General features: G+C 66.5%; 52 protein-coding genes, 1 tRNA gene and 3 pseudogenes (1 of these 56 only partly in view). 20 read left to right on the plus strand and 36 right to left on the minus strand.

Annotation, left to right across the window (positions count from 1 at the left end):
* The 5 genes from H7841_10530 to H7841_10550 all read right to left on the minus strand — a co-directional run.
* The coding region (locus H7841_10530) for a hypothetical protein (protein MEO5337314.1) at positions 1-521 on the minus strand (521 nt) is incomplete at its 3' end.
* Positions 518-2,272, minus strand: a complete 1,755-nt coding sequence (argS, locus tag H7841_10535; protein ID MEO5337315.1) for an arginine--tRNA ligase — start codon at positions 2,270-2,272, stop codon at positions 518-520. The genes argS and H7841_10530, both read right to left, overlap by 4 nt.
* A 2-nt stretch (positions 2,273-2,274) precedes the next feature.
* Positions 2,275-3,441: a deoxyguanosinetriphosphate triphosphohydrolase gene (locus tag H7841_10540; GenBank protein ID MEO5337316.1), complete on the minus strand. Its 1,167-nt coding sequence runs from the start codon at positions 3,439-3,441 to the stop codon at positions 2,275-2,277.
* Positions 3,442-3,517: 76 nt separating this feature from the next.
* Complete coding sequence (rpoH, locus tag H7841_10545) at positions 3,518-4,417, minus strand: RNA polymerase sigma factor RpoH (protein ID MEO5337317.1); 900 nt, start codon at positions 4,415-4,417, stop codon at positions 3,518-3,520.
* A 118-nt stretch (positions 4,418-4,535) separates the two neighbouring features.
* Complete coding sequence (locus tag H7841_10550; GenBank protein MEO5337318.1) at positions 4,536-5,531, minus strand: RluA family pseudouridine synthase; 996 nt, start codon at positions 5,529-5,531, stop codon at positions 4,536-4,538.
* A gap of 12 nt (positions 5,532-5,543) precedes the next feature.
* On the opposite strand from H7841_10550, the gene H7841_10555 reads away from it, so the two are divergent.
* Positions 5,544-5,891: a hypothetical protein gene (locus H7841_10555; GenBank protein ID MEO5337319.1), complete on the plus strand. Its 348-nt coding sequence runs from the start codon at positions 5,544-5,546 to the stop codon at positions 5,889-5,891.
* Positions 5,888-6,313, plus strand: a complete 426-nt coding sequence (locus tag H7841_10560) for a M67 family metallopeptidase (protein ID MEO5337320.1) — start codon at positions 5,888-5,890, stop codon at positions 6,311-6,313. The genes H7841_10555 and H7841_10560 overlap by 4 nt, the downstream gene beginning before the upstream one ends.
* 22 nt (positions 6,314-6,335) lie before the next feature.
* On the opposite strand, the gene H7841_10565 is transcribed toward H7841_10560, so the two are convergent.
* A complete protein-coding gene (locus H7841_10565; protein MEO5337321.1) occupies positions 6,336-6,617 on the minus strand; it encodes an HdeA family protein in 282 nt (93 codons plus the stop codon).
* Between the two features lie 100 nt (positions 6,618-6,717).
* Between H7841_10565 and dprA the strand changes: the two genes are divergently transcribed.
* Together dprA and topA are read left to right on the plus strand one after the other, a co-directional pair.
* Complete coding sequence (gene dprA / locus H7841_10570; protein MEO5337322.1) at positions 6,718-7,851, plus strand: DNA-processing protein DprA; 1,134 nt, start codon at positions 6,718-6,720, stop codon at positions 7,849-7,851.
* A gap of 9 nt (positions 7,852-7,860) precedes the next feature.
* Positions 7,861-10,461 carry a type I DNA topoisomerase gene (topA, locus tag H7841_10575; protein ID MEO5337323.1) on the plus strand — a complete coding sequence of 867 codons (2,601 nt, stop codon included), beginning with the start codon at positions 7,861-7,863 and terminating at the stop codon, positions 10,459-10,461.
* Positions 10,462-10,742: 281 nt separating this feature from the next.
* Here the strand turns inward: topA and H7841_10580 are convergent, their stop codons facing one another.
* The 4 genes from H7841_10580 to H7841_10595 form a co-directional block, all read right to left on the minus strand.
* Positions 10,743-11,867 (minus strand): Fic family protein, encoded by a 1,125-nt coding sequence (locus tag H7841_10580; protein MEO5337324.1) that lies wholly within the window; start codon positions 11,865-11,867, stop codon positions 10,743-10,745.
* A gap of 238 nt (positions 11,868-12,105) precedes the next feature.
* A complete protein-coding gene (locus tag H7841_10585; protein ID MEO5337325.1) occupies positions 12,106-12,990 on the minus strand; it encodes a hypothetical protein in 885 nt (294 codons plus the stop codon).
* A complete protein-coding gene (locus tag H7841_10590; GenBank protein MEO5337326.1) occupies positions 12,987-15,446 on the minus strand; it encodes an AAA family ATPase in 2,460 nt (819 codons plus the stop codon). The genes H7841_10585 and H7841_10590 overlap by 4 nt, the downstream gene beginning before the upstream one ends.
* Complete coding sequence (locus H7841_10595; protein MEO5337327.1) at positions 15,443-15,841, minus strand: metallopeptidase family protein; 399 nt, start codon at positions 15,839-15,841, stop codon at positions 15,443-15,445. Before H7841_10595 ends, H7841_10590 begins: the two co-directional genes overlap by 4 nt.
* A gap of 66 nt (positions 15,842-15,907) precedes the next feature.
* Here H7841_10595 and H7841_10600 point away from each other — a divergent pair, with 66 nt between their 5' ends.
* Entirely contained in the window at positions 15,908-16,195 is a 288-nt protein-coding gene (locus H7841_10600) for a 4a-hydroxytetrahydrobiopterin dehydratase (GenBank protein ID MEO5337328.1), read from the plus strand.
* Here H7841_10600 and H7841_10605 read toward each other — a convergent pair.
* The 9 genes and pseudogenes from H7841_10605 to rplU all read right to left on the minus strand — a co-directional run bounded on the left by H7841_10605 (position 16,176) and on the right by rplU (position 24,266).
* A complete protein-coding gene (locus H7841_10605; GenBank protein ID MEO5337329.1) occupies positions 16,176-16,937 on the minus strand; it encodes a trypsin-like serine protease in 762 nt (253 codons plus the stop codon). The two genes, H7841_10600 and H7841_10605, sit on opposite strands and share 20 nt — an antisense overlap.
* Complete coding sequence (locus tag H7841_10610) at positions 16,934-17,677, minus strand: PAS domain S-box protein (GenBank protein ID MEO5337330.1); 744 nt, start codon at positions 17,675-17,677, stop codon at positions 16,934-16,936. The genes H7841_10605 and H7841_10610 overlap by 4 nt, the downstream gene beginning before the upstream one ends.
* Before the next feature lie 39 nt (positions 17,678-17,716).
* A complete protein-coding gene (locus tag H7841_10615; GenBank protein ID MEO5337331.1) occupies positions 17,717-18,610 on the minus strand; it encodes a DMT family transporter in 894 nt (297 codons plus the stop codon).
* 65 nt (positions 18,611-18,675) lie between these two features.
* The gene (locus H7841_10620; GenBank protein ID MEO5337332.1) at positions 18,676-18,906 is read right to left on the minus strand and encodes a hypothetical protein; all 231 of its coding nucleotides are present in this window, start codon (positions 18,904-18,906) and stop codon (positions 18,676-18,678) included.
* Positions 18,907-18,990: 84 nt separating this feature from the next.
* Positions 18,991-21,270 (minus strand): cyclic nucleotide-binding domain-containing protein, encoded by a 2,280-nt coding sequence (locus H7841_10625; protein MEO5337333.1) that lies wholly within the window; start codon positions 21,268-21,270, stop codon positions 18,991-18,993.
* 101 nt (positions 21,271-21,371) lie between these two features.
* Positions 21,372-22,502, minus strand: coding sequence for a glutamate 5-kinase (proB, locus tag H7841_10630; protein ID MEO5337334.1), 1,131 nt, complete (start codon positions 22,500-22,502; stop codon positions 21,372-21,374).
* Positions 22,492-23,505 (minus strand): GTPase ObgE, encoded by a 1,014-nt coding sequence (obgE, locus tag H7841_10635; protein ID MEO5337335.1) that lies wholly within the window; start codon positions 23,503-23,505, stop codon positions 22,492-22,494. The genes proB and obgE overlap by 11 nt, the downstream gene beginning before the upstream one ends.
* 77 nt (positions 23,506-23,582) lie before the next feature.
* Positions 23,583-23,843, minus strand: coding sequence for a 50S ribosomal protein L27 (gene rpmA, locus H7841_10640; GenBank protein MEO5337336.1), 261 nt, complete (start codon positions 23,841-23,843; stop codon positions 23,583-23,585).
* 114 nt (positions 23,844-23,957) lie between these two features.
* A pseudogene (rplU, locus tag H7841_10645) lies at positions 23,958-24,266 on the minus strand (50S ribosomal protein L21).
* Positions 24,267-24,402: 136 nt separating this feature from the next.
* Between rplU and H7841_10650 the strand changes: the two are divergent.
* Both H7841_10650 and H7841_10655 read left to right on the plus strand, forming a co-directional pair.
* Positions 24,403-24,492 (plus strand) — tRNA-Ser (locus tag H7841_10650).
* 144 nt (positions 24,493-24,636) lie between these two features.
* Entirely contained in the window at positions 24,637-25,518 is an 882-nt protein-coding gene (locus H7841_10655; protein ID MEO5337337.1) for a site-specific integrase, read from the plus strand.
* A 31-nt stretch (positions 25,519-25,549) separates the two neighbouring features.
* Here H7841_10655 and H7841_10660 read toward each other — a convergent pair whose 3' ends face one another.
* The 4 genes from H7841_10660 to H7841_10675 are packed head-to-tail and all read right to left on the minus strand — an operon-like array spanning position 25,550 to position 27,095.
* Positions 25,550-25,975, minus strand: a complete 426-nt coding sequence (locus H7841_10660) for an RES family NAD+ phosphorylase (GenBank protein ID MEO5337338.1) — start codon at positions 25,973-25,975, stop codon at positions 25,550-25,552.
* Positions 25,975-26,406 (minus strand): DUF2384 domain-containing protein, encoded by a 432-nt coding sequence (locus H7841_10665; GenBank protein MEO5337339.1) that lies wholly within the window; start codon positions 26,404-26,406, stop codon positions 25,975-25,977. The genes H7841_10660 and H7841_10665 overlap by 1 nt, the downstream gene beginning before the upstream one ends.
* A 3-nt stretch (positions 26,407-26,409) precedes the next feature.
* Complete coding sequence (locus H7841_10670; GenBank protein MEO5337340.1) at positions 26,410-26,778, minus strand: type II toxin-antitoxin system RelE/ParE family toxin; 369 nt, start codon at positions 26,776-26,778, stop codon at positions 26,410-26,412.
* Positions 26,775-27,095, minus strand: coding sequence for a type II toxin-antitoxin system Phd/YefM family antitoxin (locus tag H7841_10675; protein MEO5337341.1), 321 nt, complete (start codon positions 27,093-27,095; stop codon positions 26,775-26,777). The genes H7841_10670 and H7841_10675 overlap by 4 nt, the downstream gene beginning before the upstream one ends.
* A 92-nt stretch (positions 27,096-27,187) precedes the next feature.
* Between H7841_10675 and H7841_10680 the strand changes: the two genes are divergently transcribed.
* Positions 27,188-27,700, plus strand: coding sequence for a hypothetical protein (locus tag H7841_10680; GenBank protein MEO5337342.1), 513 nt, complete (start codon positions 27,188-27,190; stop codon positions 27,698-27,700).
* Positions 27,701-27,886: 186 nt separating this feature from the next.
* The gene (locus tag H7841_10685; protein MEO5337343.1) at positions 27,887-28,426 is read left to right on the plus strand and encodes a hypothetical protein; all 540 of its coding nucleotides are present in this window, start codon (positions 27,887-27,889) and stop codon (positions 28,424-28,426) included.
* A 3-nt stretch (positions 28,427-28,429) separates the two neighbouring features.
* Here H7841_10685 and H7841_10690 read toward each other — a convergent pair whose 3' ends face one another.
* The 3 genes and pseudogenes from H7841_10690 to H7841_10700 form a co-directional block, all read right to left on the minus strand.
* The gene (locus H7841_10690) at positions 28,430-28,795 is read right to left on the minus strand and encodes a type II toxin-antitoxin system RelE/ParE family toxin (protein ID MEO5337344.1); all 366 of its coding nucleotides are present in this window, start codon (positions 28,793-28,795) and stop codon (positions 28,430-28,432) included.
* On the minus strand, positions 28,792-29,097 hold the full coding sequence (locus H7841_10695; GenBank protein ID MEO5337345.1) for a type II toxin-antitoxin system ParD family antitoxin: 306 nt from the start codon (positions 29,095-29,097) through the stop codon (positions 28,792-28,794). Before H7841_10695 ends, H7841_10690 begins: the two co-directional genes overlap by 4 nt.
* Positions 29,098-29,221: 124 nt before the next feature.
* Positions 29,222-29,779: pseudogene (locus H7841_10700) on the minus strand (ISAs1 family transposase).
* A gap of 172 nt (positions 29,780-29,951) precedes the next feature.
* Between H7841_10700 and H7841_10705 the strand changes: the two are divergent.
* Entirely contained in the window at positions 29,952-30,647 is a 696-nt protein-coding gene (locus H7841_10705; protein MEO5337346.1) for a cytidylate kinase-like family protein, read from the plus strand.
* 3 nt (positions 30,648-30,650) lie between these two features.
* Here H7841_10705 and H7841_10710 read toward each other — a convergent pair whose 3' ends face one another.
* The 3 genes from H7841_10710 to H7841_10720 form a co-directional block, all read right to left on the minus strand.
* On the minus strand, positions 30,651-31,562 hold the full coding sequence (locus H7841_10710; protein ID MEO5337347.1) for a U32 family peptidase: 912 nt from the start codon (positions 31,560-31,562) through the stop codon (positions 30,651-30,653).
* Positions 31,563-31,566: 4 nt separating this feature from the next.
* Entirely contained in the window at positions 31,567-32,553 is a 987-nt protein-coding gene (locus H7841_10715) for a U32 family peptidase (GenBank protein MEO5337348.1), read from the minus strand.
* 84 nt (positions 32,554-32,637) lie between these two features.
* Positions 32,638-34,098: an ATP-binding protein gene (locus H7841_10720; protein MEO5337349.1), complete on the minus strand. Its 1,461-nt coding sequence runs from the start codon at positions 34,096-34,098 to the stop codon at positions 32,638-32,640.
* A gap of 306 nt (positions 34,099-34,404) precedes the next feature.
* On the opposite strand from H7841_10720, the gene napF reads away from it, so the two are divergent.
* The 6 genes from napF to H7841_10750 all read left to right on the plus strand — a co-directional run bounded on the left by napF (position 34,405) and on the right by H7841_10750 (position 40,076).
* The gene (gene napF, locus H7841_10725; GenBank protein MEO5337350.1) at positions 34,405-34,905 is read left to right on the plus strand and encodes a ferredoxin-type protein NapF; all 501 of its coding nucleotides are present in this window, start codon (positions 34,405-34,407) and stop codon (positions 34,903-34,905) included.
* Between the two features lie 22 nt (positions 34,906-34,927).
* Positions 34,928-35,233 (plus strand): chaperone NapD, encoded by a 306-nt coding sequence (locus tag H7841_10730; protein MEO5337351.1) that lies wholly within the window; start codon positions 34,928-34,930, stop codon positions 35,231-35,233.
* Positions 35,214-37,703: a nitrate reductase catalytic subunit NapA gene (napA, locus tag H7841_10735; GenBank protein ID MEO5337352.1), complete on the plus strand. Its 2,490-nt coding sequence runs from the start codon at positions 35,214-35,216 to the stop codon at positions 37,701-37,703. The genes H7841_10730 and napA overlap by 20 nt, the downstream gene beginning before the upstream one ends.
* A gap of 79 nt (positions 37,704-37,782) precedes the next feature.
* Positions 37,783-38,586 carry a ferredoxin-type protein NapG gene (gene napG, locus H7841_10740; protein MEO5337353.1) on the plus strand — a complete coding sequence of 268 codons (804 nt, stop codon included), beginning with the start codon at positions 37,783-37,785 and terminating at the stop codon, positions 38,584-38,586.
* On the plus strand, positions 38,583-39,533 hold the full coding sequence (gene napH / locus H7841_10745) for a quinol dehydrogenase ferredoxin subunit NapH (protein MEO5337354.1): 951 nt from the start codon (positions 38,583-38,585) through the stop codon (positions 39,531-39,533). The genes napG and napH overlap by 4 nt, the downstream gene beginning before the upstream one ends.
* A 93-nt stretch (positions 39,534-39,626) precedes the next feature.
* Positions 39,627-40,076, plus strand: coding sequence for a nitrate reductase cytochrome c-type subunit (locus tag H7841_10750; GenBank protein MEO5337355.1), 450 nt, complete (start codon positions 39,627-39,629; stop codon positions 40,074-40,076).
* 7 nt (positions 40,077-40,083) lie between these two features.
* Here the strand turns inward: H7841_10750 and H7841_10755 are convergent.
* The 3 genes and pseudogenes from H7841_10755 to mtnA all read right to left on the minus strand — a co-directional run bounded on the left by H7841_10755 (position 40,084) and on the right by mtnA (position 43,490).
* Positions 40,084-40,291, minus strand: a pseudogene (locus H7841_10755) (hypothetical protein).
* A 58-nt stretch (positions 40,292-40,349) separates the two neighbouring features.
* On the minus strand, positions 40,350-42,299 hold the full coding sequence (locus tag H7841_10760) for a methyl-accepting chemotaxis protein (GenBank protein ID MEO5337356.1): 1,950 nt from the start codon (positions 42,297-42,299) through the stop codon (positions 40,350-40,352).
* 96 nt (positions 42,300-42,395) lie between these two features.
* Positions 42,396-43,490, minus strand: coding sequence for an S-methyl-5-thioribose-1-phosphate isomerase (gene mtnA / locus H7841_10765; GenBank protein ID MEO5337357.1), 1,095 nt, complete (start codon positions 43,488-43,490; stop codon positions 42,396-42,398).
* A gap of 372 nt (positions 43,491-43,862) precedes the next feature.
* Between mtnA and nifJ the strand changes: the two genes are divergently transcribed.
* The 4 genes from nifJ (at position 43,863) to H7841_10785 (ending at position 50,999) form a co-directional block, all read left to right on the plus strand.
* Entirely contained in the window at positions 43,863-47,453 is a 3,591-nt protein-coding gene (gene nifJ, locus H7841_10770) for a pyruvate:ferredoxin (flavodoxin) oxidoreductase (GenBank protein ID MEO5337358.1), read from the plus strand.
* A 210-nt stretch (positions 47,454-47,663) separates the two neighbouring features.
* Complete coding sequence (locus H7841_10775; GenBank protein ID MEO5337359.1) at positions 47,664-49,397, plus strand: 2-oxoacid:acceptor oxidoreductase subunit alpha; 1,734 nt, start codon at positions 47,664-47,666, stop codon at positions 49,395-49,397.
* Between the two features lie 4 nt (positions 49,398-49,401).
* Complete coding sequence (locus tag H7841_10780; GenBank protein ID MEO5337360.1) at positions 49,402-50,241, plus strand: 2-oxoacid:ferredoxin oxidoreductase subunit beta; 840 nt, start codon at positions 49,402-49,404, stop codon at positions 50,239-50,241.
* 53 nt (positions 50,242-50,294) lie between these two features.
* On the plus strand, positions 50,295-50,999 hold the full coding sequence (locus H7841_10785; protein MEO5337361.1) for a cyclic nucleotide-binding domain-containing protein: 705 nt from the start codon (positions 50,295-50,297) through the stop codon (positions 50,997-50,999).
* Positions 51,000-51,031: 32 nt separating this feature from the next.
* Here the strand turns inward: H7841_10785 and H7841_10790 are convergent, their stop codons facing one another.
* From H7841_10790 to H7841_10805, 4 genes are all read right to left on the minus strand, one after another.
* Entirely contained in the window at positions 51,032-52,132 is a 1,101-nt protein-coding gene (locus H7841_10790; GenBank protein MEO5337362.1) for a ParA family protein, read from the minus strand.
* A complete protein-coding gene (locus H7841_10795; protein MEO5337363.1) occupies positions 52,129-53,631 on the minus strand; it encodes a carboxypeptidase M32 in 1,503 nt (500 codons plus the stop codon). Before H7841_10795 ends, H7841_10790 begins: the two co-directional genes overlap by 4 nt.
* Positions 53,612-54,526 (minus strand): heme o synthase, encoded by a 915-nt coding sequence (locus tag H7841_10800; GenBank protein ID MEO5337364.1) that lies wholly within the window; start codon positions 54,524-54,526, stop codon positions 53,612-53,614. Before H7841_10800 ends, H7841_10795 begins: the two co-directional genes overlap by 20 nt.
* 111 nt (positions 54,527-54,637) lie before the next feature.
* On the minus strand, positions 54,638-56,025 hold the 3' portion of the coding sequence (locus H7841_10805) for a cbb3-type cytochrome c oxidase subunit I (protein MEO5337365.1). It continues 40 nt past the right edge of the window; the window shows 1,388 of its 1,428 coding nt (coding positions 41-1,428); its start codon lies off the right edge, out of view — the gene reads right to left on this strand; its stop codon occupies positions 54,638-54,640.

The following is a 56,025-nucleotide window of genomic DNA, read 5'->3' on the forward strand; positions in this document are numbered from 1 at the left end:
CGCGGCAGGGGCGCCGTGGGATCGGGAGCGGCCGGCGGCGGCGGCGGTTCCGACGGCACGGCGGCGATAGCCGGAGGCGGAACGGGCGCGGGCTGCGGTGCTTGGGGTTCCTCGGGAGGTGGCAACAGGCGCTCGACCTTGCCTTCCTTGGCTTCGCCGGACCCCAATTGGTCGTAGATGGTCTTGTCGCGGTTGGGAACGTCCATGCCGCCCGGATTTTCGGGCCGCATCTTGGCGGGCGACAGTTCGGCCCGCACGGTAGGCACGTCGCCGCCCGATTCGGCCGATCGGAGCCGGTCGCCCAGCAGATACCAGCCGGCGGCACCGCCCGCCACCATCAGGGCCACGAAGGCGAGGAACAGCCTCAGCCCGGTGCGGCGACGCGGCTTGGGCGCCAGCACCGATTCGAATTCCAGGCCCAACGGGCCCAGTTCCTCCTGCGGGGAGGGCATGGCGGCGAATTCCGGGGGGCGAACGGAGTCCTGCTCGCCGAATCGGGGGTCATGGCGGTCCGCGGTCATCTCATCTCCTCGACCGGCGTAACCCCGAACACCTTCAATCCCGAAGCGATCACCAGGGCTACGGCCTGGATCAAGCCTAGACGGGCAAGGGTTAACGGTCGGTTATCGGGAAGGAGGAAACGCAACTCGGCATCGTCCTTGCCCTTGTTCCAAAGGGCGTGGAAGCGCGCGGCCAAGTCTTCCAGGTAATAGGCCAGGCGGTGCGGCTCGTGCGCAAGGGCGGCGCCCTCGATCAGGCGCGGCCAGGCCGCCATGGTGCGCATCAGGGCGATTTCGGCCGGATCGCGCAGTTGGCCGAACTCGGCTTCGGCCAGGGCCCCGGCGGCCAGTTCGGCGGGGGAGAAGTGCTCGGTCGCCAAGCGCAGCACCGAATGGACGCGGGCGTGGGCGTACTGGACGTAGAAGACCGGGTTGTCCTTGGACTGCTCCAGCACCTTGGCGAGGTCGAAATCCAGTTGGGCGTCGTTCTTGCGGGTCAGCATGATGAAGCGCACCACGTCCTTGCCCACCCGGTCGATGACGTCGCGCAGGGTGACGAAGGTGCCGGCGCGCTTGGACATCTTCACCGGCTCGCCGTTCTCCAGCAGATTGACCATCTGGCAGAGCTTGACGTCCAGGTCGCCCTTGCCTCCGGTCAGCGCCTTGACGGCCGCCTGCATGCGTTTGACGTAGCCGCCGTGATCGGCGCCCCAGACGTCGATCATCCCGGCGAAGCCGCGTTCGAACTTGTCGCGATGATAGGCCATGTCGGTGGCGAAGTAGGTCCAGGACCCGTCCGACTTCATCACCGGCCGGTCCACGTCGTCGCCGAACAGGGTGGCACGGAACAGGGTCTGCTCGCGCGGTTCCCAGTCGTCGGGCAGCTTGCCCTTGGGGGGCTCCAGCACGCCCTGGTAGACCAGCCCGCGCGCCGCCAGGTCGTCCAGCGCCGCCTTGACCTTGCCGGCCCGTGCCAGGGCCAGTTCGGACGTGAAGACGTCGTGGCGCACTCCCAGCGCCGCCAGATCCTCCCGGATCAGGGCCATCATCTCGTCGCGGGCGAAGGCGCGGACGGGCTCCAGCCATTCGGCTTCCGGCATATCCCGCCAGCGTTCGCCGTCCACGGCCGCCAGCTTGGCCGCCGCCGGCTTCAGGTATTCGCCGGGATAGAGCCCCTCGGGAATGGCCCCGATCTCCTCGCCCAGGACTTCCCGGTAACGCAGGTGGAGCGAGCGGGCAAGCATGTCCACCTGGGCCCCGGCGTCGTTGATGTAGTACTCGCGAGTTACCTTGTAGCCGGCTTTTTCCAGCAGCCCCGCCAGCACGTCGCCGACCACGGCGCCGCGCCCGTGGCCCACATGCATGGGGCCGGTGGGGTTTGCGGATACGTATTCGACGTTCACCGACGCGCCAGCGCCGATCGGGGAATCCCCGTAGGCGGCCCCGGCGCGCAGCACGTCCCGCAAGCGTTCGCACCAGAAACCGTCGGCCAGGCGCAGATTGATGAAGCCGGGCCCGGCGATCTCGACGCCGGTCACCTGGGGCAGGGCCTTCAGACGCGGCGCCAGAAGTTCCGCCAGGTCGCGGGGCTTCATGCCGGCGTCCTTGGCCAGCACCATGGCCGCGTTGGTCGCCAAGTCGCCGTGGGCTTCCTCGCGCGGTGGATCGACGGCGATGCGTCCGGTGGCGAGTCCGGCAGGCAGAATACCGCCAGCCATGAGGGAATCGAGGATGGCGACGATCTCGCCGCGGAAATGGTGGAACAAGTTCAAGGTCATGAGATGCGGGCCTGGAGGTCGAAGAGCTGGCGATGTTCGTCGAGGGCGTAGCGGTCGGTCATGCCGGCCAGATAGTCGGCGACCAATTGGGCGGTGGCGGTGTCTCCCGGCCCCTTGGCCTGGAGGCGCCATTCGGTGGGCAGGCACTGGGGCTCGTCGAGGAGCAGCTTGAAGAGGTCCTTGACCACCCGGCGCGCCTTGCTGGTCATGCGGTTGAGCCGATAGTGGCGGTACATGTGGACGAACAGGAATTCCTTCAGGCCCCGGTCGTGCGCCCGCATGCGATCCGAGAAGGCGGCCACCGGAGCCTTGAGCCGGCGAACGTCGTCCGGCGAGCGGGGCGAGGCATCCCGAAGGCGGCGGGCGGTTTCGGCCAGCAGGTCTTCCACCATCACCCCGATCATGCGCCGCACCGATTCGTGAATCAGGCGGGATTCGTCCAGATCGGGGTAGGCTTGGCGCACCTCGGCGAAGACCGGCCCCGCCAGCGGCACGTCCCGCAGGTCATCGACGGTGAACAGGCCGGCCCGCAGGCCGTCGTCGATGTCGTGGTTATTGTAGGCGATGTCGTCGGCCAGGGCGGCGATCTGCGCCTCGGGGCCGGCGTAGGTATGGATTTCCAGGTCGTGGATGGGCAGGTACTCGGCGATGGCGCGCGGCGGCGCGCCCTTCAGGGGACCGTTGTGCTTGACCACCCCTTCCAGGGCTTCCCAGGTCAGGTTGAGGCCGTCGAACTCGGCATAGCGGGCCTCCAGGCGGGTGACGACCCGTAGCGACTGGGCGTTGTGATCGAAGCCGCCGAAGGGTTCCATCATCTCCTTCAGGGCGTCCTCGCCCGCATGTCCGAAGGGAGGATGGCCCAGGTCATGGGCGAGCGCCAGGGCTTCCGCCAGATCCTCGTTGAGCCGGAGCGCCCGGCAGACCGAACGGGCGATCTGCGAGACCTCCAGGGAATGGGTGAGGCGGGTGCGGAAGAAATCGCCTTCGTGGTTGACGAAGACCTGGGTCTTGTATTCCAGGCGGCGGAAGGCGGCCGAATGAATGATGCGGTCGCGGTCGCGCTGGAAACAGGTGCGCGTGGCGCTCTCCGGTTCCGGATACAGCCGACCGCGGCTGTCCTCGGGCCGGCAGGCATGGGGGGCGAGGGGGCTGGTGTCGATCATGCCCGGAAGGTAGCCCCGCCGGACCGGGGAGGCAACGGGGATTGGGGAGCCCCGCAAGGCTCCCCGTGATATCCCGTCAATTGGCCATCATCCGGCTTCCCGCTTGGCGGTCCTGCACCGCGTGGCGGACGGAGCGCTGCAGCTTCTCGAAGGCGCGGACCTCGATCTGGCGCACCCGTTCGCGCGAGATGCCGTAGCGCTGGCTGAGCAGTTCCAGTGTCGCCGGATATTCCTTCAGCCGCCGTTCCTCCAGGATGCCGCGCTCGCGTTCCGACAGGCCCGCCATGGCGCCCTGCAGGAGATGGTGGCGGTCGTCGGTTTCCTGGCGTTCGGACAGGCGGGTCTCCTGGTCGGGGGTGTCGTCGACCAGCCAATCCTGCCATTCGCCCTCGCCGTCTTCCCGCACCGCCATGTTCAAGGAATGGTCCGGGCTGGACAGCCGGCCGTTCATGCTGCGGACCTCGGCCTCGTGGACCCCCAGGCGCCGGGCGATCTCCTTGATTACTTCGGGCGACAGGTCGCCGTCTTCGATGGCCCGCATCTGGCCCTTCAGGCGCCGCAGATTGAAGAACAGCTTCTTCTGGGCGGCGGTGGTTCCCATCTTCACCAACGACCAGGAGTGCAGGATGTATTCCTGGATCGCCGCGCGGATCCACCACATGGCGTAGGTGGCCAGGCGGAAGCCCCGGTCGGGGTCGAAGCGGCGTACCGCCTGCATGATCCCGACATTGCCTTCCGAGATCAACTCGCCCACCGGCAGGCCGTAGCCGCGATAGCCCATGGCGATCTTGGCGACCAGGCGCAGATGACTGGTGACCAAGCGGTGGGCGGCGGCCTCGTCGCCGTTCTCGCGCCAACGACGCGCCAGATCCAGTTCCTCCTCAGGCTCGAGCATCGGAAATTTCCGAATGGCCTGGAGGTAGCGGGTCAGGTTGTTCTCGGGGGAAAGATCGAGATGGAAAGCCATGGCCGACATGACACGCACCCTCGCCTGAATTGCCAAGTCCTACGCGCGATCCCGTCTGAGACGATGGCACGGGATCACTCAGGACAGAGACATCATATCCGACTGTGGCGCTCAAGTATAGTGGCACCTAAAGTACTTCTAAAACACCTATTAACATAATGATATCACGTGGTAAAATGCTTTCAAACCTCAGGACTTTTTGGGTTTTTGGGTGCTCAAATCCAATCACAAGGGCGTGAAGAGCCTGACGCTTGAAATCGGCGACGATCCTACCGGTTTCCGGGAGCAGAGCTTTCAGTTTCTGGCGGCTATTGCCCCCATAGAGGGGATCGCCGATCACCGGATGGCCCAGGCTCGCCATATGAACCCTGATCTGGTGGGTACGCCCCGTCGCCAGCCGGCATTCCACCAGGGAGGCCGTGTCGCCGAAGGTCCTGAGCACCCGGTAGCGGGTGAGCGCCGGCTTGCCGCCCTTCGCCACCACGGCCATCTTCTTGCGGTTGCGGGGGCTGCGGCCGATGTTGCCGGCGATCTCGCCCTGGCGGGGCGACGGTACGCCCCAGACGACGGCGTGATAGACCCGCTCCAGGCTATGGACGGCAAACTGGGCGGCCAGGCCGCGGTGGGCCTGTTCGGTCTTGGCGACCACCATCAGGCCGCTGGTGTCCTTGTCGAGGCGATGGACGATGCCCGGCCGCTCCACGCCGCCGATACCCTTCAGGCTCTCGCCGCAATGGGCAAGCAAGGCGTTTACCAGGGTCTGGTCGGGATTGCCGGGAGCGGGGTGGACGACCAGACCGGCCGGCTTGTCGAGCACGATCAGTTCGTCGTCCTCGTAGACGATGGCCAGGTCCATGGCCTGGGCGGGCAGCCCGGCGGGCGTCGGCGCGGGAACCCGGATGCGGAAGCTCTGGGCCTCCTGGACGCGGTAGTCGGGATCGCGCAAGGCCACCCCCTGGCCGCAGCTGCAGCCGCCGAAGGTCACCCGGCCATCGAGGATGAGGGCCTTCAAGCGGGTGCGCGACAACTCGGGCAGGGCATCGGCCAAAAGCTTGTCCAGACGCCAGCCGGCCTTGTCGTCAGGCACCGCGACGGTATATGTGGGAGTGGAATCGTCGGTCATATCGGGTGAACCATGCAGGGATTGAAGGCCATCGTCGTCGGTTTGGGCATCGCCATCGTGCTGAGCATGGGAGCGCTCGCCTACGGACTTTACTACAAGTCCCAACATCCCGACTTCAAACTCTTCGCATCGTCGCCGACGGCGGAACGGCCGCACGAGGCGGACGGGCCTCCGGCTGCCCCGGCAGACGGCGCCCTGCCCTTCGGCGCCCTGCTCGCCCCCTTGCCGGCCGGTTGCGGCTTGGCCGAGATGCGGCCCCAGGGCGGCCGGCTCTACCTGCGCGGCGATTGCGGCGTGGTGGCGGTGGTGGACGTGGCGGCGGGCCGGCTGCTGGGTACCGTCGACACCCGGGCGAAATGATCGCCCTGCCGGCTTCCGTCCTGGCGGCCATCCGGGCCCAGGCCGAGGCGGCCTATCCTGAGGAATGCTGCGGCCTGCTGGTGGGAAGCGTCGAGGCGAACGGCCGGGTGGCGGTGGTCCGCCACGTGCCCAGCCCGAATCTGGCCGAAGGCGACCGGCGCCGTTCGTTCGAGGTTTCTCCGCAAGTCCGCTTCGATTTGATGCGGTCGCTGCGGGCGACCGGAGAAGCCTTGGTCGGCCATTACCATTCCCATCCCGACGGGCCGGCGGCACCGTCGGCGGCCGACCGCGTCATGGTCTGGGAACCGGAACTGGTCTGGCTGGTGGTGGCGGTGCGAGATGGCAAGGCGGGCATCCCGCAGGCCTATCGGCCCGACGCGAGCGAGGGATTCCGCCGCCTGGAACTGAAAACCGGCATTTAGGGTCGGGGCCCGGCTGGCAGGCCTACCGCCGTTTCCGCCGTTCCTCGACGATGGAATAGAGGGTACGTTCGGGGTTCTTCTTGCACTCCTCCTCGACCGTCTCGCCGACCAGTTCGACCCAGCTGTCGCTGTATTTGGCCTCGCCCTTGCGGCCGCTCAGGTAGCCGTCGATCCAGTAGACCAGCCACATGGTTTCCTCGATGCTCGGACGCTCGCCGCAGGTGATCTTGGTGACGTCCTGTTTTTCCGCCGCCTCAAGGGCAGTGGCCGCCAGCAGGCCGACGAGGATCAGGATGGCGCGCATGGGAACCCCCCTTGGAAATCGTGACGCCGCATTCTATGTCCCCCGGCCTAATGCGCAAGCCGCCTTGACGGGCGAAGAGCGAAGGGGCACCCTTCCCGTCATGAGCGAGAGCCGGGGGCCGGAACTGTCGGATTCGATCAAGCTGGACTGGCTGCGGCTGATCCGTAGCGAGAACGTCGGTCCGGTGACCTTTTTCCGGTTGCTCGAGCGCTTCGGCACGGCGGCGGCAGCCCTCAAGGCCCTGCCCGAACTGGCCCGGCGCGGCGGGCGCGCCGAACGCATCAAGGTCTGCAGCCCCGCCGACGCGAAAAAGGAATTCGAGGCCCTGATCGGGCTCGGTGGATGCTGGGTGGCGGCAGGAGAACAGGACTACCCGCCCCTGCTGGCCCAAGTCGAGGACCCGCCGCCCCTGCTGGCGGTGTTGGGTCATCCTCACCTATTGCGCAAGCGCGCGGTAGCGGTGGTGGGGTCGCGCAATGCCTCCCTGAACGGCTGCCGGCTGGCCCAGAGGATCGCCGCCGACCTTGGGCAGGGCGGGCTTCTCGTGGTCTCGGGCCTGGCGCGCGGCATCGACGCCGCCGCCCACGAAGGTGCCCTGGCGACGGGAACCGTGGGCGTAGTCGGCGGCGGAGTCGACGTGGTCTATCCCAAGGAGAACGCCAAGCTTTACGAACGCCTGGTCGCCGAAGGCGCCATCGTCGCCGAGGCCCCGGTCGGCACCCAGCCGTTGGCCAGCCACTTCCCGCGCCGCAACCGCATCATTTCCGGTATGGCGCGGGGTGTAGTGGTGGTGGAAGCCGGCAAGCGGTCGGGGTCCCTGATAACCGCCCGCATGGCCGGCGAACAGGGACGCGAGGTCTTCGCCGTGCCCGGCTCGCCGCTCGATCCGCGTAGCGCCGGAACCAACGACTTGATCCGCCAGGGCGCCGTGCTGACCGAATCCGCGGAAGACGTTCTGGCCGCCCTGAAGCCCTTGATGGCGACCCCGCTGAAGGAACGTAAGCGTATGGAGGTACGGGACCTTTTCGCCAAACCGCCGGCGGAGGCCGAAGTCGAATCGGCCCGCCGCCGAATCGAGTCCCTGTTGAATACGACCGCCATCGAGGTTGACGAAATCGTCGCCGCCTGCCAATTACCGGTGGCGGTGGTGCTGTCGGCGCTCCTCGAGTTGGAACTCGCGGGTCGTCTGGAGCGCCATCCCGGCAACCGGGTTTCAATCCTGCGCTCAGCCTGAACGGATTCCATGGACGTCGTCGTCGTCGAGTCGCCCGCCAAGGCGAAGACCATCAACAAGTATCTCGGTTCCGGCTTCACGGTGCTGGCGAGCTACGGCCATATCCGCGACCTGCCGTCCAAGGACGGCTCCGTGCGGCCCGACGAGGGCTTCGCCATGGACTGGGAGGTCGACGCCAAGGCCAAGAAACATATCGACGCCATCGCCCAGGCGGTGAAGGGGGCGGGCCGGCTGTTCCTCGCCACCGACCCCGACCGGGAAGGCGAGGCCATCTCCTGGCACGTGCGCGAGGTGCTGGCGCAGAAGAAGGCCTTGGGCGGCGTCGAGGTCAAGCGGGTGGTGTTCAACGAGATCACCAAGACCGCCATCCAGCATGCCTTCACCCAGCCGCGCGAGTTGGACACCCCTTTGGTGGAAGCCTATCTGGCCCGCCGGGCGCTGGACTACCTGGTCGGCTTCACGCTGTCGCCGGTGCTATGGCGCAAGCTGCCGGGCTCGCGGTCGGCCGGGCGGGTGCAGTCGGTGGCGTTGCGCCTGATCTGCGAGCGCGAGGCCGAGATCGAGGCCTTCAAGGCGCAGGAATACTGGACCGTCGCCGCCGACTTCGCCACCAAGGGCGGGGCGCGGTTGACCGCGCAACTGGTGGGGCTGAACGGCGAGAAGCTGGACAAGATGGCCCTGGGATCGCAAGCCCAAGCCATCGCCGCGGTCAAGGCCATCGAGGCGCGCGTCTTTTCGGTCGCCGCCATCGACCGCCGCAAGGCCAAGCGCCATCCGGCGCCGCCCTTCACCACCTCGACCCTGCAGCAGGAAGCGGCGCGCAAGCTGCGCTTTTCCGCCCGCCGGACCATGGACGTGGCGCAGAAGCTTTACGAGGGCGTCACCATCGGCGGCGAGACGGTAGGGCTCATCACCTACATGCGTACCGACGGCGTGCAGATGGCCGATGAGGCCATCCGGGCGGCCCGCGACCTGATCGGCCGCGACTTCGGCGCCCCCTATCTGCCGGCGGCGCCCCGCATCTACAAGACCAAGGCCAAGAACGCCCAGGAGGCCCACGAGGCCATCCGCCCCACCGACCTGATGCGCCGTCCCGACAGTCTGCAAAACTACCTGAGCGAGGAACAGCTCAAGCTCTACAGCCTGATCTGGAAGCGCACCGTGGCCAGCCAGATGGAATCGGCGATCCTCGACCAGGTGTCGGTGGACGTGGCTTCCGGCGACCGGGGCGCCTTGCTGCGCGCCACCGGCTCCGTGGTGGCCTTCGACGGCTATTTCCGGCTTTACCAGGAAGGCCGTGACGACGATGAGAGCGGGGATGAGGACAAGCTGCTGCCCGACCTCAAGGAAGGCGAGGCCCTGGACCGCCTGGGCATCCGCCCGGAACAGCATTTCACCCAGCCGCCGCCGCGCTTTTCCGAAGCCAGCTTGGTGAAGCGCCTGGAAGAACTGGGCATCGGCCGGCCGTCCACCTACGCCTCGATCATTTCCGTGCTGCAGGACCGCGACTACGTGCGCCTGGACAAGCAGCGCTTCATTCCCGAGGACCGGGGGCGCCTGGTCACCGCCTTCCTGACCAGCTTCTTCGGCCGCTACGTGGAATACGATTTCACCGCCCATCTGGAAGAGGAACTGGACGACATCTCCGGCGGGCGCATGGACTGGAAGGCGGTGCTCACCGAATTCTGGGCCATCTTCGCCAAGGCGGTGGAAGATACCCGCGAACTGCGCACCCGCGACGTGCTGGACGCGCTCGACCGGCTGCTGGGGCCGCACTTCTTCCACGAAGGCGAGGACGGAAGGGACCCGCGCGTCTGCCCGACCTGCGGCGGCGGAAGGCTCAGCTTGAAGCTTGGCAAGTACGGGGCCTTCATCGGCTGTTCCAACTATCCCGACTGCCGCTTCACCCGCCGCCTGGTGGTGGAAAAGGGCGAGACCGGCGAGGCGGGGGCCGACGGGGCTGGCGAAACGCCGGTCGAAGATGCCACCCGGGTGCTCGGCACCGACCCCGAGAGCGGCCTCGAAGTCACGGTCCGCAAGGGCCCCTACGGCCCCTATGTCCAGTTGGGGGAGGCCAAGCGCGCTCCCAAGGCCAAGGGCAAGAAGAAGGCGGAAGACACCAAGCCCAAGCGGGCCTCGCTGCCCAAGGGCATGGCGCCGGAAGCGATCGACCTGGAACGCGCCCTGGCCCTGCTGGCCCTGCCGCGCGACCTGGGCAAGCATCCGGAGGACGGCCAGACCATCAGCGCCGGCATCGGCCGCTTCGGCCCCTACATCCGCCACGGCCGCGTCTACGTGTCGCTGAAGGAACCGGACGACGTGCTGAGCATCGGCATGAACCGGGCCGTCGACCTGCTGGCCGGCGCCGGCCGGAAGAAGGAAGCCAAGGAACTGGGCAAGCATCCGGAAGACGGTGCCCCGGTCACCCTGCACGACGGCCGCTTCGGGCCTTACGTGCAGCACGGCAGCCTGCGTGCCACCCTGCCCAAGGGCACGGCGCCGGAATCCCTGTCTCTGGACGCCGCCCTCCCCATCCTGGCCGCCAAGGCCGCCAAGGGCCCCTCCACCGGCCGCCGCTTCTTCCGCAAGGGGGGAAAGGCGAAGGGGTAGTAGCCACTCCCGCTATAGGCCACAACCATGGCCCAAGCTGGCGGGCGGCGGCCTCGGTCTCCTGGGCGAAGGCGGTGCAGATGTCGATGGCGTCCAGCCAGACGAAGGGCCAGTCGCCCTCCAGGGGGCGGTTCAGGAACCCGATCATCTCGCGCAGCAGGTCCGCATCGGAGGCCTTTTCAACCAGCGCCTTCAGGGCGATGCCGTCGTCGGTCAGGTTGCCGTGTCGCAACTCCAACCTACCGGAGACGCGCGGGTATGCAACGTGATCGGAGGCCGCTCTAACCGTCAGGTGCCGGAACGGTTTCAAACCCCGCCACGCTGTAAGACGTTCGCCGACTTCCGCCAGGGTTGCGAACCAGAAGTCCTCGCGCCAGCAGATCGTTGATGTCGCGGTTGGCCGTGTCGACCGAGCACTTGCCGAGCGCTGCCCATTTGCGCGCCGTCAGGTTTCCCTCGAAACCGTCCATGAAGCGGTTGAGGATGGTCTTCTGGCGAGCCGTGAGAGATTCCTCCGCGAAGCGTTGCCATAACTCGGCCTTGTGCAGCACGGAACGGCTATTCTTTTCCGCCGCATCGATGGCCTCTCCGAAGCAGTCCACGAACCAGGAAAGCCAGGATGATATCTCGAGGCTTCCCTTCTGGGTCCGCTCCAGGACTTCGTAGTAGCGATTGCGCATCGATTGAATCCGAGCCGAGACGCTGTAGAAGCGTTGGCCGGTGCCCTCCATCTGGGCCAACGCCAGATCGGCGATGGCCCGCGCGATGCGGCCGTTGCCATCCTCGAAGGGATGAATGGTGACGAACCACAGATGAGCGATCCCGCTGCGCAAAAGTCCGTCCATCGGCGGGGGCTCGTTGAACCAAGCGAGAAAGCGCTTCATCTCGGTTTTAAGCCGCTTCGCCGGCGGCGCCTCGTAATGCACTTTCTGGCGACCCAGGGGACCGGACACCACTTGCATGGGACCATCCCTGTCGTTGCGCCAGTCACCAACGATAATCTTGCGCAAGCCCGAGCAGCCGGTGGGAAACAAGGCGGCATGCCATGCGAACAGGCGTTCCGCCGTCAACGGGTTGGCATGGTTGTGCATGGCATCCAGCATCATCTCGACCACACCATCGACCTTGCGGTCGGGTGGAGCGAGGCCCGCATCGGGCAAGCCGAGACGGCGCGCCACCGAGGAACGGACGCTGGCAGGGTCCAGTTTCTCGCCTTCGATCTCGGATGTCCGGATCACGTCCTCGACGGTCGCCCGGAATGAAGCCTCGCGCTGAAGGTCGAAACCGAGCTGCCGCATCCGGCCCAGTAGTCGACCCTGCTTGTGGCGGGCCTCGGCCAGCGGGGTCAACAGAGAATCGGCGTCCCAACGGAAGCGTGGCCAGTCGTCGTCCTGCCAGATGGACATGGAAGTTCTCCGCACGCAATGCGGTGAATTTAGTCCACTTCGCCGCAGCCGACAACCATTTTCTCCGCACGAATTGCGGCGAGATGGGCGGGCTTCGCCCCAAGCACGCTGGCCAGAGCGCTCGACCTGGGGGGATGTGGGATGGGGATACCCGCTTCGTCAGAAATACGTGGACTGCACCCCATCGCTGAGACAGCGGAAATCGGGACAGTTGTTGTCGGCCCGCCGCGCCGGTAGCCTATCGAACCAGCAGCACCGAGCAGTCCATGCGGGCCAGCAAATCCCCCGTCGCCTGGCCGGCCAGGAAGGGCAGGCCGGCTTCCAGCACCAACAGCGAGACATGGCGCCGCCGCGCCTCGCGGAACAGGTCCTCCAGCCCGGCATGGGGCATTTGTAGATAGGCGGGATGAAGGGCGCGTCCGGCCAGCCGTTCGGAGATATCCTCCTGCCAGACGGCGGCCAGGGCGAGACTGCGGGTGAGGAACACCACCTCCAGGTCGCCGCTTTCCTCGCCGGCTATCGCCAGAGCGATGGCGAGCGCCTTGTCGGCCTCGTCCGAGCCGTCGTAGGCCACCAGGACCGGTCCGCCCAAGGGCGCGCCCTGGCGCAACAGCAGGACCGGCCGACCGGCCGCCTCGGCGATATCGCGGGCGGCGGCGCTGGGTTGGGTTCGCCGCCCGCCCGCCGCCGCGCGCAGCAGAAGGTCGCCGCAGGCCCAGTCCACCACCACCAGGTCGGCTCCTTCGGAGGAGGCCAGGACCTCGGCGGTCAGGCGGCCGCGGCGGATCTCGAAGGATGTCTTGACCCGATGGCGTTCCGCCGCGCCTTCCAGCGCCGAGCGGGTGGTGGCGGCCTGCACCTTGAGGGCCCGGCGCAAGATGTCTTCGTCCAGAAGTTGGCGCCCGCCGGACAGCCGGCTCACCGACCCGGCCACCGGATGGCCGGCCAAGCGCAGCAAATCGCTGTCCTCGACGAACAGGGCGGCCAGTTCGGCCTCCAGGCGTCCGGCCAGCAGGGCCACGGCGTCCAGGGCGCCCAGGTTCTCGAAGGCAGGGTCGAAGACCACCAGGAAGCGCCGAAAGCGCGGCCCGTCCTCCCGATCCCGTCCCAGTCCGGGTGTCATGACGAGCGCTGGCCGTTGCCGTTCGCGGACTGCTGGCGCCCGCCACCCGCCTCCGAGGCCAGTTGCCGGGCTTTGCGGGTGAAGGCGGCCAAGCCGCCGGCGACCGCCCGGTTGACCGAGCCGATGGGATACTCGCCCTTGTCGTCGGGGGCGCCGGCCGGCAGGCCCGTGAGGATCTCGATGCCCTGGTCTACGGTTTCCACGGCGAAAAGGTGGAACTTGTCGGCGCGGACCGCATCGACTACGTCCTTCTTGAGCATCAGGTGCTTGACGTTGGCGGCGGGAATCAGCACGCCCTGGTCTCCGGTCAGGCCACGTGCCCGGCAGAGATCGAAGAATCCTTCCACCTTCTCATTGACGCCGCCGATGACCTGGACGCGGCCGTTCTGGTCGACAGAACCGGTGACGGCGAAGTTCTGTTTGATGGGAACTCCCGAGATAGCCGACAGAAGGGCGTAGAGTTCGGCCGACGACGCGCTGTCCCCGTCGATACCGCCGTAGGATTGCTCGAAAACCAGGCTAGCCGACAGCGATAGGGGCAACTCGCGGGCGTAGCGTGTCGAGAGGTAGGACGTGAGGATCAGCACGCCCTTGGTATGCAGAGGCCCGCCCAAGGCAACCTCGCGTTCGATGTCAAGAAGGTCTCCTCGCCCGATGCGCACCCGGCAACTGATGCGGGTCGGCTTGCCGAAGGAATAGCTGTCCAGCATCAGGACGGCCAGGCCATTGATCTCGCCAACCTTCTCGCCCTGAGTCTCGACCACCAGGGTGCCGCGGAGAATTTCCTCCTGCAGGCGCTCGCGGATGCGGTCGGAACGGTAGATCCAGGCGTCGATGGCCTGCTGCACGTGGGCCGCCTCGACCGTCTTGGCGCCTGCCTGGCCGGCCCAGAAGTCGGCCTCGCGCACCAAGTCGGCCACCGAAGCCATGTGGGTGGTCAGCTTTTCCGCGTCTTCGGCCAGGCGCGAGCCCTGTTCCACCACCCTGGCCACGGCGCCCCGGTCCAGCGGACGCAGGCCTTCCTTGGCGGCGATGGCGGCGATCAGGCTGGCGTACTGGAGGGCCGCTTCGGGACTGCGGTCCATCCGGGTATCGAAATCGGCCGCCACCTTGAACAGTTCGCCGAAGTCGGGGTCGTAGTGTCCGAGCAGGTAATAGAGCATGGGATCGCCCAGCAGGACGACCTTGACCTCCAGGGGGATGGGCTCGGGCTCCAAGGTCTGGGTGCTGGTCCAGCCGAGGGATTCGGCCGCCGATTCGATGCGCACCCGCCTGGACTGCAGGGCCCTCTTCAGGCTTTCGTAGGCAAACGGCTGCGCCAGCAGCTTGCGCACATCCAGGATCAGGTAGCCGCCGTTGGCCCGGTGCAGGGCGCCGGCCTTGATGAGGTTGAAGTCGGTGACCAGGGTGCCGAACTGGCTCAGGTGCTCGATGCGCCCCACCAGGTTGGGCTGGGTCGGATGGTCCTCCTCGACGATGGGGGCGCCTTGGGTGGCGCCGTTGTCCACCATCAGATTGACCTGATAGCGCCTGAGCGGGCCCGAACCGGCCAGGCCCGGCCGTTCCGGCCCGAAGACCGAAGGCTTGCCGTCCTTCTCCTGGGGCAGGAAGTCTCCCACATTGTCCACCACGTCGCGGCGGACCGCCTCCAGGTATTCCAGGACCTCCGGCACGTCTTCCCAGCGCTTCTTCAATTCGTCGATCAGATGGTCGACGGCAAAGGCCGTGACCTCGCGCACCAGGGCGCGGATCTGTTCGCGCTGTTCCTTTTCCCATTTCGGGGCCTCGGCCAGCATGCCTTCCAGTTCGGTCTGCAATCCTTCCAGGGCTGCCTTGCGTGCCGCCTTTTCCTTGTCGGGCAGTTCCTCGAATTCCTGGGGATTGAGGATTTCCCCGTCGCGCACCGGCGCCAGGGCCAGTCCGACGGGGGTGCGGATCAGGGCGACGTTCTGATCCTCGGCCCGCTGGCGGATGGCGCGCAGCCGGTCTTCGTGATTTTCCTTGAACTTTTCTTCGACCACGCCCTTGCGATTGCGGAATTCGTCGCTTTCGAAGGTGGCGGGAATGGCGGCGCCCAGGTCGTCGACCAGGCGGTCCATGTCCTCGCGCAAGGGCCGGCCACGACCGGACGGCAGCTTGAGAGCCAGGGGCTTATGCGAATCCTTGAAGTTGTTGACGTAGCACCAGTCGCCGGGGGCCGCGCGGGCCGCCGCCTCCTTGACCAGCGTGCGGCGCACCAGGCTGGCCTTGCCCAGGCCTTCCGGCCCGAGGGCGTAGAGGTTGAACCCGTCGTGGCGCATGCCGACGGCGAAGCGCACCGCCTGCACCGCCCGGTCCTGGCCGACCATTTCCTCCAAGGGTTTCAGGTCGGCGGTGGTCGCGAAGTCGAACAGCGCCGGGTCGCAGGGCGTGTAGAGCTTCTCGGCGGGCAAGGCGGCGGCGGACTTCTTCTTCATGCCTGTTCCTCGATGCGCTCCATGTCCTCGTCGCTGAAGCCGAAGTGGTGGCCGATCTCGTGGATCAGCACGTGGCGCACCAGGCGGGTCAGGTCCTCGCCGGTCTCGCACCAGTAATCCAGTACCGGGCGGCGGTAGAGAAAGATCATGTCCGGCTGGGTCGGCACGTCGCCGATGCTCTTGCGGTCGAGCGACTGGCCCTGATAGAGCCCCAGGATGTCGAAGGGACTTTCCAGGTCCATCTCGTTCTCGACCTCCTCGTCGGGGAACTCCTCGATCTGGATGACGATATCGCTGGCCAGGCGGCGCAGTTCGTAGGGGATGGTGGCGAAGGCCTCGCGGGCGATCCGGTGCAGGTCGGCCAGGCTGGGGGGAACGGAATGTCCTGTGTGCATGCCCTATTGTTTAACCGCCCTTGCGTCAATCGCCAAGCCGTACCATCTGGGTGGGGGAGGTGACCCATGGTCGCGAAACTGGAAGGACGGGACCGGATCGAGGCCCTGGCGGGCCTGAAGGGCTGGACGGAGGTGCCGGGGCGCGATGCCATCGCCCGCTCGTTGCGCTTCGCCGACTTCACCGAGGCCTTCGCCTTCATGGCCCGCGTGGCCCTGCATGCCGAGCGTCTGAACCACCATCCCGAATGGTCCAACGTCTACGATCGCATCGACGTGGTGCTCAGTACCCACGACTCGGGCGGGGTTACGGCCAAGGATGTCGAACTCGCCCGGATCATCGATTCGCTGATTTGATCTTGTCGGCGAAGCTGGCGGACGGCACCGCCAGTCCGACCGATTCGGCGCCCTGGCGGCGGGCGGTGGCGACGTGGATGGCGGCGATGCGGTAGACCTTGCCTTCCTGGACCAGGATGGGCGAGCCCGAATCCCCCGGAACCGCGTCGCAGGCATGGGCCACCAGGGCGGTGCCGGCCAGGAATCCGTCCAGCCGACAGCCAACGTGGGCGGTCAGTACGTGGGCCTTGTCCTGGCCGTAGCCCGCATTGGTGAAGCGCAGGCCTTGGCCCTTTATCTCGCCGAGCCGGCCGGCGTCCATGGAAAGAACCTCCAGGGGCGCGATCCTGCGGCCCATATCGCCTTCCAGAGTGACCAGAGCCCAGTCGTGGGCGCCGTTGCCCGCCGTCTTGTCGCCCGGCCGGTAGCCGGGTGCGGCGAAAACGGCGGCGGCTTTGGCATGGGCCAGATAATCCCCCTTGGCCCAGCCAGCGACGAAATGCAGGGACTCGGGGGGCAGGTAGGTCCGGGTCCGCTGGTTCCACAGGCAGTGCGCTGCCGTCAGGACGCTTTTCGGCCCCACCAGGGTGGCGGTGCAATGACCGCCGACGGTCTTGTTGAGCCGGCCGATGGCGTTCCAGGGGGCCTGGGTGGAATCGACGGTGATGCGGTCGTCGTCGCCCTTGACGCCCGGCAGCAGGGAATTGCCGGCCGCCGCCGGCCAAGCCGCGAGAACCGCCAGCAGAGCCAGGGACTTTCTCATGCCGGCTTCGCCGGCACCAGTTCGCGGAATACGCCCTGCAGGACCTTGCGGCCCTTGTAGACCAGGGTGCAGCCGCTGATGTCTACGGCAAGATCGGAGCCGTCCTTGCGGCGCACGATGCCCGACACCAAGCGGCCGCTGCCGTAATCCCGCATGCCCTCGAAGGCCCGACGGGTCTTGTCCAGTTCCCAGTCCGGATGCAGGTCGCGGTAGGTCATCCCCGCCAATTCCACGGTGGTGTAGCCGAGCAATTCTTCGGCCCGCCGGTTGGCGAAGATCAGACGGCCATCGGTTTCCGCCAGCAGGATGGCGTCCGGCGATTCCATGACCATGGTCCGGAAGGGCTCGGCGCTGCCACTGTTGGCCCGGTCCAGGGCCCGCTCGACGGCGATGACGAGACGGTCAAGATCGCTTTTTTCCACGAAGTCGAAGGCGCCCATACGCAGCAGGGACACCACGTCGCCTACCCGCACCACGCCCGACGCGACGATGAAGGGCAATTCAGGCTGCAGTTCGCGGACGATTTCCAGGGCCGGTTCGGCGCCGAAGCCGGGGATGCGGAAATCGCAGACCGCCATGTCCCAGACTTCGGTGGTCAAGGCCATGCGCAGGGCGGCGGCGGTCTCAACCCGCCGATAGCCGACGTCGAAGCCGCCGTCCTCGAGATGGGAGCACATAAGCAGGGTGTCGGTTTCGCAATCCTCGATGAAAAGAATCCGGATCGGCTTTCCCATATGCATTCACCCCCTTCCTCGTGTGAAATTATAGCAGGGGCGAACCTATGATGCCAGCGCTTCCGCCTGTTCTTCCACTTTGGGGCGGCGGCCAAGGGCTTGCAAAGCCGCTAGAAAGATCAATCCAGACCCCGTCCACGTCCATAGGTCAGGCATCTCGCCGAACAGAACGGCACCGGCGAGGGCGGCGAAGATCAGGCGCGAAAAGTCGAAGGGCATGATGGCCGAGGCGTCGGCGGCGGCCATCCCGCGCACCATCAGCATCTGGCCCAGCATGGCGCACAGACCGATGCCGGCCAGGTAGGGCCAGGCCGTCGGAGACGGGGCGGTCCAGACCGGCAAGGCGGGCAGCAGCGCCAGGGGCGAGCCGATCAGGCCCATGTAGAAGACCACCGTGGCCGGCGTCTCGGAACGCGACAGCGTCTTCACGCTCAAGGCCGAACCGGCCATGCAGGCCGCCGCGGCCAGGGCCAGCAGGCTGTCCAGCCGCAAGGCGCCTAGCCCCGGCTGGAGCACCACCATGGCGCCCGCGAAACCGATACCGACGGCCAGCCAACGCCTTGCGTCCACCTTTTCGCCCAGCAAAAGGCCGGCGCCCAGCGTCGCGAACAAGGGCGAGGTGAAGCTGAGGGCCGTCGCTTCCGCCAAGGGCATGACGGCAAGCGCCATGAACCAGGCGATGGTGGCGCAGACCCCGATGGCGGCGCGCAGCGCATGCAGGCCCAGGCGGCCCGTGCGGAACAGGCCGCCCTTCAGGCGCAGCACCCAGGGCAGCACGAAAACCAGGCCGAAGAAGTTGCGGAAGAAGGCGACCTCGACGGGGTCCACTTCGCGGGTGACGATGCGGATCATCACGGCGACGAGCGTGAACAAAAAGCAGGCGGCTACCACCATCAGGGCGCCGCGCGCCAAGGGCGGCAGTCTATCCAGGACAGGCATGGACAGAAACTAGGGAAAAGCTTCGCCTTTTACCATTGCGGGGTCCGCAAGGGTGGGTTGCGGCGTCAGGACCCGTGGACGATGTAGTCCCGCCAGGCCTTCACCGCGATCAGCAGGAAACCCAGGCTGTGCCAAGCCAGATCGAAGATGTCGATGGGCCGCTTCAGCGTTCCCGCCGCCAGCATCTTCAGCTTTTCCCAGATGTGCGGCTCCGGGTAGAAGGGCGCGAGCCCCAGCAGCAGCCCGAAAATGACGGCCGCCGGCATGGTCAGCTTGGTGTCGAAGAATTCCCACATGGGACATCGTTTACGGCAAGCGGGCGGGCGTGGCAAGCCGGGCGTGGAGGCGCTTCATCTCCGCCGGATAGCGGAAGATGTACTTCAGCCACCCATCTCCTTGCGGCGCTGATAGGTCTCGTAGAGTTTCCAGCGCACCCGCGGCACGGTGGCCAGGATCCGGGCGTCCGCATAATAGACCTCGGTGGGCGTCGCCGTCTTCAGATCGTAGCCGTAGGTGGTCCAGAAGACCGCCGTCTCCTCGCCGAAGAAGTCGCCGGGCCCCAGGGTCTCCAGGTCGTGGGCACGCCCCTTGCGGTGGCCGTAACGGCGCACGGAGCCCGTCTTGACGAAGCCGATACCCGAATTGTCTTCGGAATCGTGGTCGATGGCGGCCCCGGCCGGGTAGCGGACGCGGGTGATCGACTGGGCGATGGCGTTCAGGGTCCCGGCGGTGACGATCTCGCGGCAGAGCCAGGTGTCTTGCAGAAACTCCCGGTATTCCATCAGCCGCGAGATGTCGCCGAACAGGTCGTTGCGGCGCACGAATTCCAGGTAGAGATCGATGGGCACCTGCAGGGCCCGCACGAAGCTCATGGCCCGATGGGTTTCAGTGCTGGGCAGGGCGTGCAGGCCCGCCATCTCGCCCACCAGGACGCCCGCCGATAGTACCCCGTGCACGTCGGAAACCTGGTTGATGACCTCGACGTTGCCGGTGACCACCAGGTAGACGTAATCGGGAATCTCGCCTTCGCGCAAAAGGATGGTCTGCGGGTTGAAGGTCACCAGCGGATTGTTCATCAGCATCCGCAGCTCATGGCCGGGCAGGTTGGGAAAATAGGAGGTCAGGAACTGGTGGGTGTAGCGCCAGACGTAGTCCTGGTTGGACGGGATCAGCATGTCCACGGTGCCGAAGGGCGAGCCCGAGCCGATGGCTCTCTCCGCATCGGTGAGCGGCCGGCCGACGTGGGCCAGGATGATCTTTCGCGACGCGTCGCAGGCGAAGTCCTGGGCGCAGCCGTGGATCAGGCCGCCGCCGATGTCCAGCTTCTTCACGTTGGCCGGGGTCAGGTAGCGGTCGCGCACCTGTTCCAGCCGTGCCCGCCCGATGCCCGGCTTGGCCGGATCCTCGGTGACCATGCCTTCCAGCACGTCGAGCGCCGCGATGTCCGCATAATGGGCGTAGGTCCGATAGCCGCCGCCCCAATGGGCGCGGAACAGGAAGATGTTGGTTTCGACCGGATGAGGCGAGGGCAGGGGCTTTACCTCCAGCCCTGCGATGACGTTCCAGATGTCGAATTCCAGATCCCGGATGTCGAAGAATTCCGCCATCAGGTCCTCGTGCACCCCCAGCAGAGCCGACAACTTCTTGCCCACCGAATGGCGCACCAGGGGCGTCGCGTAGTACTTGATGCGGTGGTCGGACCGGAACAGTTCGGTCAGGCCGGCGAAGTGGTCGTCGTGGCAATGAGTGTGGAAGATGCCTTCCACCTCGTTGATGCCTATTCCCAGGGAATTCAGGGTGTTGCTGACGTTGGGCCCGGCGTCGATCAGATAGACCTTGCCCTGGAACAGCAGGATGCTGGCCATGCAGGGCCGGTCCGGGTCCCAGCCGTCGCCGTCGCCGTTGTGCAGGATCGAGAAGTATTCCCGCTGGATGTTGTGAAAGCCCAAGGGATAGGCGGACTGATAGGTCTGGAAGGGCGGCAGGTTGAGATCGACCTCGATCTCCTCGTCGCCGTAGGCGAAGCGGAAACGGTTCTTGGACAGCCGTTCCAGCATGACACCGCCCCTTACCTCGACGGGACCGTCGTCCAGATAGAGCAATTCGACCAGTTCGCTGGAATCGCGGATGGCCCCGAAGGCGAAGCGCAGCTTGATGCGCATCATCTCGCGGGCCTCGTCGACCGGAACGCCGGCCTCGCGGATTTCCTCTTCGGAACAGAGGCCGTAATTGCCGCGGTGAATGTAACGGATCTGGGAGTCCACCTGGATGCGGCTGCCGACGATCAGCGGCTTGTGGCCGCGGTTGTTGGGGTGGCCGGGCAGGATCATACCCTGGCGGTAAAGCATCTGCAGGACGGGAAATTCCGACAGGTTGCAGAAGCTGCCATTCTGCAACAGGTCGTCGGACAGCAAGATGGCGTTGGGGCCGCTTTCGAACTGGACGCCGTGGCGTTCCATGGGCACGATCAGGCCGCGCCGCATCAGGTGCTTGACCGAATCGGCCGGGCATCCGCAAAGCACGTAAAGGTCGGCAGGGACGCATTCCACCCAATAGACGCCCGCGGTCACGCAGACCTTGCGCAACAGGGGGCCGGCATCGGGCTTGGCCGGTCTAGGCTTGGCGGATCGCGAGCGGCTCACATCGCTTCCTTTCGGCATGGTGCCCCCCGGGCCACGGAACGGTTCCTTTCCCCAGAATTGCGCATGCCGGGGGACGAAGTCCAGGACTAGTCGGCCATGGATTGCGACGAATAGCGACGTCAGGCGAGGACCAGGTCGTCCCGGTGGATGATTTCGTCCGGCCCCGCGTAGCCCAGCAGGGATTCGATCTCGGCGCTCTTGTGGCCGGCGATGCGGCGGGCATCGTCGGCCGAATAGGCGGCCAAGCCGCGTGCCACCTCGCGGCCTTCGGCGTCGCGCACGGCGACCGAATCGCCCTGCTGGAACTGCCCCTCCACGCGGGCCACGCCGGCCGGCAGCAGGCTCTTGCCCGCCTTCAGGGCCTGCAAGGCGCCTGCGTCCACCACCAGGCTGCCGGTGGCCTTGAGCGAGCCGGAAATCCACAGCTTGCGGGCTGTGCCGGGATTGTTCCTGGGCAGGAACCAAGTGCAGCGCTCGCCGCCTTCGATGCGCCGGAAGGGATGAAGGCCGGCGCCCAGGGCGATCGCCATGCGACAACCGGCGTTCAGGCAGATCCGCGCCGCCGCCAGCTTGGTCACCATGCCGCCCGAGCCGTGGGCGCTGCCCGGATCGCCGGCCATGGCCTCGATCTCGGGGGTGATCTCGTCCAGTTCGGCAAGGAAACGGGCATCGGGGTCCTTGCGCGGATCGCCGGTATAAAGCCCGTCGATATCGGACAGCAGCAACAAGGTGTCGGCGCCGACCATGGCCGCCACCCGGGCCGCCAGGCGGTCGTTGTCGCCGAAGCGGATTTCGTCCACCGCCACCGTGTCGTTTTCGTTGATTACCGGCACCACCCCCAGACCCAGCAAGGTCTCCAGGGTCTGGCGGGCGTTCAGGTAGCGCTTGCGGTTCTCGCTGTCTTCGAGGGTCAGCAGCACCTGGGCGACGCCGAGACCGTGATGGCCGAGCGTTTCCTGATAGGCATGCATCAGGTGGACTTGGCCGGTGGCCGCGGCGGCCTGCTTCTCGTCCAGGCGCAGGGGCCGGTCGCCCAGCTTCAGGTGTCGGCGGCCCACCGCCACCGCGCCCGAGGTGACGAGCACCACCGCCTGGCCACGGGCACGGGCATCGGCCACGTCCTGGGCCAGCGCCTCCAGCCATTGGCGGTGCACGGTGCCGCGCACGGAATCGACCAGCAGGGCCGATCCGATCTTGACCACGATTCGCCGCGCCCGGTTCAGGTCGGCGGTGCTGCGGTCAGTCTTCATGGGCCTCCCCGGCTTGCCGTTCCTTGATGGTCGCCAACATGCGGCGCAGCGCCTCGGTCACGCCGATCCGTGCGACGCCGGAGACGACCGCCACCTTGCGCCTTGCGCTTTTCGCCAGCCTTGCCCGTCTGGTCTCGACTTCCTCTTCCGTCAAGGCGTCGCACTTGTTGAGGGCCAGCAGTTCGGGCTTCTTGTCCAGGCCGTGGCCGTAAGCCTTCAATTCCTTGCGCACCGTGCGCCAGGCGGCCACCGGGTCGTCCTGAGTGGCATCGACCAGATGCAGCAGGATGCCGCAACGCTCCACATGTCCGAGGAAGCGGTCGCCCAGCCCTGCGCCTTCGTGGGCGCCTTCGATCAGGCCGGGGATGTCGGCCAGCACGAATTCCTCGCCGTCCACCGTCACCACCCCCAGGTTGGGGTGCAAGGTGGTGAAGGGATAGTCGGCAATCTTGGGTTTGGCATGGGAAACGGCGGCCAGGAAGGTGGACTTGCCGGCGTTGGGCAGGCCGACCAGGCCGGCGTCGGCGATCAGCTTCAGGCGTAGCCAGACCCAGCGTTCCTCGCCCGGCCAGCCGTTGTCGGCGCGTCGCGGCGCCTGGTTGGTGGAGGTCTTGTAATGGGCGTTGCCGAAACCGCCGTCTCCGCCGCGGGCCAGCGTCATGCGTTGGCCGACCTCCGTCATGTCGGCGATCAGGGTTTCCTTGTCGTCCTCCAGGATCTGGGTACCCTTGGGGACACGGATCGTCACGTCGGCCGACGCGGCTCCGGTGCGGTTGCGGCCGGCCCCGTTGCCGCCCTTGCGGGCCTTGAAATGCTGCTGGTAGCGGAAGTCGATGAGGGTGTTGAGACCGTCGACGCATTCGACGATCACGTCGCCGCCGCGGCCGCCGTCGCCCCCGTCGGGGCCGCCGAATTCGATGAACTTCTCGCGCCGGAAGGCGACGCAGCCGTTGCCGCCGTCGCCGCTCTTCACGAAGATCTTGGCTTCATCGAGGAATTTCACGCCAGGTCACCGGAATCGAAAAGGGGAATGGCCGGCCATTCCCCTTGTCGCCAAGAAACCGGGATGGCCGGGGCCCGTCAGGAAGCCGCGGGCTCCACGATCACCACGACCTTGCCCTGGGACTTGGTCTCGAAGCGGACATTGCCGTCCACCAGCGAGAACAGGGTGTGGTCGCGGCCCATGCCGACGTTACGGCCCGGGTGAAACTGGGTGCCGCGCTGGCGAACCAGGATGTTGCCGGCAATCACGGCTTCGCCGCCGAATTTCTTCAGGCCCAGCCGCCTGCCTTCGGTATCGCGGCCGTTACGGGAACTGCCGCCTGCCTTCTTGTGCGCCATGGGGTGTTACTCCTCGGACTTCTTGGCCTTGGCGGCCTTCTTGGCCTTGCCTTCGGCCGGAGCGGCTTCCGCCTTCGGGGCCTTGGGTTCGAAGGCGGGCTTTTCGCCGGTCGGGCTGACGGCCAGCACGCGCAGCACGGTGATGTCCTGGCGGTGGCCGTTCAGGCGGCGGGAATTCTTGCGGCGGCGCTTCTTGAAGACCAGGATCTTGTCGCCCCTGGTCTGCGCCAGCACCTCGGCGAAGACGGCCGCCTTTTCGATGAAGGGCTTGCCGACGGTCGGGGCTTGGCCCTCGCCGCCGATCATGAGCACGTTGCCGAGCTCGATGACATCGCCGGCCATGCCGGCCAGCTTTTCGACGACCACCTTGTCGTCCTTGGCAACGCGGTACTGCTTGCCGCCCGTCTTGATCACCGCGAACATGTTCGCCCTGCCTTCGATCAAATCAACACAATACATACCCCCGGCGGACGGGTTGTCAACGGCTCTTTACAGAAGGGTGCGGAGCCGATAGAAAGCCACCTCCCGCGACAGCCGGCGCAAGCGGTCGCGGGAACGCGGAGGGGTGCCAGAGCGGTCGATCGGGCCGGTCTCGAAAACCGGTGTACCCGCAAGGGTACCGTGGGTTCGAATCCCACCCCCTCCGCCAATTTCAATGACTTAGCGGACAACGCCGTCCGCGCCGGCCTCCCGAAATTGCATTTCTGGCACAATTCTGGCACACTGGAGCGCCAGTGTCGGGAGCGGGGTGTGCCATGGGGGCCATGGTCCGCCGCCGGGACTATCCCCACGAATGGAAAACCTTCCCCAGCCGGGCCGAAGCCGAGGCCTGGGCGCGCGACGTCGAAAGCAAGATGGACCGAGGCGTCTTCGTCAGCATGGCGGAGGCCGAGAGCACGACCCTGGCGGATGCCCTGGATCGTTACGAACGCGAAGTGACCCCCAGGAAGAAAGGCGCCAAGCAGGAGAAATACCGCCTCGCCATCTGGCGCCGCGACAAGCTGGCCCTGCGATCTCTCGCCGGCATCCGCTCCTCCGATCTGGCCGCGTGGCGGGACCAGCAGCTGGAGGCCGGCTATTCCGCCTCCAAGGTGCGAAACGATCTGGCCCTGCTGGGGCACCTGTTCAACGTCGCCGCCGTCGAGTGGGGCATGGAGGGGCTCCGCAACCCCGTCCACAACAGCGGCTCAAGAAGGGCGAACAGGACAGACTGCTGGAGGCCTGCCGCGCCTCGCGCTCGACCTGGCTGGCGCCCATCGTGGTCTTGGCGATGGAAACCGGGATGCGCCTGGGGGAGATCGTTGGGCTCCAATGGGAGAATGTCGATTTCGGAAGCCGCGTGGCGGCCCTTCCCATGACCAAGAACGGCACCCGTCGCGAGGTGCCCCTGTCCTCCCGTGCCATCGTGACCCTGCGGAAACTTCCCAGGTCCATCGATGGGCGGGTTTTTCCCATCACCGACGAAGCGGTGAAGCGGGCCTGGCGCGCGGCCACCACCCGCGCCGACATCGAGGACCTCCGTTTCCACGACCTGCGTCACGAGGCCACCAGCCGCCTCTTCGAGAAGGGCCTGGATACCATGGAAGTCGCGGCCGTCACCGGCCACAAGACCCTGACCATGCTCCGCCGCTACACCCACCTGAAGGCGGCCGATCTGGCGAAGAAGCTGGGGTAGCCAGTCAAGGAAGGGAAGCAACCCGCATTTCTTAAAACAGTCGCGGATCGAAGCGAAACGGTCGCCGTGAGACGACCTTGATGCCCCGGGCCGCGGGATGCAGGGGATTGACGAGCAGGTTCCATTCCTCCGGCACGATGAAGGAGGGAACCCGAATCGCCGGGGACCGCCCCTCCCGGAGCCAGCGGTCGCCAAAGGAAAGGGGATCGTCCGCGCCTCCCGTCGGAAGGTCCTCGATTCCCATGTCGCCGAGTTCCGTGGACATCAGCTGGAAGTCGCGGGGCGCCATGTCGAGCGGCAGGTCGAGATGGACCCGCACCTCCAGGACGGCCAGGGCCGCCGACGAGGCGGTGTAGATCATCGGCCGGCCGGGGGAGTTCCAGCGTCCGCCGAAGATGCGGGCGCCTTCGCCATCCAGCGCCGCGTGGGCTTCGCGGGCCAGTCGCCACACCGGCATCAGGCGGCGATCCCGTGGGCGATGCGGCCGAGCAGGATCTCAACCTCGCGGGCACCTTCCTCGGTGTCCAGCAGGTCCAGCGGCACCTCGCCTCGCAGCGCGGTGGTCGCCCGCCGCAGCCAGGCATGGGCCGTATCCTGGTCGCCGAACACCTCCTCGGCCGCCGCCAGCACGCGGGCGACCCTGAGCAGGCGGTCGGATTGGTCGGCCGTCAGAGTCCCGATACGCTCCCGATGCGCCAGGGTCTTGCGGGGCAGCACGACCCGGTCGGTCTCGGAACGGCTCAGGCGGCCGGACTGCACCAGCGCATGGATGGTCGTGACCGGCAGGCCCGCCCGGACCATCCGGATCAGGTCGAACTGGCTGCTGACCATGGCCCCGACAACATTGGGGCCGCCGACGACGTCGATGATGGCGGACGGACTGGGCATGAATCACCTCCTTGGCGATATGCCCATTATACAGGTGCGTTTCGCCGGGCCGCAAGCGGGTTCTTCCTGCCCCTCGAACAAATAACCCCGCCCGAGGCCTTTCGGCGTGTCGGACGGGGAGCAAGTGAGCAGCCGTATACCAGCGATGTGGATCCGGTACTGGCCGTACACGAGATGCAGGATCTCCAGCCCGTCCAGCCCATCCTCGGGCGCCCGGGGACAACGTTTCGGCATCGACGCCAGGGTTTTCAGGCGCCTGCGCAGGCCCTCCACGAATTTGTGGGCGGCGGCAAGGTTGTCGAGGGCGATGTATCGGAACAGATCGTCCAGGTCTTCTTCCGCACCGGGAGTGACGACAACCCTGTAGTTCATCCAGCGCGACGCCTGCCGGTGGATTGCGCCTTGGGCCGCCCGAGGTGCCGGGCTTCAAGATCGCCAAGGACATCCTCGGCGTCGCGGAACCGGCCGGCACGATAATCGGCGATACTGCGACCGAGCCTTGCCGCTTGTTCCGCCTTCTCGGCACGATCGAGAAGCCTCTGATAGGACCGGGCATCCTGGACGACCAGTTCGGCCTGGCCGTTGACGGTGAGAACCTCGGGACGGCCCGTCTTCTTGAGGCGTTCGATATGTTCGCGGGTATTGCGCTGGAACTCGGTCAGCGAGTGGATGTCGTCGAGTCGGACCATGGCCACCTGCCTCCATGCTAATTCGCTGCTGATTTCATGATACCCCCAACCCTCCCGCCACGCAACGGAATGGCTTAACCTCGCGAGGAACCATGAGCGACAGGACTCTCGCCATCCGCCTGGCCGTCAAGGACGGCGAGGTGGTGCGCCGCCCCCTGATGCAGCTGGGCGAGGACGGCTCCAAGGCCCTGTCCAGGATCGAGCAGGCATCCAAGCCCGCCTCCAAGGGCCTGCTGGCCATCAACGAGGTCACCTCGGCCGCCAGGGTGCATCTGGAGGGCTTCGCCGACCACCTGGGGGGCGTGGGCTTCGCCATGCTGCGCCTCGGTCCCGCCGGCCTGGCGGCCGGGGCGGCGCTGGGCGGGCTGGCGGCGGCCTTGGGGCTGGGTCTCCGCGAGATGGAGACGGCGCAGCAGTCCCTGTTGCGCCTGGAGGCCGTCCTCAGCCGAAACGCCTTCCTCGCCGCATTCCGCGCCGAACTCGCACGTTTCCTGCGCCACGGCCTGAGGCCTGATCGTTGGCGGGGGCTCGAAGACGAAGACGACAAGGGAGCTCCATATGTCGAGCGTCTTCTCGCCCACCCGCTTCTGACGACAGATCCATGATGGACGCCACCATTCGACACGGCTGAGCCCTCTGCCACCCGTTCGCGAGCGGCGTTCTATTTGACAGAATACCAGGTGCCCCGCCCGGCTCCGTGGCGCTTCAGGTGTCCGTTCTCGGCGAGGGCGCGGACATGGTCTTTCACCGTGTTGCGGCTGGCCCCGGTTGCCTTCGCGGCATCGCCAACCGTGACCCGCGATCCCGCCCCGCCGGTCCCCGGCGCGGTCAGCGTCGACGCCGAGGTGGGCGTGCCCACGGATGCGCGGGCCATGGGCTTCTGGCTCAAGGCCCTGCTGGGCGAACTGAACGATCTGGCCGACGCCATGGAGGCCAGCACCATGGCCACCGCCGAGGGGGTGATGGATGCCTCTTCGGTCCTGGCGACCTTCCGCTCGGTGTCGGGTGACACCTTCATCCGGGCCATCAAGGCGGCCCAGGACCTGCCGGCGGTCTTGAGGCGTGACGATCCCCGCCATCGCCTCAATCGGGCCGGCGTTCCGTCATCCTCCGGCGTCACGGTGGTGGTCCAGCCCACCGTCACCAATACGGTCCCCAACACCCAGACCCGCACCGAAACCCGGCGCGGCCCCTCGGGTGAGGTGATGATCGCCGTGTTCGTCGAGCAAATGGAAATGCTGATGAGCCGCAAGATCGGTCGCGGCGAAGACCTCGCCCCCACCCTGGAGCGCCGCTACGGCCTCAACCCGGCGGCGGGAGCCTATCGGTGAGGATCAGTGGTCGGCCTCCTCGTCCGCCAGATGGCGGGGAAAGTCCATGGCATCATGCAGGATGCGCAGGACCTGGATCGTCTTCCTGCCGCGCTCCCGTTCCGCCCGGAAGAGAATGACGTGCCGCGCCTTGCGTCCCAGGCGGGCGGCATAAAGGGTGAGAATGCCTTCCGGCAGATCACTCCTCGCCTTGACGCCCGCCGTTGTCGGCCCTGCCTTCAAGGCATCGACGGCGGCCATCAGCGTCTCCGCGTAACTGTCCGCCTGCTCTTCGCCAAAGTGTTCCGCCGTCCATTGCAAAATCTGATCGAGGTCCGCTTCCACGGCGGAAGCAAGACGTACCAGCCAAAAATCCCGCTGTCCGCTCACCGCGTGCCCACGCGCTTGGCAAGGCCCTTCTTGATCGCGGCATCCGAGATGCCTTTGAGGTAGCGACGAAGCTCTCCAGAAGACTCGAAGTCCCGGTACCGTCCGGCCTCGATATCGTCGATGCCGACCTGGACGGCAGCGCGCAGCGCCTCCCGGCGCGCCTGGTCGTCGGCGTCGCGGCGTTCGATCATCCGCAGGCCCTCGCGCAGCACCTCGCTGGCATTCTGGTAGCGGCCGGACGCCACCAGCCGTTCTACCAATTCGGCCTGATGGTCGGTAAGGACGACGTTCCGGGTCGGCATGGCCAAAACTCCACCTTGAAATCGCTCCTGGCAGAATATGCCAACGGCAGCCGGGACGCAAGAGCGGCCCACGACCTTGTCGTCCACCACCTTTTCGGAAACATTGATGCCCTTCTCCTGGCCAGCCCATGGCGTCGATGGTCACCAGCACCTCTTTCAGTTCCAGCAGTCCGAGCAGCCTGGGGATGGCGACGATCTCGTTCTCCTTGTCGTCGATGGCCTCCTGGCCGAGCACCAGGCGCCGCGCCGAGGCCCAGGCGGAAACCAGGTGCAGGGCGGCGCGGCCCTTGGCGGCGTCGCCGCTGCGCCGCGAGGTCTTGCCGTCGATGGCGACCACCTCGGGACCGCCGGCGCCGGCCAGTTCGGGGACGGACCCGCGCAGGCTCCCGGCCCAGGCCACGAAGCAGTCCCGGAAGGCCTGGTGGTCGAGCGCATTGAACAGGTCGTTCAGCGCATCGTGGCTGGGGATGCCGTCCCTGAACGGCCGGAAGCGGCGCAGGAAATCGAGATGCACCCCGCCCCACAGGGCGATGTCGGCGAACCCTTCCGCCCCGGCCAGTTCCCCGCACAGGACCAGGAGCATGATCTCGTCCAGCGGATAGAGCACCTTCTTCGCCTCCCGGGGATCGGAAATTCCGGAAAAGTGATCCAGAAACGCAATCGATTGTGCCGTCTCGGCCAAGGCCGCCCCCTATGTTGTGACGCCCTTCCAGGAATCACATTTTCCCGCCCAAAGGAGCCTTCAAATCACTTTAGAACCCTTTGAGTATTAGCCCTGCCCTTGCACCCTGTTGCGGTCGGAGTTTCGCTGGTGCAATATCCGGGGGTCAATTTTCGGACAAGGGACCCCGGCCATGGTCGACGAACAGGCAGTCATCCGCGCCCTCACCCAGGTCAGCGAGGTCGTACCCGATAAGGACGGGGACCGCTCCAGGCTGCCGGTCATCACCATTTCCCGCACCATGGGCGCCGGCGGCGACGAGATCGGGCGCATGGTGGCGGAGCGGATGGATCTGCCCTGCTATAGCCGCGAGGTTTTGGACAAGGTGGCCAAGGAGGCCAAGGTCCACGAAAGCCTGCTCAACAAGCTGCACGAGCGCCTGTCCCAGGCCGGCGACGCCTGGCTTTACTCGCTGCTGTTCGGTGCCAACGTGACCCGCGACGACTATCTGCACCGCCTGGTCACCACCGTGCGCGGCCTCTATCAGGCCGGCGGCGTCATCATGGGGCGGGGCGGCAACATCATCTTGGCCGGCCGCAAGGTGCTCAGGGTGCGCATCACCGGTTCCGTCGACGCCAGCGCCAAGCGCCTTGCCCTGCAGTGCGGCTGGGACCTGGACGAGGCGCGGCGCAAGGTGCGCGAAAGCAACAAGGCGCGCGGCGAGTTCACCTGGAAGGTCTTCAAGCGGCGAGCCAACGATCTTACCAACTACGACTTGGCGATCAACACCGACCACTTCGAGGATTTCGGTCACGTGGCCGACCTGATCGTCCACGCCGCCAGTGCCATGGGCATTCATACCGCCCACCACCACGCCAAGAAGAAGTAGGTTCTATTCGGTCGTCTCTTCCTCCAGGCCGGCGAAGGCCAAGCCTTCGATCCCGTGATAGAAACCGTTGGCGAAGGGCATGCCCGGCACCAAGCCGGCAAGACGTTCGTCGGCGCCCCCCGCGTCCTCCTTGCCGGCCAGCAGGTCACGGAAGACGTGGGCCACCCTGGCCATGTCGGCATCCTGGGGCGACAGGCGGAACCACCCCACGCCCAGGGCCTGCAGTTCGGCCAGTTCCGCCGACAGATTGCAACAGGAAAACGACAAGGTCTGGGTGCCGTTGACCGCGACGAAGGGCTCGCCCGCCAGGGTGTCGAGCGCCATGCCGTCGGCGTCGTCGCCGCAGGCGTACTGGCAATTGTCCTTGGATAGCCCGCGTGCCCGGGCGTGGTAGCAGCGAGCGGAAATGGCCAGCGGCAGGCGGCCGAAGACGATGACCTCCAGGTCCGGCCGGCCGGTCTTGGCCAGTTCGGCGATGGACTCGCGGGGCAGTTCGGGCGGCAGGCAAACGCGCACCGCGCCGTGGTCCGCCAGGTAGGCCAGGGTTCCTTCGTTGTAGACGTTGACGTAGGGCCCGACGATGTGGGGCCGGTCCTTGAGCAAGGCGGCTGCCGACACGTCGTTGGCCTCGACGAGCAGGCCGGATTCGGGGTCCGCCAGGCCGCGCACCCCTTCCATCTCCCGCTCGGTCATGACCAAGGCCAGGGTAGAAAAGACGACCTCCTTGCCGGCCCGTTCCAAGCGCTCGACCACGTCCGGAATTACCGGCTCGAAGAACGGGGTACGCTTGGAACAGACGACCTCGCCTACATAGACCGTGTCCACCGGCGCCTCGTCGGCCACCTGGAAATAAAAGTCGCGCCATTTCTCGGGCGCCCAGTTGAAGAGCACCGGGCCCAGCGTCAGCTTCGCCATGGAATTACCGCCAATCCTTCTTGTAGACTCCGGTCGTTTCGCGCTGGCCCTCGGTGACCGCCACCAGTTCGTCGGTGGCCACCGGCTCGCCGCGGCCCACGGCGTCCAGCGCCCTGCGGAAGGCGGCCACCACCTGGGCCACGTAGGCGCGCCCCCGCTGGCGGCCTTCGATCTTCAGCGCCGTCACGCCGGCCGCCGCCAAATCGGGCAGCAGGCCAAGCACGCTGAGCGAGGTCGGTTCCTCGAACAGGTACTGCGCCTTGCCCCGGGCCACGAAACGGCCCTTGCACAGCGTCGGGTAACCGGCGGGCTCGCCGCCGGAGAACTCGTTGACCGTGCAGCCGCCCAGGCGGGTGACCAACTTGTCGCCCACTTCCTCGTAGCGCACGTGGCTGGCCGGCGAGCAGACGCCTTCCTTGTTGGGCGAGATGCCGGTGACGTAGGAAGACAGCGAGCAGCGTCCTTCGGCCATCACGCAAAGCCCGCCGAACACGAAGACCTCGGTCTCCACCGCGATCTTCTTGTTGAGCGCGGCGATTTCCGCCACCGTGAGCACGCGGGGCAGAACCACCCGCTTGATGCCGAATTCCTCGGCATAGAAACGGATGGCCTCCGGATTGGAGGCCGAGGCCTGGACGGACAGGTGCCGACGCAGGTCGGGATGTTCCTTGGCGGCATGGGCCGCGACGCCGATATCGGCCAGGATTACCGCGTCCACTCCCAGTTCGTGGGCGTCGTCCACCGCCCGGTGCCAGGGACCGGGGTGGCCGGCCCTGGGGAAGGTGTTGATCGCGACGAAGACCTTGACGTCGCGGTCGTGGGCATAGGCAAGGCCCTCGCGCAGTTCGTCGCGGCTGAAGTTGAGACCGGGAAAGTTGCGGGCGTTCGTTTCGTCGCGAAAGCCCAGATAGACGGCATCCGCCCCGGCGTCCACCGCGGCGCGCAGGGACGCGGGCGTTCCGGCGGGGCAGACCAGTTCCATGGTTCGCATCTTCGGTCGTCCGTCGCTTGTTGTGTTCTTTCGGGTCGCGGGAACCTACCACGGACTTCCGCCGCCGTCCAAGCGGTCCTCCGCTCACGTTTCCTCGACCACCGGCAGGGCGACCGAGAAGACCGAGCCCCGCCCCATTCGCGAGCGCATTCCCAACGGATGGTCGAGCAGGCGCGCCAGACGGTCGCAGATCGCCAGCCCGAGGCCGATGCCCTCGCTCCGGTCGCGATGGGGATCGTCCAACTGGGAGAATTCCTCGAAGATGCGGCGCCGGTCGGCTTCGGCGATGCCAGGTCCGGTGTCGTGGACCTCGATGCGCAGCCGCCCGCCCTCTCGCCGACAGCCCAGCAGGATGCCGCCCTGGCGGGTATAGCGGATGGCGTTGGACATCAGGTTGCGCAGGATGCGTTCCAGCATCGCCGGATCGGAAAGCACGGTCGCGCCGCTGGTCACCACCCGGAGCGTGAGGCCACGATGAAGAGCCTGAGGCAGGAACTCGCCGCCCATCTGGGCGAGCAGGGGCTCAAGCGCCATGGGCCGCGGCCTGGCCACCACCACCCCGGCCTCCAGCTTGGAAATCTCCAGTAGCGAATCGAGCAGGCGGCGCATGGAACGTTGCGCCACTTTCAGGTCGCGGAAGATTCCCTTGGGCCGCTCGCCCTCGACCTGGCGCTCCAGCATGCCGGTGAACATGCCGATGGCCTCCAGGGGTTGCAGCAGATCGTGGCTGGCCGCGGCCAGGAAGCGGCTCTTCGCATGGTTGGCCCGCTCGGCCGCTTCCTTGGCCTCGTGCAGTTCCGAAGTGCGTTGGCGCACCTGTTCCTCCAGGGTGTCGCGGGCGGCGCGCAGTTCGTCGGATATCTCCGAGATATGGGCGATCTGGTCGCGGACATGGCCAACCATGGGCCGGAAGATCAACAGGACTTCCAGGGTCAGGGCGAGCAGGGTAAGGCCCAGCACCGTGGCTTCGAGGCGGCGCAGCCGGAGCACGGTCTCCTCGCCCTCGCGTTGGTACTGCCAAACCATCATGTCGAGGGCATCGAGCAGAGGTCCCGGCGCGACGGCCAGGACGTGGCGGACCTCGGGCCAATTGGAATGCAGGGCTTCCCGCGGCGCCTTCTGGATGGCCCGCAGCGCGGCGATGTAATCGCGCATCATGCCGTCCAGGGACTCCGGGCCCTCGAAATACATGGCGCGCACCGTCTCGCTCATGCCCGACGGCAGACCCAGGACGTCGCTGCCCTCGATCAGGCCCTTGTGGGATAGTTCCAGGAGATTGGCCGCCTGGCGCAGCTTGGCCGCGGCCAGGCCGTATTCCGCCGCGTCCTCGGCATCCAGCATGGTGCGTACGAAGAAGGCGGTACGCTGGGAGAGCATGCGCTGGCGGCCCGAGATGTTGACCACCGCGCCCGAGGTGGCTTCTTCGGCGATCACCATTTCGAAGGATCCGTAGGCGAGGGACGCCAGTACGGCGATCACCGTGAGCGCCAGAACGTAGCGCCGGGTCATCCAGGCGGTGGAACGGGTGTTGGCGGCGTCGGTCATGGCTTTCCCTCCGTTTCGCCGCCGCAGGATAGCGCAACCGCCGTCCCGGCCCAACCACCGCAGTTCTGGTACTTTGGTGCCAGCCAAGGCCGCGAAACAGGTCCGGATTCCGTAAGCTATCGTTCGACATCAATGGTTTTCATACTTTGGTTTTATTCGTGTTGACTCAAGTGCTGGGTCCGCCTATCGTCTTTTGCCAATTAACAGGTCCGCGCCGTGTTTTAAGGGGGCATGGCAGCCGGGTCGGCGACGAGGGGAAACGACTGGGCAGCCTTGGCGTTCGAGGTTGCGGGAGGAGGCGGGCAGATGCCCGAGGCGGTCAGCCGATTGGCCTTGCTGCGAGGACGATTCCGTCAGGAACGCCCGCCCATGCGGCCCCCCTGGGCCCTGGCGGAGGACTTGTTCGTCGAGGCCTGCGACGGCTGCACCCGCTGCCGTGGCGCCTGTCCCGAGAAGATTCTGGTCGCCGGGGCCGGCGGCCTTCCCCAGATCACCTTCGCCACCCGCCACTGCACCTTCTGCGGTGCCTGCGTCGAAGCCTGTCCGACCGGGGCCCTGTCGGCGTTCGAGACCGGCGAGGAACCTCTCCGGCGTGCTCCCTGGGCGCGGCATGCCGAGGTGGGCGCTTCCTGCATCTCGCTGGCCGGCGTGGCCTGCCGCCTGTGCGGCGACCCCTGCGGGCCGCGCGCCATCCGTTTCCGACCGGCGACCGGCGGCCGCGCGCTGCCGGTGGTCGACCAAGCCCTCTGTACCGGCTGCGGCGCCTGCGTGGCGCCCTGTCCGGTTCAGGCCATCACCATCCATTGACGGGAGGACCGGGACCAAGGCCATGAGCATTTCCAGTCTGGTACTTCACGCGAAACCCGAAGACGTCGAGCGGGTCCGGAAGCAGGTGCTGGCTATCGCCGGCACCGATATCCATGCCGTCTCGCCCGAAGGAAAGATAGTCGTCACTCTTGACGACCCCGACACGCAGTCGGCGACCGACAAGCTGACCGAACTGCACAAACTGGACGGCGTCCAGGCGGCGGCTCTGGTCTACACCTACTTCGAGGACGAGAATCGGAACTCGTCCGACCACCATTTTTCGAACGCTGCTGGAAAGGAGGAGGCACATGACGTTATCCAGGCGTGACTTCATCAAGACGAACGCGGCCTTGGCCGCGGCTTCCGTCGCGGGGGTAAGTCTCGAAGCCCAGGCTGCCGAGGACGGCATCCGCTGGGACAAGGGCGTTTGCCGCTATTGCGGCACGGGCTGCGGCGTGCTGGTCGGCACGAAGGACGGCAAGGTGGTGGCCACCCAGGGCGACCCCGACGCGCCGGTCAACAAGGGGCTGAACTGCATCAAGGGCTACTTCCTGTCCAAGATCCAGTACGGCAAGGACCGCCTGACCACGCCGTTGCTGCGCGGCAAGGGCGGCGTGTTCGACAAGAATTCCAGCGACTTCTCCCCGATTTCCTGGGACAAGGCCTTCGACATCATGGCCGAGAAGTGGAAGGCGGCCATCAACCCCGAGGACGAGGCCAACACCAAGGTCGGCATGTTCGGCTCGGGCCAGTGGACCATCTGGGAAGGCTATGCGGCCGTCAAGTTCATGAAGGCCGGTCTGCGTTCCAACAACATCGACCCCAATGCCCGCCATTGCATGGCGTCGGCCGTGGTCGCCTTCATGCGCGCTTTCGGCATGGACGAGCCGATGGGCTGCTATGACGACTGCGAGCACGCGGACGCTTTCGTGCTCTGGGGCTCCAACATGGCGGAGATGCACCCCATCTTGTGGTCGCGCATCACCAACACCCGCCTGACCAAGCCCAACACCGAAGTGCACGTGCTCTCGACTTTCGAGCACCGCTCCTTCGAGTTGGCGGACAACGGCATGATCTTCGTGCCGCAGACCGATCTGGTCATCCTGAACTACATCGCCAACTACATCATCCAGAACAAAGCCTATAACAAGTCGTTCGTCGAAAAGCACGTCGCCTTCACCAAGACGGCGACCGACATCGGCTACGGCCTGCGTCCCGAGCATCCGCTGCAGAAGGCGGCCAAGAATGCCGGCAAGGGCGATCTGGAAAAGATCGGCTTCGACGAATACGCCAAGCTGGTCAGCGAGTACACGCTGGACAAGGCTTCCCAGATGTCGGGCGTGCCCAAGGACAAGCTGGAGCGTCTGGCCAAGGTCTATGCGGACCCGAAGAAGAAGGTCACTTCCTTCTGGACCATGGGCTTCAACCAGCACACCCGCGGCGTCTGGGTGAACGGGTTGCTCTATAACGTGCACCTGCTGATGGGCAAGATCGGCGAACCGGGCAACAGCCCCTTCTCGCTGACCGGCCAGCCCTCGGCCTGCGGCACCGCCCGCGAGGTCGGCTGCTTCACCCATCGCCTGCCGTCCGACATGGTGGTGATGAACGAGAAGCACCGCGAGTTCGCCGGCAAGATCTGGAAGGTTCCGGCCAAGGTCATCCCGGCCAAGCCGGGTTACCACGCGGTCCTGCAGCACCGCATGCTGAAGGACGGCAAGCTGAACGCCTACTGGGTGCAGTGCGTGAACAACATGCAGGCAGCGCCCAACATGAACGAGGAAGGCTATCCGGGCTACCGGAACCCGGCCGCGTTCGTGGTGGTGACCGATGCCTACCCGACCGTCACCGCGACCTCGGCGGACCTGATCCTGCCGGCGGCCATGTGGATGGAAAAGGAAGGTGCCTACGGCAACGCCGAACGCCGGACCCAGTTCTGGCGCCAGCAGGTGGACGCTCCCGGCGAGGCCAAGTCGGACCTGTGGCAGATCATGGAATTCTCCAAGCGCTTCCAGCTCAAGGACGTTTGGCCGAAGGCCGTGATCGCGGAAAGCGGCTACAAGCCCGAAACCACCCTGTTCGACGTGCTTTACGCCAACGGCCAGGTCAACAAGTTCGGCCTGGACCAGATCCAGAAGGGCCACAACAACTCCGAGTCCAAGGCCTTCGGCTTCTACGTCCACAAGGGCCTGTTCGAGGAGTATCGCCGCTTCCACCAGGAAAACCCGAAGGAAGGCCACCAGATGGCCGAATTCGAGGTCTACCACAACGCCCGTGGGCTGCGCTGGCCCGTGGTCGACAACAAGGAGACCCTGTGGCGCTACCGCGAAGGGTACGATCCCTTCGTCAAGGCCGGCGAGGGCTGGAAGTTCTACGGCAACCCGGACAACAAGGCGAAGATCATCTTCGCCCCGTTCGAGCCCGCCGCGGAAGCTCCGGACAAGGACTACGACCTGTGGCTCTGCACTGGCCGCGTCCTGGAGCACTGGCACTCCGGCTCGATGACCCGCCGCGTGCCCGAACTGCACCGGGCGTTCCCGAATGCGATCCTGTTCATGCATCCGGACGACGCCACCAGCCGTGGCCTGAAGCGCGGCGACAAGGTCAAGATCGCGACCCGTCGCGGTGAAGTCGAGACTCGCGTCGAGACTTCCGGCCGCAACAAGCCGCCCAAGGGCTTGGTGTACTTCCCCTGGTTCGACGAGAGCCAGCTGTGCAACAAGCTGACCTTGGATGCCACCGACCCGCTGTCCTTCGAGACCGATTTCAAGAAGTGCGGCTGCAAGGTGGTGAAGGCCTAGGGCCTGCAAGGGTCCGAGGCGTTCGGGGGAATGATGGAAGGCACTGGGAGTGGTGAGAGTTGAGAAGGAGCAACCACCCGTGAAGACCACTCGCCCCGAACGCGGCGACTCCGTCAACCGCAGGCAGTTCCTGGCCGATTCGGCCAAGGCTGCCTGCGGCGTCGGGGTCTTCGGCGTCGGATTGGGCCTGTTCGCCAAGCAGGCCCAGTCCCTACCCGCCATGGCGCTCAGACCGCCCGGCGCCCTGCCCGAGGACAAGTTCCTCGCGGCCTGCACCCGGTGCGGACTCTGCGTCCGCGATTGTCCCTACAACACCCTTCGGCTGGCCACGGTCGGCGAGGCGGTGGCGGTGGGGACACCCTATTTCGTCGCCCGCGAGGTGCCCTGCGAGATGTGCCAGGACATCCCCTGCGTCCCGGCCTGCCCGACCGGCGCCCTCGATCGCTCGCTGAAGAAGATCGAGGAAGCCCGCATGGGCCTGGCCGTGCTGATCGACCAGGAAACCTGCATCGCCTTCCTGGGCCTGCGGTGCGAGGTCTGCTATCGCGTCTGCCCCGTGCAGGGCAAGGCGATCACCATCACGCGCGCGGCCAATGAACGCACCGGCAAGCATGCCCTGTTCCTGCCGGTCGTCCATTCCGACCATTGCACCGGCTGCGGCAAGTGCGAGAAATCCTGCATCCTGGAGGAATCGGCGATCCGGATCGTGCCGGCCAAGATCGCCAAGGGCAAGATCCAGGCCCACTACAAGCTCGGCTGGGTCGAGAAGGAAAAGCACGGCGAGGCCGTCAAGGGCCTGATCGACCTGCCCGACCGCATGCCGGAAGTGCCGCCGCCCTCCTTGTCCACCCTGCCGACCGGACCGGTAGGAGGTGGCCGATGAGCAAGGGCACCCTCTACACCCCCGGTGCCGAGGCGGTGGCGGTCAAGGGCCGCTTCGCCGCCTACCGCTGGCTGATCCTGCGCCGCGTTTCCCAGGTCGGCATCCTGGTCCTGTTCATGGTCGGGCCGGTGCTGTTGTGGCTCAAAGGGGCGGGCGGCCGTCCGGCCGAGGTCTTCTGGCCGGTCAAGGGCACCCTGGCTTCCAGCCTGACCCTGGACGTCCTGCCGCTTACCGATCCCTTCATGGTCCTGCAAAGCCTGGCGGCTGGCCACGTGATGACCAAGACCGCCTTCATCGGGGCGGCCATCGTGCTGGCGTTCTATCTGCTGGTCGGCGGGCGCACCTATTGTTCGTGGGTCTGCCCGGTCAACATCGTTACCGATGCGGCCCATTGGCTGCGTCAGAAGCTGGGCCTCAAGGGCGGCATCCAACTCGCCCGCCGCACCCGCTACTGGGTGATGGCGATGGCCCTGATCGTGTCGGCGGCCACCGGCGTGCTGGCCTGGGAACTGGTCAACCCGATCACCATCTTCCAGCGCGTGTTGACCTTCGGCGTCGGCCTGGGCTGGCTGGTGATCCTGGGAATATTCCTCTACGACACTTTCGCCTCGAAGCGGGGCTGGTGCAGCCATCTTTGCCCCGTCGGGGCCTTCTACGCGCTGGTCAATCGCTTCGGGCTGGTCAAGGTGAGCGCCGCCAAGCGTTCCGCCTGCACCAACTGCATGGACTGCTTCGCCGTCTGCCCCGAACCCCATGTCATCACGCCGGCGCTCCGCGGGGCCGACCGGGGGCTGGGGCCGGTGATCCTGTCCGCCGATTGCACCAACTGCGGGCGCTGCGCCGATGTCTGCGCACCCGCGGTGTTCGAATTCGCCACCCGTTTCGCCAACCAGTCGGAGGCGAAACCGGGTGAACACGCATCCTCTCAGGTGCCCAAGGCGGCCTGAGGGGTAAGGAACGGCCGGCGGGCGGGTGGAGCTGCCCGCGGGTCAAGGAGAGTTTGGGTTTTGGACGACGTTTCTCAGCAAGGAGGTTTCGCCATGAGAAGGTTGATCGCTCTGATGGTGGGGGTCATGGGCCTCGGCCTGGTGTCCGTTTTGCCGGCCTGCGTGGCCGAGGGGCCGACCGTTTCGGCCTTCAACAACGCGGCGCCGCAAGCGCCGGTGGCCGAGATGTACGGCCTCGACCTGGAGCAGAAGCAGCATGCCCGCACGTTTTCGACGCAGCCGCCGATGATCCCCCACAAGACCAACTACGACATCAGCCTGAAGGCCAACGGCTGCATGAAGTGCCACGATCCGGCCAATGCCAAGAAGGAAGAGGCCCCGGCGGCCGGCAAGTCGCACTACGTCGACGCCTCCGGCAAGGTCCAGGACAAGCTGCTGGGCACCCGCTACTTCTGCACCCAGTGCCATGCCCCGATGACCAAGGCCACTCCGCTGGTCGAGAATACCTTCCAGGGCGACGTACCGGCCGCCAAGGCCAAGTAAGGCCTGCCTATCGGGAAGAACGAAGGGCGCGTCCGCAGGGCGCGCCCTTTTCCGTGGTTCCTCCGGGAATTCCGGGGGAAGCTGCACGGAGCTTGAGGAAGAAGTATTCGATGACCTTGGTCTTGTTGTTGACGCCCTCCAGCAAGCTGGTGTGGAGAGGAGCCATCGGCAGTGGGCGAGGATGCCGTGGAGTGGGGCTCCAGACGGCGGGCGAAGGCGACGAGGGGGCGGCGAATGGCCGATTCTGCAACAAGCTCCTCAAGGGCGGAAATTCTAGGCGCCCCGCACTTCCTTGACGAAGGCTTCCACCTGTCGGCGAAGGTCGCCCGCCTGCGTGGCGAGTTGATCCGCCCCGCCCAGGACCTCGGTGGCCGCATGTCCGGTCTCGCCGGCCGCCTGGGTGACGCCCGTGATGTTGGACGAGACCTCGTTGGTTCCCGCCGCCGCCTGTTCGACGTTGCGAGCGATTTCCTGGGTGGCGGCGCCCTGTTCCTCCACGGCCGCTGCGATGGCGGACGCCACCTCGTTGATGCGGGCCACCGTGCGGCCGATGCCGCCGATGGCCTCGGCGGCATCCCGGGTGGCAGTCTGAACGGCGCCGATCTGGCCCCCGATTTCTTCCGTCGCCTTGGCCGTCTGGTTAGCCAGATTCTTGACCTCGGAGGCCACAACGGCGAAGCCCTTGCCCATCTCGCCCGCACGCGCCGCCTCGATGGTCGCGTTGAGTGCCAGCAGGTTGGTTTGCTCCGCGATATCGGTAATCAGGTTGACCACCTCGCCGATCTTCCTCGCCGCCTCCACCAGCCCTTGCACGGTCCGGTAGGTGTTTTCCGCCTCGGTCACCGCGCTACGCGCCACTTCCGAGGACTGGGTGACCTGGCGGCTGATCTCGGAGATCGAACTGGACAGTTCCTCGGTCGCCGAGGCCACCGCCTGTACGTTGGCCGAGGCCTCCTCGGCCGCCGCCGCCACCGCTGCCGACTGGCGGCTGGTCTGTTCGGCGTTGGCCGACAGGGACTGGGCTTCCGAGCGCATCTGCCCGGCGGCCGTCGAGACCGCATCGACGATTCGCCCCACGCGGTCCTGGAAGCTGTCGGCCAGATTGTGCATGGCCGCCTTCTTCTCTTCCTCGGCGCGGCGTTCGGCTTCCACCTGGTCGGCCTGCATCCGGCGCATATGAACCGCGTTATCCTTGAAAACCTGGACCGCAGCGGCCATCTGGCCGATCTCGTTGGCCATGTCGCGGCCCGGCACCTCGGTCTCCAGATTCCCTTGGGCCAGAAGTTCCATGGCCGCGGTCATGCGCCCGATGGGAGCGCCGATGCCGCGCCCGATGAGCAGCGCCAAGCCGACCACCGCCGCCGCCACGACGATCATGGCTCCCACCATGGTACGGAACGCCCCGTCGGTGATGCTGCGGGCTTCCGAAACGGCGGAGTTGTAGTCTTCCTCCCCGTCCCGGATCAGCTTTTCCAGCAAGGGCTCGGCCGTGGCGAAGATATCGCTCAGCTTCTTGGTCGATTCCTTGATGCCGAGGACGATGGCCGCCACCTTCTTGAAGTCGGCGACATAGGAATCCATCAGCCCGGAAACACCCGCCTTGTCGCCCAGGGCCGAAGCCTCCAGGGCCTTGGCGAACTCCGCCTGCCGCTGTTCCAGGTCGGCGATATACTTGGGGTCCTCGCGCAGCAGGAAGTCCTTCTCGTGCCGACGCATCATCAGCATCAGGTTGGCGAGTTTCGCCTCCTGGGCATCCTTCAGCTTGGTTTCCACCTGGTGGACCGAGTCGCGCAGCCGGCCGCGCAGGCCGTCCTTGTCGCCGAGCCCGGCCTCCTTCCACATCGCCACGACGATGCCGAACTGTTTGGAGTAGTCTTGGTAGCCGGCCTTGACCTGATCCACCAACTTGAGCACATCGACTTCGTCGTGATGGCCGCGCAGCTTGTCGAGTGATGCCGCCACCAGATCGCCGGTCTTGCCGTGGGCCGCGGCGTACTTCTCGTCCAGGCGGATCAGGAAGTCCTTTTCGTTCCGCCTGGCGTTGAGGAAGTTGTATTTGATGGTCTCGCCGAGATGCAGGCTCTCCATGGCCGTCTGCTGGGCTTGGCGCACCCTTTCCAGCTTGGCGTTGCTGGTTCCGTAGATGATCCCGACCAGGACGAACCCAACCAGCGCAATCACGCCGATCAGCGCGATCTGCAACCCAACGGCAAGCTTCTTCATCGAACGTCACCCCCTGGATAGCACCAAGAACCGCGCGCCCGCCCCCCAAGGCGACCTTCCGGACGCGATTATGACACCGAGATTACCGTTTTGTTACTATGATTTTTCCGGGAACAGCCCGGATAGGCCGGATTCGGTGGCCGGGCAGACGCCTCGTTCGGTGACCAAAGCGGTGACCAGGCGGGCCGGGGTCACGTCGAAGGCGAAATTGGCCGCCGGGGTGCCTTTGGGCGAGATGGTGACGGTCGCCGTGTTGCCGTCGTCGGTCCGGCCCCACAGCCGGGTCACCTCGCCGCCGTCGCGCTGCTCGATGGGCACTTCCCGGACGCCGTCGCGGATGCCCCAGTCAAGGGTCGGGCTGGGCAAGGCGACATAGAAGGGCACGCCGTTATCGTGGGCGGCCAGCGCCTTCAGATAGGTGCCGATCTTGTTGCAGACGTCGCCGCAGCGGGTCGTGCGGTCGGTGCCGACGATGCAGAGGTCGACCTCGCCATGCTGCATCAGGTGGCCGCCCGCGTTGTCGACGATCAGCGTATGCGGCACGCCGTGGCTATTCAGTTCCCAGGCGGTCAGGCTGGCGCCCTGGTTGCGCGGCCGGGTCTCGTCCACCCAGACGTGAATGGGAATGCCGGCGTCGTGGGCCTTGTAGATGGGCGCCAGCGCCGTCCCCCAGTCCACGGTCGCCAGCCAGCCGGCATTGCAGTGGGTGAGCACGTTGACGCGGCCCTTCCTGCCCTTCCGGTCCCAGGCCTTCTCGATCAGGACCTTGCCGTGATCGCCGATGGCCGAGCAGATGGCGACGTCCTCGTCACAGATCTCGGCGGCGCGCCGGTAGGCGGCGACGGCGCGGTCGGCGGGGGCGAGCGGCGCTAGTGCCACCTTCATCTCGTCCAGCGCCCAGCGCAGGTTCACCGCCGTCGGACGGGTCTCGTAGAGCCGGTCGCAGGCGCTTCTGAGGCCGGCGTCGGAAGAATCGGCCCGCATGGCGAGCGCCACGCCGTAAGCGGCCGTCGCGCCGATCAAGGGGGCACCGCGTACCAGCATGGCGGAAATGGCGTGCGCCGTTTCGGCCAGAGTCTCCAGACGCAGCACCACGAATTCGTGGGGAAGGCGAGTCTGGTCGATGATCTCCACCCCCCAGCCGTCGTCGGCCGGCCAGATGGTGCGGAAGGGCTTGCCGTTGATCTTCATGGGAAGGCTCCTTGCTGACGATGATGCCTTAGTAACTTCGGGCGCCCACGGAAGCAACCGGCTGCTTAGCCGGATCGGGCCCAAGTCGGGGGCGGCCGCGATCCTGGGAAAAGGTGGAGAGGGCACACTTGACGCCCCTGGGGACCCCTTTCCTTGCGGCACCGCAACAGGAGGCTGCGCAACAATATTTCTCCCTGGAATTCTAGGGGATATCTTTTTTTCATCGGGCCTTGCCGCCGACGCAAGGTTCGCATATTCTGCCCACCCGTGCTGCGCCGCAGCAATCCGGTTCGCGCATCCACGGGAAACCAATAAATGCCGCATCGACCAAGCGGCGGGGACAGGACAACGCCAGTCAGAAGGAGCTCTCGCATGGCGCAACGGAGAATGATCACGGTCGACGGCAACGATGGCGTCACCTCGGTCGCCCACCGGACCAGCGAGGTGATCGCCATCTACCCGATCACCCCATCTTCGACCATGGGCGAGGGCGCCGATGCCCGGTCGGCAGCCGGGATGAAGAACATCTGGGGCGTGATTCCCGAAGTGGTCGAAATGCAGTCGGAAGCCGGCGCCGCCGGCGCCGTGCATGGCGCCCTCCAGGCCGGTGCGCTCACCACCACCTTCACCGCCTCGCAAGGCCTTCTGCTGTTCATCCCGAACATGTACAAGATCGCCGGCGAACTGACGTCCTTCTGCATGCATGTTTCCGCCCGTACCATCGCGGCCCACGGCCTGTCGATCTTCGGCGATCATTCGGACGTCATGGCCTGCCGCCAGACCGGCTTCGCCATGCTGGCCTCCAACTCGGTGCAGCAGGCCCACGACATGGCCGCCATCGGCCATGCGGCGACGCTCAAGGCGCGCATTCCCCTGCTGCACTTCTTCGACGGATTCCGCACCTCCCACGAGGTGGCCAAGATCGAGGAGCTGACCGACGACGATCTGCGCGCCATGATGGACGAGGACCTGATCGCCGCCCATCGCGCCCGCGCGCTGACCCCCGACAAGCCGGTCCTGCGCGGCACCGCCCAGAATCCGGACACCTTCTTCCAGATGCAGGAAGCCCGGAACACCTACTACACGGGTTGCGCCGAAATCGTCCAGGAATCCATGGACCGCTTCGCCAAGCTGACGGGCCGCCAGTACAAGCTCTATGAATACGTCGGCCACCCCGAGGCGGAGCGGGTGATCGTCATCATGGGCTCGGGCGGCGAGACCGCCCACGAGGCGGTCAATTTCCTCACCGCTCGCGGCGAGAAGGTGGGCGTGCTGAAGGTCCGCCTGTTCCGGCCCTTCTCCCTCGACCACTTCATCGGCGCCCTTCCGGTCAGCACCCGCGCCATCGCGGTGATGGACCGCACCAAGGAGCATGGATCGCTGGGCGAGCCGCTCTATCTCGACGTGGTCACGGCGCTCGCCCAGGCCAAGGCCGCCGGCCAGCGCGCCGCGGCCCAGGACCCCCGCGTCATCGGCGGCCGCTACGGCCTGTCGTCCAAGGAATTCACTCCGGGCATGGTCAAGGCCGTGTTCGACGAACTGGCCAAGGACAAGCCCAAGACCAACTTCACCGTCGGCATCGTCGACGACGTCACCAAGCTGTCGCTCGACTACGATCCGTCCTTCAACACCGAGCCCGCGGGCGTCAAGCGCTCGGTCTTCTACGGCCTGGGGTCGGACGGCACGGTGGGCGCCAACAAGAACTCGGTCAAGATCATCGCCGAGAACACGGACAACTACGGCCAAGCCTACTTCGTCTACGATTCCAAGAAGGCGGGCGCGATGACGATCTCGCACCTGCGCTTCAGCGCCAATCCCATCCAGTCGGCCTATCTGATCGACAAGGCCGAGTTCGTGGCCTGCCATCAGTTCGGCTTCGTCGACCGCATCGACATGCTGAAGCATGCGGCGCCGGGCGCCACCTTTCTGCTGAACGCCCCGGACGGCCCCGACGACATCTGGGACAAGCTGCCGCGCTCCATGCAGGAAGCCCTGATCGAGAAGGGCTGCAAGATGTACGTCATCGACGCCACCCGGGTGGCGGGCGAGACCGGCATGGGCAAGCGCATCAACACGGTGATGCAGACCTGCTTCTTCGCCATCTCGGGGGTGCTGCCGCGCGACGAGGCCATCGCCCAGATCAAGAAGGCGATCAAGAAAAGCTACGGCTCCAAGGGCGAGAAGGTGGTCGAGCGGAATTACGCCGCCGTCGATCAGACCATCCAGAACCTGTTCGAGGTCAAGGTCCCCAAGCAGGCCACCGCCAACCGCGATCTGCCGCCCATCGTGTCCGACAAGGCACCGGAATTCACCCGCCGCGTTCAGGCCATGATGATCGCCGGCAAGGGCGACCTGCTGCCGGTCAGCGCCTTCCCCATCGACGGCACCTGGCCCTTGGGCACCACCAAGTGGGAAAAGCGCAATCTGGCCATCGACATCCCGGTCTGGGAATCGGAACTCTGCATCCAGTGCAACAAGTGCGCCCTGGTCTGCCCGCACGCCGCCATCCGCGTGAAGGCCTATCCGGCTGCCGATTTGGCCAAAGCCCCCGCCAAGTTCCTGTCCATGGACTACAAGGGCAAGGAATTCGGCGACAACGTCAAGTACACGGTCCAGGTGGCGCCCGAGGACTGCACGGGCTGCCAAGTCTGCGTCAAGGTTTGCCCCGGCAAGGACAAGAAGAACCCGGACCGGCTGGCTTTGCGCATGGAGCTGCAAGCCCCGTTGCGTGACCAGGAGCGGGAGAATTTCGAATTCTTCATGGACCTGGCCGATGCCGACCGCACCAAGCTGAAGCCCAACGTCAAGATGTCCCAGTTCGGCCAGCCTCTGATCGAGTTTTCGGGAGCCTGTTCGGGTTGCGGCGAGACGCCCTACATCAAGCTGATTACCCAGTTGCAGGGCGACCGCACCATGTTCGCCAACGCGACCGGATGCTCCTCGATCTACGGCGGCAATCTGCCGACCACGCCCTATACCACCAATTGCGAGGGCCGCGGCCCGTCCTGGGCCAACTCCCTGTTCGAGGACAACGCCGAGTTCGGCCTCGGCATGCGGCTCGCCCTCGACAAGCACGGCGACCAGGCCCGCATCCTGCTGACCGGCTTGGCCGGCCAGTTGGGCGACGAACTGGTGGCCGCCCTCGTCAATGCCGACCAAGCCAGCGAGGAAGGCATCCGCAACCAACGCAAGCGGGTGTTGGAACTGCGCAGCAAGCTGGCCGCAATCAAGGGGGCCGAGGCGCGCCGCCTGGAAACCCTGGCCGACTATCTGGTCAATAAGAACGTCTGGATCCTAGGCGGCGACGGCTGGGCCTACGATATCGGCTACGGCGGCCTCGACCACGTCATCGCGTCCGGCCACAACGTCAACATCCTGGTGATGGATACCGAGGTCTATTCCAACACCGGCGGCCAGCAGTCCAAGGCCACCGCCATGGGGGCCGCGGCCAAGTTCGCCGTGGCCGGCCGTTCGCTGCCCAAGAAGGACCTGGGCCTGATGGCCATCGCCTACGGCAACGTCTATGTCGCCTCGGTGGCCATGAACGCCAAGGACGCCCAGGCGGTGAAGGCCTTCGAGGAAGCCGAATCCTACAAGGGCCCGTCCCTCATCATCGCCTACTCGCCCTGCATCGAGCATGGCTATCCCATGGAGATGTCGGTCGAGCAATCGCGTCTGGCGGTGGAAAGCGGCTACTGGCAGCTCTATCGTTACGATCCCCGACGCTTGGGAACCGGCCAGCCGGCCCTGGTGCTGGACAGCAAGGACCCGACGATTTCCCTGGACGACTACATCTCCAAGGAAAACCGCTTCAACGTGGTCAAGCGCGCCAATCCGGAACGCTTCGCCATGCTGATCGCCGGCGCCGAGAAGGAATTCAAGCGCCGCCGCGCCGTCTACCAGAAGCTCGCCGAGTTGGCTATCCCGGCCGACGAGCCGACGTCCCGGAAGGCCGCCGAATAGGCGATGACGAAAGGCCGGGGCCCAGACCCCGGCCTTTTTTTCCTTCTTCACAGTCCCCAAATTCCAATGCGGCAGGTCTCTCTTTCGCACTTGCGAAAAGCAACCGATATGGTAATTTATTCGCAATAAACAGAGCGGCCGTGTCAAAAGACCGCAAGGCTCCGGTAAACCGGGGTCCGGCGCACACATGCAGCAAGGCGGGAGTAACCCATGGCTCGTAAGCAGCGGGTAAGGGATTCGGTTTCCATCGCATTGACGGGCAGCGGCGGTTCGGGCGTCATGACGGCCGGGCAGATGCTGCTGGACGCGGCCGCCAGGGCCGGTTGGTACGGCATGATGGCTCGGTCGTCGGGCCCGCAGATTCGCGGCGGCGAGGCGGCGGCCTTCATCCGCCTGTCGCTGGAACCGGTGACGGCGCCGCCCGGCACCTTCGATCTGATGTTCGCCTTCGATTGGATGAACGTCGAACGCTTCGCCGCCGAGATTCCCTTGGACGGCGACAGTGCGGTGATCGGCGATCCGGCCGCCGGCGCCATGCCCGAGGCCATCGCCGGCACTCCGGCCCGCAAGGTCGATCTTCCCCTGCAGGAACTGGCCAAGGAAGTTCCCGGCGGTCGCCCCAACATGGTGGCCCTGGGCGTCATCGCCACCTTGGTCGGCCTGCCCGAGGAACGGGTGCTGTCGGTGGTCGAGAAGGCCCTGGAAAAGAAGGGGCCGGAAGCCATTCGCGCCAGCACGGCGGCCATCAAGGCGGGCCGCAAGGCGGCTCTGGCCCTCGACGCCCAATGCCCCCTGAAGGCCGATGGCGCCGATACGCTCAAGGAACGCTGGAACATCAGTGGCAACGAGGCGGTGGGCTTGGGCGCGCTTCGCGGCGGCGTGCGCTTCGTCGCCGCCTATCCGATCACGCCCGGCACCGAGATCCTGGAGTGGCTGGCCCCCAATATCGAGAAGGTGGACGGCACCCTGGTCCAGGCGGAGGACGAACTGGCATCGGTGAATATGATTATCGGCGCCTCATTCGGCGGCGTGCCTTCGCTGACCGCGACCGCAGGCCCCGGCCTCGCCCTGATGATGGAAAGCATCGGCTTGGCAGTGGCGGCGGAAATCCCCATCGTGGTCGTGGACGTGCAGCGCGGCGGCCCGTCCACCGGCATCCCGGTGAAATCGGAACAGAGCGATCTCAATATCGCCCTTTTCGGCCTGCACGGCGATGCGCCCCACGTCGTCACCGCCGCCACCTCGATCGGCGACTGCCTATTCACCACCCAGTGGTCGGTCCATCTGGCAGAGTCCCTGCAGTGTCCGGTGATCATGCTGTCCGACCAGTCCCTGGGCCAATCGCGGGCGATCATCGACAAGCCGCCCGCCGCGCCATACGCGGCCCGGCGCGAGACCCCGCCCGACGGGGTGGAGAACTACCGCCGCTATGCGGTCACCGAATCGGGCGTGTCGCCCATGGCCGTGCCGGGTATCCGGGGCGGGGAGTACGTGGCCGAAGGGCTCGAACACGCGCCCAGCGGCCGCCCTTCCAGTCAGGCCGGCGACCACCAAGCCCAGTTGGACAAGCGCCAGCGCAAGCTGGACCGGTTCGACTTCGGCGGCGCTTGGGCCCATGTGGAAGGCGAAGGCGAGATCGCCGTCGTGACCTGGGGGTCGAGTACCGGTCCCGCCGCCGAGGCGGCGGCCCGCCTGCGCGCCGAGGGCAAGAAGGTACGCTTGGTCTCCTTGCGCCTCCTGATGCCGGCCCAGCCCGAACGGATGGCCAAGGCCCTGGAGGGCGTCTCCCAGGTCCTGGTGGTGGAACAAAGCCATTCCCAGCAGTTCTACCGCTATCTCAGGGCCTTCTACGACCTGCCGGGCCAGGTTTCGATCTTCGCCCAGCCGGGCCCGCTGCCCATCCGCCCCAATCAAGTCTACGACCATTTGGCGAGTTGGAGGTAATTCCATGGATGCCCTGTTGGACGCCCCGCGTCTCGGCCCCAAGGACTACAAGTCGGACTACAAGCCGGTCTGGTGCCCCGGTTGCGGCGATTACTCGGTCCTGTCGTCGGTCACCAAGGCGCTGGCCGAACTGGAAGTGCCGCGCGAACAGGCGGCGGTGATTTCCGGAATCGGCTGTTCGTCGCGCATTCCCGCCTATACCAGCGTGTACGGCTTCCACGGCGTGCACGGCCGTGCCCTGGCCCTGGCCACCGGGCTCAAGCTGGCCCGCCCCGACCTCACGGTACTGGTGACCGGTGGCGACGGCGACGGATTTTCCATCGGCGGCAACCACTTCCTGCACGCATGCCGGCGCAACGTCGACATCACCTATATCGTGATGGACAATCAGGTCTACGGCATGACCAAGGGCCAGGCCTCGCCGACCACCGCTTCCGAATGGTCGGGCAGCAAGCTGACGCCCTACGGCACCGGCGTCAGCCCCTTCCAGCCCTTGGCGGTGGCCCTGTCGGCGGGCGCCAATTTCATCGCCCGCAGCTTTTCGGGCGATCCCAACGAGGTGGCGCGCCTGATCGTCGAGGCGGTGCGCCATCCCGGCTTCTCGTTCCTGCAGATTCTCAGTCCCTGCGTCACCTTCCGGCCCGAGCAGCGGGGCTGGAAGGACGCCGTCCGCCCGGCGCCCATCGAGCCGACCTCGGACCCGGCGGTGGCCGGCAAGCGGCTGATGTCGGACGACGGTTTCAACACCGGCATCCTCTATCTCGGCAACCGGCCGGCCTACGAGACGCCCATGGAAGCCAAGACCAGCCGCCTGGCGAAGATCGAGAACGCGTTCTCCCTATAGCCATTCCATTCCTGCTGGGATTATGATGCCCCCGAAACAGCTTCGGGGGCATCATGACTGCCAAGCCGCTGTCGGCCAAGGATTTGGAAATCGTCCGCCGTAATCCACTGTTCGGCGGCCTGCCTGCGGAGACCCTTGACGCCCTGCTTCACGAATCGCGGGTTGTCGAACAGCCGCGCGGCAAGCTGCTGTTCCTCAGGGGCGAGCCGGCCAACTGGTTCTTCCTGCTGCTGGAAGGCTGGGTGAAGGTCTTCCGTGATACTCCCGACGGCGAGCAGACGGTAATCGCCATCATGAAGCCCGGCGAGACCATCGCCGAGGCCGCCATCTTCTTCGGCAGCGACTACCCGGCCAGCGCCGAGGTGGTCGATAATGCCCGTCTGGTGGAAATTCCAGCCGCTCCCCTGCTCAACCAGCTGCGGCAGGACCCCGACCTCGGTCTCAAGTTGCTGGGCGCCTTGTCCATGCGCCTGCGCCGCTTGGTGCGGCACATCGAGCAACTTCAGGCCCGCTCGACATCCCAGCGCCTTGGCGACTTCCTGCTGGGCCTCTGCGAAGCGGAAGAAGGTCCGGTCTCGCTCAAGCTGCCCTACGACAAATCCCTGATCGCCGCCCGCCTGGGCATGAAGCCGGAAAGCCTGTCACGGGCGCTCGCCAAGCTGAAGAAGCTGGGTGTTTCCTCGCGCGGCCACACGGTCGAAATCGACAATGTGGCGACGCTCCGCGACTACTGCGAGGTGGGGGGACGGGACGACTGAACCCGCCGCTCGCGCTGGCGCGAAGACGGGCCTCACGGCCTCGGCCACTCCAGCAACGCCAGGGCCAGGCCGCCTACCGCCAACAGGGCCAGGAGGACCAGGGCCAGGGCGGACCGGGCGCCGAAAACCGCCGGGCGGGGGGCTTCCAGCAGTGGGAGGGCTTTGTCGTCTTCCTCCGCCAGGGGTTCTCCCCAGGCGCCGGGAACCTCCTGGGAAGCTGCCGACTCCTGGACCCGCCGGGCCAGGGCCTCGTCGGAACGTTCACGATGTTTCTCGCCTGCCAGGCGGTTCGCCACCCCGGCCGCCGCCCGCAGGAAGGACTCGATGGAGGGCTCCAGGCCGGAATCGTCGGTCTCCGGCACGTCGCGCAGGTTTTCCAGGCGGTAGAGCGTCTCGCCCGCCAGGCGCATATAGGCCAAGGCTCCGGCGCAGGCCGGATCGAAGACCAGTACCGGCATGCCGCGGAACGCGGCCTCCGAGATGCGCTCCTCGCGCGGGATGGCGGTCTCGAGAACCCGCCGCCCCAGATGGGCGCGCACCTCCTGGGCGACCAGTTGGCTCAGGCGTTCCTTGGGGTCCAGCATGGTCAGCACCACGCCGTAGCGCAAATCGGGATGGTGCAGGTCCTGAACCCGGCGGATGGAGAACAGCACCTGGTTCAACCCCTCCAAGGCGAAGCTTTCCGCCTGCACGGGGATCAGCACCTTGTCGGCAGCCACCAGGGCGTTCAGGCTGAGGATGCCGAAGGAAGGCGGACAATCCACCACCACGTGGTCGAAGCCTTCCACCTTGGCCAACGCCTCGCGCAGGGCGAATTCGGGCGCCATGCCTCCAACCCGGATGTCGGCCGTCGCCAACTGCATGGCGGAACCGACGAGCTTCAGGCCCGGCACCGCCGTCGCGACGGCAAGCTCGGCAGGCGTCCCTTCGCCGCGCAGCAACTCCGCGGTGCCTCGTCCGATGCGGGCCCGGTCGATGCCCAGCGCCGCGCCGGCGTTGCCTTGCGGGTCCATGTCCACCAGCAGCACCGACCGGCCGGCGGCCGCCCAGGCGGCAGCCAAGTTGACCGCCGTGGTGGTCTTGCCCACTCCCCCCTTGTGGTTCAGGACGGCGACGACGACGGGATGGGTCATGGTGCCGCCAAGTAGCGGCGTTCGAGGTGGGCCTTGTAGAGAGCCGGGTCGAGGGGGCGTCCGGTCGCCTCCATCAGAAGGCCCTGGGAGCTGAGCGACGAGCCCTTCCCGTGCACGTGCCGGCGCAGCCAGGCCAGCAGGGGGGCGAAGTCGCCCTTGGCGATGGCGGTTTCCAGGGCCGGATCGGCGCGCTTGGCGGCGTCGAACAACTGGGCCGCCATCATCGCCCCCAGGGTATAGGTGGGGAAGTAGCCCCAGGCGCCGTCGTACCAATGGATATCCTGCAGGCAGCCCTCGCGATCCGTCGGCGGGACGATGCCCAGCAGGCGCCGCATGCCGTCGGCCCAGGCCTCGGGCAGGTCGCGGACCTCCATGCGGCCCTCGATCATGTCCTTTTCAAGGCGGTAGCGCAGGATGACGTGGGCGGGATAGGTGACTTCGTCCGCTTCCACCCGGATGAAGCCGGGCCGCACCCGCGTATAGAGACGGTAGAGATTGTCCGCCTCCCAGGCCGGGCCGCGCCCGCCGAAGGCTTCGCGCAGCAAGGGCGCCGCGAACACCAGGAACGGCCGCGACCGGCAGACCTGCATTTCCATCAGCAGCGACTGGCTTTCGTGCACCGCCATGCCGCGCGCCTCCCCCACCGGCTGGCCGCGCCAGACGGGCGGCAGGCCGCGTTCGTACAGCGCGTGGCCGGTCTCGTGCAGCACGCCCATCAGGCTGGAGGTGAAGTCGTCCTCGTTGTAGCGGGTGGTGATGCGCACGTCGTCCGGCGTGCCGCCGCAGAAGGGATGCAGGCTGACGTCCAGTCGGCCATGGTCGAAGTCGAAACCCAGGGTCTTCATCAGCCGCACGCCCAGGTCGCGCTGCCTAGGGATGGGGAAAGGGCCGGACAGGGGCTTGAGCGACGGCCCCGCCGCCTGGCGTTCCAGCACCCGGGGCAGGAAGCCGGGCAGGAAGGATTCCAGGTCGGCGAAGACGGCATCGATGTCGGCCGAACGGCCACCCGGCTCGTATTCGTCCAGCAGGGCGTCGTAGAGCCCGACGCCCAAGCATGCCGACTTGGCCTCGGCGGCGCGGCGCACCAGGCCCAGCAGGCGTTCCAGGTAGGGCCGCACCGTCTTGAAGTCGTCGTCGGCCCGCGCCTTGCGCCAGACGGTCTCGCATTCCGATGCCGCCCTGGACAGGCTGGTCACCATCTCCTCGCTGAGTGCCGTGGCGTGGCTCCAGACGCGGCGCATCTCGCGCAGGTTGGCCGCTTGCCAGGGCTGCAGCGCCGCCGGGTCCTCGGAAGCATCGGCGATCAGGTCGGCGGTGCGCGGATCGACCAGCAGGGCGTGTTCGACCGCCTTCATTTCGGCCAATTGGTCGCCCCGCGCTTCCGCGGCGCCGGGGGGCATCATGGTCGCCATGTCCCAATGCAGGATCGAGCGCGCCTGGCCCAGAAGGTTCAGGCGGCGGAAGCGGGCTTCCAGTTGTTCATACGAGGTGCCCGACATGCAACGACAGGCCCCGGTCCGCCAGCATCAGCATGAACACCAGGAACAGGTAGAGGATGGAGAACAGGAACAAGCCCCGCGCCGCCGCCACCTCGTCACTGTTCCAGACCTTGCGCACGCGATTGAGCAACAGCGCGTCCAGCGCCAGGGCGCCCGCGCCATAGATGAGCCCCGACATGCCGGTCGCCAGCGGCAGCAGGGTGGCCGGCACCAGGATCAGGCTGTAGATCAGGATCTGCTTCTTGGTTTCCTTCACCCCGGCCACCACCGGCAGCATGGGCACGCCGGCCGCCGCGTAGTCGCCGCTGCGGAACAGGGCGAGCGCCCAGAAATGGGGGGGCGTCCAGAGAAAGATCACCAGGAACAGGATGAACGAGTCGAATCCCACCTCGCCGGTCGCCGCCGCCCAGCCGATCATCGGCGGGAATGCGCCCGAGGCGCCGCCGATGACGATGTTCTGCGGCGTGCGGCGCTTCAGCCACATGGTGTAGATGAAGACGTAGTACCCGATGGTCATCGCCAGCAGCCCCGCGGACACCGCGTTGACCAACAGCGCCATGCCGATCACCGACGCCACCGACAGCACCGATCCGAACCACAGGGCGGCCGAAGGCTTCATGCGCCCGGCCGGAATGGGACGATCCTTGGTGCGCGTCATGTGGGCGTCGATGTCACGGTCGTACCACATGTTGATCGCCCCGGAAGCGCCGGCGCCGATGGCGATCAGCAGGATGGCGACGAAGCCGGTCAGGGGATCGACGCCGCCTGGCGCCATCAGAAGCCCGGTCAGGCCGGAAAAGACCACCAGCGACATGACACGCGGCTTGAGCAAAAGGGCGTAGTCGGACAGGCGGGCGCGCTCGGCGATCGCCTCCGGCGAAGCCGAAGCCGGCAAAGGCGCATCCACCGCCGCGCCTTCCGTCGTCTGCGAAGCTCCTTGGGTCACCCGATCCTCCGTCCGCCCCGCGTCATCTTACACGCTTTGCCCCAGCCGGGGAGCCATTTCTTAGGAGTCCGAGGGATGGCGGGGCCGGCGCAGCAGCGCGGCGCTCACCGTCCAGATGAACATCACGCCCCCGATCACCGCGATCGCCGCGCCCACGCCGTTCATGGTCATGCCGATCTTCTGGGCGATATGGGTGAGACCCTGTTCGGCGCCGGCCATCTTGCGCGGCGTGCCGTAGCCGCCGGCCAGGAACAGCCCCAGGCTGGCGAAGCCCTGGCCCAGGCCGAACAGCCAGACCTGGGCGAACAGGGCCTTGCCACGCTTCACTTGGCGGTCCAGCAGCGGCAGGAACAGGCGGAAGAACAAGCCCATGAAGGCCAGGTTGATGCCGGCGATCACCCCGTGGTAGTGGGCCGGCGTGCGGGTGTCGGTGCCGTCGACGAACAGGCCCAGCAGGCCGCCCAGGCCGAACACGCCGATGGACAGCACCAGGCAGACGAAGGCCGGATCGCGCCAGGGCAGGCCGCCCTTGTCGGCGCGGTGGCCCAGGATGCCGATCGCCGTGGTGCCCGCCGCCAGCAGGGCGGGCGGCGCCAGGGCGTACTGCAGGTCGGTGAACTCGGGCTGCCGGGCGCCGTCGAAGGCCAGGTAGAACAGCGGCGCCAACGCCGCGAAAACGGCGGGCAGGACCACGGCCGCGGTATGCAAGCGCTCGCTGCCCAAGGGCGCCCCGAAGGCCATGCCGCCCAGCATGTACCAGGCGACCGCCAGCAGGGTCACGTTGACGAATTGCAGCACGTGCCCGCCGCCCCAGAACAGGCTTTCGTTGAAGGTGTGGTCCACGGCGTCGCCGGCGATCCTGCCGTAGGCCAGGGCGAAGCACAAGAGGGCGACGGCGTAGATGCCCGCCGCCAGGGTCAGGCCCAGGGACAAGGGACCGTGGGGATTCTTGCGGCTGCCCAGGTTGAGGAACAGGCGCACCGCCTCCAGCAGGATTCCCGCCCCCAAGACGGCAAGGCCGGCGTAATAGAGGGGATCGGTGATGACCGGGACGTAGTTGTTGAGAATCGGCTCGCCGCGATCCTTGAAGGCCGGCAGGAACAAAAGGAAGAAGGCGGCGCCCAAGGACATCAGGGCGAAGCGGCCCAACTGGCGGAACTTGGGCTCGCCGCCGGTGATACGCACGGTGGCCAGGTGCAGCAGGGCCCCGAAGACCCCCAGGAACCAGACCACGAACGAGAAGATGACGTGGATCACCAGCCCCTTCTTGAAGAAGTCCAGCGGCCAGGGAAAGACGTCCTGGATGCCGGGAATGCGCGACAGGGCCAGCAGCACGGCGAAGATGCCGGCCACGGCCAGGGCGGCCACGGAAGCGGCGCACCATCCCCACAGTTCGCGCTGGGTGCAGGGCGCGCAGCCTTCGGCCAGGCTTTCCACCTTGGACCAGA

Source organism: Magnetospirillum sp. WYHS-4 (assembly GCA_039908345.1).
Classification (GTDB): domain Bacteria; phylum Pseudomonadota; class Alphaproteobacteria; order Rhodospirillales; family GLO-3; genus JAMOBD01.

Bases quoted from the DNA above. Each gene is read 5' to 3' on its own strand.
- H7841_10655 (MEO5337337.1), top strand. From the start codon at position 24,637: ATGGAAAACCTTCCCCAGCCGGGCCGAAGCCGAGGCCTGGGCGCGCGA.
- H7841_10595 (MEO5337327.1), bottom strand. From the start codon at position 15,841: ATGCACACAGGACATTCCGTTCCCCCCAGCCTGGCCGACCTGCACCGG.
- H7841_10615 (MEO5337331.1), bottom strand. From the start codon at position 18,610: ATGCCTGTCCTGGATAGACTGCCGCCCTTGGCGCGCGGCGCCCTGATG.
- H7841_10695 (MEO5337345.1), bottom strand. From the start codon at position 29,097: ATGCCGACCCGGAACGTCGTCCTTACCGACCATCAGGCCGAATTGGTA.
- H7841_10660 (MEO5337338.1), bottom strand. From the start codon at position 25,975: ATGCCGGTGTGGCGACTGGCCCGCGAAGCCCACGCGGCGCTGGATGGC.
- H7841_10625 (MEO5337333.1), bottom strand. From the start codon at position 21,270: ATGCCGAAAGGAAGCGATGTGAGCCGCTCGCGATCCGCCAAGCCTAGA.
- H7841_10790 (MEO5337362.1), bottom strand. From the start codon at position 52,132: ATGACCCATCCCGTCGTCGTCGCCGTCCTGAACCACAAGGGGGGAGTG.
- H7841_10680 (MEO5337342.1), top strand. From the start codon at position 27,188: ATGAGCGACAGGACTCTCGCCATCCGCCTGGCCGTCAAGGACGGCGAG.
- rpmA (MEO5337336.1), bottom strand. From the start codon at position 23,843: ATGGCGCACAAGAAGGCAGGCGGCAGTTCCCGTAACGGCCGCGATACC.
- nifJ (MEO5337358.1), top strand. From the start codon at position 43,863: ATGGCGCAACGGAGAATGATCACGGTCGACGGCAACGATGGCGTCACC.
- napA (MEO5337352.1), top strand. From the start codon at position 35,214: ATGACGTTATCCAGGCGTGACTTCATCAAGACGAACGCGGCCTTGGCC.
- H7841_10780 (MEO5337360.1), top strand. From the start codon at position 49,402: ATGGATGCCCTGTTGGACGCCCCGCGTCTCGGCCCCAAGGACTACAAG.
- H7841_10590 (MEO5337326.1), bottom strand. From the start codon at position 15,446: ATGAAGAAGAAGTCCGCCGCCGCCTTGCCCGCCGAGAAGCTCTACACG.
- H7841_10665 (MEO5337339.1), bottom strand. From the start codon at position 26,406: ATGCCCAGTCCGTCCGCCATCATCGACGTCGTCGGCGGCCCCAATGTT.
- proB (MEO5337334.1), bottom strand. From the start codon at position 22,502: ATGAAGACTGACCGCAGCACCGCCGACCTGAACCGGGCGCGGCGAATC.
- H7841_10550 (MEO5337318.1), bottom strand. From the start codon at position 5,531: ATGACCGACGATTCCACTCCCACATATACCGTCGCGGTGCCTGACGAC.
- H7841_10795 (MEO5337363.1), bottom strand. From the start codon at position 53,631: ATGTCGGGCACCTCGTATGAACAACTGGAAGCCCGCTTCCGCCGCCTG.
- H7841_10775 (MEO5337359.1), top strand. From the start codon at position 47,664: ATGGCTCGTAAGCAGCGGGTAAGGGATTCGGTTTCCATCGCATTGACG.
- H7841_10540 (MEO5337316.1), bottom strand. From the start codon at position 3,441: ATGATCGACACCAGCCCCCTCGCCCCCCATGCCTGCCGGCCCGAGGAC.
- H7841_10605 (MEO5337329.1), bottom strand. From the start codon at position 16,937: ATGAGAAAGTCCCTGGCTCTGCTGGCGGTTCTCGCGGCTTGGCCGGCG.
- rpoH (MEO5337317.1), bottom strand. From the start codon at position 4,417: ATGTCGGCCATGGCTTTCCATCTCGATCTTTCCCCCGAGAACAACCTG.
- H7841_10585 (MEO5337325.1), bottom strand. From the start codon at position 12,990: ATGACACCCGGACTGGGACGGGATCGGGAGGACGGGCCGCGCTTTCGG.
- H7841_10560 (MEO5337320.1), top strand. From the start codon at position 5,888: ATGATCGCCCTGCCGGCTTCCGTCCTGGCGGCCATCCGGGCCCAGGCC.
- H7841_10555 (MEO5337319.1), top strand. From the start codon at position 5,544: ATGCAGGGATTGAAGGCCATCGTCGTCGGTTTGGGCATCGCCATCGTG.
- H7841_10620 (MEO5337332.1), bottom strand. From the start codon at position 18,906: ATGTGGGAATTCTTCGACACCAAGCTGACCATGCCGGCGGCCGTCATT.
- H7841_10610 (MEO5337330.1), bottom strand. From the start codon at position 17,677: ATGCATATGGGAAAGCCGATCCGGATTCTTTTCATCGAGGATTGCGAA.
- H7841_10760 (MEO5337356.1), bottom strand. From the start codon at position 42,299: ATGAAGAAGCTTGCCGTTGGGTTGCAGATCGCGCTGATCGGCGTGATT.
- napH (MEO5337354.1), top strand. From the start codon at position 38,583: ATGAGCAAGGGCACCCTCTACACCCCCGGTGCCGAGGCGGTGGCGGTC.
- H7841_10730 (MEO5337351.1), top strand. From the start codon at position 34,928: ATGAGCATTTCCAGTCTGGTACTTCACGCGAAACCCGAAGACGTCGAG.
- H7841_10750 (MEO5337355.1), top strand. From the start codon at position 39,627: ATGAGAAGGTTGATCGCTCTGATGGTGGGGGTCATGGGCCTCGGCCTG.
- dprA (MEO5337322.1), top strand. From the start codon at position 6,718: ATGAGCGAGAGCCGGGGGCCGGAACTGTCGGATTCGATCAAGCTGGAC.
- H7841_10720 (MEO5337349.1), bottom strand. From the start codon at position 34,098: ATGACCGACGCCGCCAACACCCGTTCCACCGCCTGGATGACCCGGCGC.
- napF (MEO5337350.1), top strand. From the start codon at position 34,405: ATGCCCGAGGCGGTCAGCCGATTGGCCTTGCTGCGAGGACGATTCCGT.
- H7841_10675 (MEO5337341.1), bottom strand. From the start codon at position 27,095: ATGGTCCGACTCGACGACATCCACTCGCTGACCGAGTTCCAGCGCAAT.
- mtnA (MEO5337357.1), bottom strand. From the start codon at position 43,490: ATGAAGATCAACGGCAAGCCCTTCCGCACCATCTGGCCGGCCGACGAC.
- H7841_10600 (MEO5337328.1), top strand. From the start codon at position 15,908: ATGGTCGCGAAACTGGAAGGACGGGACCGGATCGAGGCCCTGGCGGGC.
- H7841_10710 (MEO5337347.1), bottom strand. From the start codon at position 31,562: ATGGCGAAGCTGACGCTGGGCCCGGTGCTCTTCAACTGGGCGCCCGAG.
- H7841_10670 (MEO5337340.1), bottom strand. From the start codon at position 26,778: ATGAACTACAGGGTTGTCGTCACTCCCGGTGCGGAAGAAGACCTGGAC.
- H7841_10705 (MEO5337346.1), top strand. From the start codon at position 29,952: ATGGTCGACGAACAGGCAGTCATCCGCGCCCTCACCCAGGTCAGCGAG.
- H7841_10715 (MEO5337348.1), bottom strand. From the start codon at position 32,553: ATGCGAACCATGGAACTGGTCTGCCCCGCCGGAACGCCCGCGTCCCTG.
- H7841_10580 (MEO5337324.1), bottom strand. From the start codon at position 11,867: ATGTCCATCTGGCAGGACGACGACTGGCCACGCTTCCGTTGGGACGCC.
- H7841_10565 (MEO5337321.1), bottom strand. From the start codon at position 6,617: ATGCGCGCCATCCTGATCCTCGTCGGCCTGCTGGCGGCCACTGCCCTT.
- H7841_10785 (MEO5337361.1), top strand. From the start codon at position 50,295: ATGACTGCCAAGCCGCTGTCGGCCAAGGATTTGGAAATCGTCCGCCGT.
- topA (MEO5337323.1), top strand. From the start codon at position 7,861: ATGGACGTCGTCGTCGTCGAGTCGCCCGCCAAGGCGAAGACCATCAAC.